Origin of the sequence: Alicyclobacillus fodiniaquatilis (assembly GCF_042678105.1) — a bacterium.
Lineage (GTDB): Bacteria > Bacillota > Bacilli > Alicyclobacillales > Alicyclobacillaceae > Alicyclobacillus > Alicyclobacillus fodiniaquatilis.
In genome coordinates this window covers 159,053-216,402 of the sequence record NZ_JBHUCX010000024.1, presented here as the reverse complement: position 1 = coordinate 216,402, position 57,350 = coordinate 159,053, and the positions used below count along the sequence as shown (strand labels likewise).

Annotated in this window: 63 protein-coding genes and 2 pseudogenes (1 of these 65 cut by a window edge); 7 read left to right on the top strand and 58 right to left on the bottom strand. The window is 48.7% G+C overall.

The features are described 5' to 3' along the window. The 10 genes from ACFSB2_RS10440 to spoIIAA form a co-directional block, all read right to left on the bottom strand. Positions 1-335: the 5' end (the start) of a segregation and condensation protein A gene (locus ACFSB2_RS10440; RefSeq protein WP_377943008.1), read on the bottom strand. The gene continues 394 nt to the left of window position 1, outside the view; only the first 335 of its 729 coding nucleotides appear in the window; its start codon is at positions 333-335; its stop codon lies beyond the left edge, outside the window. 15 nt (positions 336-350) lie between these two features. After that, positions 351-956, bottom strand: a complete 606-nt coding sequence (locus tag ACFSB2_RS10435; protein ID WP_377942968.1) for a site-2 protease family protein — start codon at positions 954-956, stop codon at positions 351-353. Positions 957-1,005: 49 nt separating this feature from the next. Then, entirely contained in the window at positions 1,006-1,776 is a 771-nt protein-coding gene (locus ACFSB2_RS10430; protein ID WP_377942967.1) for a spermidine synthase, read from the bottom strand. Between the two features lie 197 nt (positions 1,777-1,973). After that, positions 1,974-2,624 carry a stage V sporulation protein AE gene (locus tag ACFSB2_RS10425; RefSeq protein WP_377942966.1) on the bottom strand — a complete coding sequence of 217 codons (651 nt, stop codon included), beginning with the start codon at positions 2,622-2,624 and terminating at the stop codon, positions 1,974-1,976. Between the two features lie 6 nt (positions 2,625-2,630). Further along, positions 2,631-2,993 carry a stage V sporulation protein AE gene (gene spoVAE / locus ACFSB2_RS10420; RefSeq protein ID WP_377942965.1) on the bottom strand — a complete coding sequence of 121 codons (363 nt, stop codon included), beginning with the start codon at positions 2,991-2,993 and terminating at the stop codon, positions 2,631-2,633. A 6-nt stretch (positions 2,994-2,999) separates the two neighbouring features. Beyond that, positions 3,000-4,016, bottom strand: a complete 1,017-nt coding sequence (spoVAD, locus tag ACFSB2_RS10415) for a stage V sporulation protein AD (RefSeq protein ID WP_377942964.1) — start codon at positions 4,014-4,016, stop codon at positions 3,000-3,002. 17 nt (positions 4,017-4,033) lie between these two features. Continuing rightward, positions 4,034-4,492, bottom strand: coding sequence for a stage V sporulation protein AC (gene spoVAC / locus ACFSB2_RS10410; protein WP_377942963.1), 459 nt, complete (start codon positions 4,490-4,492; stop codon positions 4,034-4,036). Positions 4,493-4,703: 211 nt separating this feature from the next. Further along, on the bottom strand, positions 4,704-5,468 hold the full coding sequence (gene sigF / locus ACFSB2_RS10405) for an RNA polymerase sporulation sigma factor SigF (protein WP_377942962.1): 765 nt from the start codon (positions 5,466-5,468) through the stop codon (positions 4,704-4,706). Between the two features lie 14 nt (positions 5,469-5,482). Further along, positions 5,483-5,950, bottom strand: a complete 468-nt coding sequence (gene spoIIAB / locus ACFSB2_RS10400; protein WP_377943007.1) for an anti-sigma F factor — start codon at positions 5,948-5,950, stop codon at positions 5,483-5,485. After that, a complete protein-coding gene (gene spoIIAA / locus ACFSB2_RS10395) occupies positions 5,950-6,294 on the bottom strand; it encodes an anti-sigma F factor antagonist (protein WP_377942961.1) in 345 nt (114 codons plus the stop codon). Before spoIIAA ends, spoIIAB begins: the two co-directional genes overlap by 1 nt. Positions 6,295-6,510: 216 nt before the next feature. On the opposite strand from spoIIAA, the gene ACFSB2_RS10390 reads away from it, so the two are divergent. Continuing rightward, positions 6,511-7,806 (top strand): tetratricopeptide repeat protein, encoded by a 1,296-nt coding sequence (locus ACFSB2_RS10390; RefSeq protein WP_377942960.1) that lies wholly within the window; start codon positions 6,511-6,513, stop codon positions 7,804-7,806. Between the two features lie 71 nt (positions 7,807-7,877). On the opposite strand, the gene ACFSB2_RS10385 is transcribed toward ACFSB2_RS10390, so the two are convergent. The 13 genes from ACFSB2_RS10385 to ACFSB2_RS10325 all read right to left on the bottom strand — a co-directional run bounded on the left by ACFSB2_RS10385 (position 7,878) and on the right by ACFSB2_RS10325 (position 20,321). Further along, the gene (locus ACFSB2_RS10385; protein ID WP_377942959.1) at positions 7,878-9,131 is read right to left on the bottom strand and encodes a D-alanyl-D-alanine carboxypeptidase family protein; all 1,254 of its coding nucleotides are present in this window, start codon (positions 9,129-9,131) and stop codon (positions 7,878-7,880) included. Between the two features lie 115 nt (positions 9,132-9,246). Then, on the bottom strand, positions 9,247-10,443 hold the full coding sequence (locus ACFSB2_RS10380) for a phosphopentomutase (protein ID WP_377942958.1): 1,197 nt from the start codon (positions 10,441-10,443) through the stop codon (positions 9,247-9,249). Between the two features lie 15 nt (positions 10,444-10,458). After that, entirely contained in the window at positions 10,459-11,358 is a 900-nt protein-coding gene (gene xerD / locus ACFSB2_RS10375; RefSeq protein ID WP_377942957.1) for a site-specific tyrosine recombinase XerD, read from the bottom strand. Between the two features lie 138 nt (positions 11,359-11,496). Continuing rightward, positions 11,497-11,715 (bottom strand): hypothetical protein, encoded by a 219-nt coding sequence (locus ACFSB2_RS10370; protein WP_377942956.1) that lies wholly within the window; start codon positions 11,713-11,715, stop codon positions 11,497-11,499. Positions 11,716-11,732: 17 nt separating this feature from the next. Further along, positions 11,733-12,059 (bottom strand): RNHCP domain-containing protein, encoded by a 327-nt coding sequence (locus tag ACFSB2_RS10365; RefSeq protein WP_377942955.1) that lies wholly within the window; start codon positions 12,057-12,059, stop codon positions 11,733-11,735. Positions 12,060-12,133: 74 nt separating this feature from the next. After that, positions 12,134-12,817 (bottom strand): stage II sporulation protein M, encoded by a 684-nt coding sequence (gene spoIIM / locus ACFSB2_RS10360; RefSeq protein ID WP_377942954.1) that lies wholly within the window; start codon positions 12,815-12,817, stop codon positions 12,134-12,136. A 68-nt stretch (positions 12,818-12,885) separates the two neighbouring features. Beyond that, positions 12,886-14,049, bottom strand: a complete 1,164-nt coding sequence (locus tag ACFSB2_RS10355; RefSeq protein WP_377942953.1) for an endonuclease Q family protein — start codon at positions 14,047-14,049, stop codon at positions 12,886-12,888. After that, positions 14,046-14,579, bottom strand: a complete 534-nt coding sequence (locus ACFSB2_RS10350) for an NUDIX domain-containing protein (protein WP_377942952.1) — start codon at positions 14,577-14,579, stop codon at positions 14,046-14,048. Before ACFSB2_RS10350 ends, ACFSB2_RS10355 begins: the two co-directional genes overlap by 4 nt. 5 nt (positions 14,580-14,584) lie before the next feature. Continuing rightward, positions 14,585-16,021, bottom strand: a complete 1,437-nt coding sequence (locus ACFSB2_RS10345) for an amino acid permease (protein ID WP_377942951.1) — start codon at positions 16,019-16,021, stop codon at positions 14,585-14,587. Positions 16,022-16,104: 83 nt separating this feature from the next. Next, positions 16,105-17,229: a M20/M25/M40 family metallo-hydrolase gene (locus tag ACFSB2_RS10340; protein ID WP_377942950.1), complete on the bottom strand. Its 1,125-nt coding sequence runs from the start codon at positions 17,227-17,229 to the stop codon at positions 16,105-16,107. Beyond that, the gene (gene lipB / locus ACFSB2_RS10335) at positions 17,213-17,905 is read right to left on the bottom strand and encodes a lipoyl(octanoyl) transferase LipB (protein WP_377942949.1); all 693 of its coding nucleotides are present in this window, start codon (positions 17,903-17,905) and stop codon (positions 17,213-17,215) included. Before lipB ends, ACFSB2_RS10340 begins: the two co-directional genes overlap by 17 nt. A 14-nt stretch (positions 17,906-17,919) precedes the next feature. After that, entirely contained in the window at positions 17,920-18,918 is a 999-nt protein-coding gene (lipA, locus tag ACFSB2_RS10330) for a lipoyl synthase (protein ID WP_377942948.1), read from the bottom strand. Positions 18,919-19,232: 314 nt separating this feature from the next. Beyond that, positions 19,233-20,321, bottom strand: coding sequence for a Glu/Leu/Phe/Val family dehydrogenase (locus tag ACFSB2_RS10325; RefSeq protein WP_377942947.1), 1,089 nt, complete (start codon positions 20,319-20,321; stop codon positions 19,233-19,235). A 454-nt stretch (positions 20,322-20,775) separates the two neighbouring features. Between ACFSB2_RS10325 and ACFSB2_RS10320 the strand changes: the two genes are divergently transcribed. Continuing rightward, positions 20,776-22,110 (top strand): glycosyl hydrolase family 18 protein, encoded by a 1,335-nt coding sequence (locus ACFSB2_RS10320; protein ID WP_377942946.1) that lies wholly within the window; start codon positions 20,776-20,778, stop codon positions 22,108-22,110. Positions 22,111-22,192: 82 nt separating this feature from the next. Here the strand turns inward: ACFSB2_RS10320 and ACFSB2_RS10315 are convergent, their stop codons facing one another. Next, the gene (locus ACFSB2_RS10315) at positions 22,193-22,705 is read right to left on the bottom strand and encodes a hypothetical protein (protein ID WP_377942945.1); all 513 of its coding nucleotides are present in this window, start codon (positions 22,703-22,705) and stop codon (positions 22,193-22,195) included. Positions 22,706-22,839: 134 nt separating this feature from the next. On the opposite strand from ACFSB2_RS10315, the gene ACFSB2_RS10310 reads away from it, so the two are divergent. Beyond that, positions 22,840-23,622 (top strand): M48 family metallopeptidase, encoded by a 783-nt coding sequence (locus tag ACFSB2_RS10310; protein ID WP_377942944.1) that lies wholly within the window; start codon positions 22,840-22,842, stop codon positions 23,620-23,622. Between the two features lie 270 nt (positions 23,623-23,892). Here ACFSB2_RS10310 and ACFSB2_RS10305 read toward each other — a convergent pair whose 3' ends face one another. The 6 genes from ACFSB2_RS10305 to ACFSB2_RS10280 form a co-directional block, all read right to left on the bottom strand. Then, complete coding sequence (locus ACFSB2_RS10305; RefSeq protein WP_377942943.1) at positions 23,893-24,918, bottom strand: C40 family peptidase; 1,026 nt, start codon at positions 24,916-24,918, stop codon at positions 23,893-23,895. A gap of 318 nt (positions 24,919-25,236) precedes the next feature. Beyond that, positions 25,237-26,007, bottom strand: a complete 771-nt coding sequence (locus ACFSB2_RS10300; protein ID WP_377943006.1) for a LysM peptidoglycan-binding domain-containing protein — start codon at positions 26,005-26,007, stop codon at positions 25,237-25,239. Between the two features lie 217 nt (positions 26,008-26,224). Further along, positions 26,225-27,406 carry an amidohydrolase gene (locus ACFSB2_RS10295; protein WP_377942942.1) on the bottom strand — a complete coding sequence of 394 codons (1,182 nt, stop codon included), beginning with the start codon at positions 27,404-27,406 and terminating at the stop codon, positions 26,225-26,227. Positions 27,407-27,443: 37 nt separating this feature from the next. After that, positions 27,444-28,187: a hydrogen peroxide-dependent heme synthase gene (gene hemQ, locus ACFSB2_RS10290; RefSeq protein WP_377942941.1), complete on the bottom strand. Its 744-nt coding sequence runs from the start codon at positions 28,185-28,187 to the stop codon at positions 27,444-27,446. A gap of 245 nt (positions 28,188-28,432) precedes the next feature. Beyond that, positions 28,433-29,278, bottom strand: a complete 846-nt coding sequence (locus ACFSB2_RS10285) for a DUF3307 domain-containing protein (RefSeq protein ID WP_377943005.1) — start codon at positions 29,276-29,278, stop codon at positions 28,433-28,435. A 58-nt stretch (positions 29,279-29,336) separates the two neighbouring features. After that, positions 29,337-30,122 carry a hypothetical protein gene (locus tag ACFSB2_RS10280; RefSeq protein WP_377942940.1) on the bottom strand — a complete coding sequence of 262 codons (786 nt, stop codon included), beginning with the start codon at positions 30,120-30,122 and terminating at the stop codon, positions 29,337-29,339. Between the two features lie 308 nt (positions 30,123-30,430). Between ACFSB2_RS10280 and ACFSB2_RS10275 the strand changes: the two genes are divergently transcribed. Next, complete coding sequence (locus ACFSB2_RS10275; RefSeq protein ID WP_377942939.1) at positions 30,431-30,787, top strand: hypothetical protein; 357 nt, start codon at positions 30,431-30,433, stop codon at positions 30,785-30,787. A gap of 17 nt (positions 30,788-30,804) precedes the next feature. Here ACFSB2_RS10275 and ACFSB2_RS10270 read toward each other — a convergent pair whose 3' ends face one another. Then, a complete protein-coding gene (locus ACFSB2_RS10270; RefSeq protein WP_377942938.1) occupies positions 30,805-31,923 on the bottom strand; it encodes a G1 family glutamic endopeptidase in 1,119 nt (372 codons plus the stop codon). Positions 31,924-32,177: 254 nt separating this feature from the next. Here ACFSB2_RS10270 and ACFSB2_RS10265 point away from each other — a divergent pair, with 254 nt between their 5' ends. Further along, complete coding sequence (locus ACFSB2_RS10265; RefSeq protein ID WP_377942937.1) at positions 32,178-32,849, top strand: carboxylesterase family protein; 672 nt, start codon at positions 32,178-32,180, stop codon at positions 32,847-32,849. Between the two features lie 443 nt (positions 32,850-33,292). On the opposite strand, the gene ACFSB2_RS10260 is transcribed toward ACFSB2_RS10265, so the two are convergent. Then, complete coding sequence (locus ACFSB2_RS10260) at positions 33,293-33,538, bottom strand: hypothetical protein (RefSeq protein WP_377942936.1); 246 nt, start codon at positions 33,536-33,538, stop codon at positions 33,293-33,295. A gap of 128 nt (positions 33,539-33,666) precedes the next feature. Beyond that, entirely contained in the window at positions 33,667-33,753 is an 87-nt protein-coding gene (locus ACFSB2_RS10255; RefSeq protein WP_377943004.1) for a TetR family transcriptional regulator, read from the bottom strand. Positions 33,754-34,088: 335 nt separating this feature from the next. Between ACFSB2_RS10255 and ACFSB2_RS10250 the strand changes: the two genes are divergently transcribed. After that, positions 34,089-34,499 carry a hypothetical protein gene (locus ACFSB2_RS10250; protein ID WP_377942935.1) on the top strand — a complete coding sequence of 137 codons (411 nt, stop codon included), beginning with the start codon at positions 34,089-34,091 and terminating at the stop codon, positions 34,497-34,499. A 99-nt stretch (positions 34,500-34,598) separates the two neighbouring features. On the opposite strand, the gene ACFSB2_RS10245 is transcribed toward ACFSB2_RS10250, so the two are convergent. From ACFSB2_RS10245 to ACFSB2_RS10165, 17 genes and pseudogenes are all read right to left on the bottom strand, one after another. Beyond that, a complete protein-coding gene (locus ACFSB2_RS10245; protein ID WP_377942934.1) occupies positions 34,599-35,762 on the bottom strand; it encodes a TPM domain-containing protein in 1,164 nt (387 codons plus the stop codon). After that, a complete protein-coding gene (locus ACFSB2_RS10240) occupies positions 35,759-36,433 on the bottom strand; it encodes a PspA/IM30 family protein (RefSeq protein ID WP_377942933.1) in 675 nt (224 codons plus the stop codon). Before ACFSB2_RS10240 ends, ACFSB2_RS10245 begins: the two co-directional genes overlap by 4 nt. Positions 36,434-36,568: 135 nt before the next feature. Then, positions 36,569-37,348: a class I SAM-dependent methyltransferase gene (locus tag ACFSB2_RS10235; RefSeq protein WP_377942932.1), complete on the bottom strand. Its 780-nt coding sequence runs from the start codon at positions 37,346-37,348 to the stop codon at positions 36,569-36,571. Between the two features lie 6 nt (positions 37,349-37,354). Next, complete coding sequence (locus tag ACFSB2_RS10230; RefSeq protein WP_377942931.1) at positions 37,355-37,723, bottom strand: VOC family protein; 369 nt, start codon at positions 37,721-37,723, stop codon at positions 37,355-37,357. A 164-nt stretch (positions 37,724-37,887) separates the two neighbouring features. Beyond that, complete coding sequence (abc-f, locus tag ACFSB2_RS10225; protein ID WP_377942930.1) at positions 37,888-39,576, bottom strand: ribosomal protection-like ABC-F family protein; 1,689 nt, start codon at positions 39,574-39,576, stop codon at positions 37,888-37,890. Positions 39,577-40,002: 426 nt separating this feature from the next. Further along, positions 40,003-41,277, bottom strand: coding sequence for an MFS transporter (locus tag ACFSB2_RS10220; RefSeq protein ID WP_377942929.1), 1,275 nt, complete (start codon positions 41,275-41,277; stop codon positions 40,003-40,005). 143 nt (positions 41,278-41,420) lie between these two features. Further along, complete coding sequence (locus ACFSB2_RS10215; RefSeq protein WP_377942928.1) at positions 41,421-41,972, bottom strand: GNAT family N-acetyltransferase; 552 nt, start codon at positions 41,970-41,972, stop codon at positions 41,421-41,423. A 62-nt stretch (positions 41,973-42,034) separates the two neighbouring features. Next, positions 42,035-42,475, bottom strand: coding sequence for a VOC family protein (locus ACFSB2_RS10210; protein WP_377943003.1), 441 nt, complete (start codon positions 42,473-42,475; stop codon positions 42,035-42,037). 15 nt (positions 42,476-42,490) lie between these two features. After that, positions 42,491-42,949: pseudogene (locus ACFSB2_RS10205) on the bottom strand (GNAT family N-acetyltransferase); the annotation flags it as partial. Positions 42,950-42,994: 45 nt separating this feature from the next. After that, the gene (locus tag ACFSB2_RS10200) at positions 42,995-43,366 is read right to left on the bottom strand and encodes a VOC family protein (RefSeq protein WP_377943002.1); all 372 of its coding nucleotides are present in this window, start codon (positions 43,364-43,366) and stop codon (positions 42,995-42,997) included. A gap of 21 nt (positions 43,367-43,387) precedes the next feature. Next, positions 43,388-44,263, bottom strand: a pseudogene (locus ACFSB2_RS10195) (SDR family oxidoreductase); the annotation flags it as partial. A 57-nt stretch (positions 44,264-44,320) separates the two neighbouring features. Next, entirely contained in the window at positions 44,321-44,863 is a 543-nt protein-coding gene (locus ACFSB2_RS10190) for an HD domain-containing protein (protein ID WP_377942927.1), read from the bottom strand. Then, on the bottom strand, positions 44,860-45,420 hold the full coding sequence (locus tag ACFSB2_RS10185) for a GNAT family N-acetyltransferase (RefSeq protein WP_377942926.1): 561 nt from the start codon (positions 45,418-45,420) through the stop codon (positions 44,860-44,862). Before ACFSB2_RS10185 ends, ACFSB2_RS10190 begins: the two co-directional genes overlap by 4 nt. A 32-nt stretch (positions 45,421-45,452) precedes the next feature. After that, the gene (locus tag ACFSB2_RS10180; protein WP_377942925.1) at positions 45,453-45,965 is read right to left on the bottom strand and encodes a 2'-5' RNA ligase family protein; all 513 of its coding nucleotides are present in this window, start codon (positions 45,963-45,965) and stop codon (positions 45,453-45,455) included. A 55-nt stretch (positions 45,966-46,020) separates the two neighbouring features. Further along, positions 46,021-47,343 (bottom strand): GrpB family protein, encoded by a 1,323-nt coding sequence (locus ACFSB2_RS10175; protein ID WP_377942924.1) that lies wholly within the window; start codon positions 47,341-47,343, stop codon positions 46,021-46,023. Between the two features lie 86 nt (positions 47,344-47,429). Next, positions 47,430-47,918: a DinB family protein gene (locus ACFSB2_RS10170; protein WP_377942923.1), complete on the bottom strand. Its 489-nt coding sequence runs from the start codon at positions 47,916-47,918 to the stop codon at positions 47,430-47,432. A 79-nt stretch (positions 47,919-47,997) separates the two neighbouring features. Further along, positions 47,998-48,810: an HAD family hydrolase gene (locus ACFSB2_RS10165; RefSeq protein WP_377942922.1), complete on the bottom strand. Its 813-nt coding sequence runs from the start codon at positions 48,808-48,810 to the stop codon at positions 47,998-48,000. A 246-nt stretch (positions 48,811-49,056) separates the two neighbouring features. Between ACFSB2_RS10165 and ACFSB2_RS10160 the strand changes: the two genes are divergently transcribed. Next, a complete protein-coding gene (locus ACFSB2_RS10160; protein ID WP_377942921.1) occupies positions 49,057-49,302 on the top strand; it encodes a hypothetical protein in 246 nt (81 codons plus the stop codon). Between the two features lie 13 nt (positions 49,303-49,315). Here ACFSB2_RS10160 and pyrE read toward each other — a convergent pair whose 3' ends face one another. The 8 genes from pyrE to spo0A form a co-directional block, all read right to left on the bottom strand. Next, on the bottom strand, positions 49,316-49,870 hold the full coding sequence (pyrE, locus tag ACFSB2_RS10155) for an orotate phosphoribosyltransferase (RefSeq protein WP_377943001.1): 555 nt from the start codon (positions 49,868-49,870) through the stop codon (positions 49,316-49,318). Positions 49,871-50,029: 159 nt separating this feature from the next. Then, a complete protein-coding gene (locus ACFSB2_RS10150) occupies positions 50,030-50,965 on the bottom strand; it encodes a serine hydrolase domain-containing protein (protein WP_377942920.1) in 936 nt (311 codons plus the stop codon). After that, the gene (locus ACFSB2_RS10145; RefSeq protein ID WP_377942919.1) at positions 50,952-53,360 is read right to left on the bottom strand and encodes an excinuclease ABC subunit UvrA; all 2,409 of its coding nucleotides are present in this window, start codon (positions 53,358-53,360) and stop codon (positions 50,952-50,954) included. Before ACFSB2_RS10145 ends, ACFSB2_RS10150 begins: the two co-directional genes overlap by 14 nt. A gap of 48 nt (positions 53,361-53,408) precedes the next feature. Continuing rightward, positions 53,409-54,044 (bottom strand): histidine phosphatase family protein, encoded by a 636-nt coding sequence (locus ACFSB2_RS10140; RefSeq protein ID WP_377942918.1) that lies wholly within the window; start codon positions 54,042-54,044, stop codon positions 53,409-53,411. A gap of 75 nt (positions 54,045-54,119) precedes the next feature. After that, a complete protein-coding gene (locus ACFSB2_RS10135) occupies positions 54,120-54,614 on the bottom strand; it encodes an NUDIX hydrolase (protein ID WP_377942917.1) in 495 nt (164 codons plus the stop codon). A 36-nt stretch (positions 54,615-54,650) separates the two neighbouring features. Beyond that, positions 54,651-55,157: a GNAT family N-acetyltransferase gene (locus ACFSB2_RS10130; RefSeq protein ID WP_377942916.1), complete on the bottom strand. Its 507-nt coding sequence runs from the start codon at positions 55,155-55,157 to the stop codon at positions 54,651-54,653. A gap of 35 nt (positions 55,158-55,192) precedes the next feature. Next, positions 55,193-55,705, bottom strand: a complete 513-nt coding sequence (locus ACFSB2_RS10125; protein WP_377942915.1) for an HIT family protein — start codon at positions 55,703-55,705, stop codon at positions 55,193-55,195. Positions 55,706-56,529: 824 nt separating this feature from the next. Next, the gene (gene spo0A, locus ACFSB2_RS10120; RefSeq protein WP_377943000.1) at positions 56,530-57,327 is read right to left on the bottom strand and encodes a sporulation transcription factor Spo0A; all 798 of its coding nucleotides are present in this window, start codon (positions 57,325-57,327) and stop codon (positions 56,530-56,532) included. Between the last annotated feature and the right edge of the window lie 23 nt (positions 57,328-57,350).

Genomic DNA, 57,350 nt, shown 5'->3' with positions numbered 1-57,350 from the left:
ATATCTGACAATTGCATCGCGGCCCACTTACAGCGCTCATATTCAATCAACTGTTCCACAAGCGGCGCGCGCGGATCCTCTTCCTCGTCGACACTTGTCTTTTGCCGTGGCAGCAACATACGTGATTTAATGGCGAGCAAAGTGGCTGCCATCACGACAAACTCACTGGCAATATCCAAAGACCATTCTTCCATTGCCCGCAGGTACTCCAGATATTGATCCGTTATCTCGGCAATCGGAATGTCGTGGATGTCCACTTCATTTTTGCGTATCAAATGCAAAAGGAGATCCAGCGGTCCTTCGAATTGAGCCAATTTTATCTCATAGCGTTGCATGCCGCTCACACGCCCTTATCCAAACCATGACCAAATCCATGAACTCAATGCTTGTGCCACATCACCGAAAATGAGATTGCGAAACTGCGGCACAATAAATAAGAGAAGCAAAATAAACGGTCCGTATGTATCCAATTTACTATAGGCCAAGGCCTGGCGATACGGCAATAAATGACGTAAAATTTGCGATCCGTCAAGAGGCGGCAAAGGAATGATATTGAGTAGAAAAAGGGACACATTCACGCCGCCGATGATGGACAACAAATTCAACATTGGGCTGCTATAGGAGACAAAAGACAATGCAAAGTAACTTAAAACCGCCAAAATGAAATTTGAAGCAGGTCCAGCAGCTACTGAAATGATGAAAGATAGACGTGGACGACGAAAATTATTCATATTGATGGGAACGGGCTGCGCCCACCCAATCCCGACGAGCAAAATCATGATGATGCCCAAAAAATCCAAATGGGCAAGCGGATTGACGGTAAGCCGACCATTTAGACGCGCCGTCTTATCGCCTTGCAAATCGGCTGCCAGCGCATGTGCGTACTCGTGAACCACGAGACTAAATAGCACCACAAAAATGGTCAATATATAACTTGGCGTCAAAAAACCGAGCAATGTGCAACCTCCCGAAAAATTGTGTAGGCCTCATTATAGCACAGCATCATTACAAGCGCCGCAGGCGAACAGGCCACCAGATGCGCTCCAACGGACTCATCACGCTCACTTCCGCTATGCGTTTGCGTGCTCGTTTTATAAATACATCGTCATTGGTCAAAATGACAAGCCGATTTTGATCACTAAACGGCAGCCCCACGGGCAATTCCATAACGTGAGCAAAGTTCTGTTTTGCCGCTTCTGTAAAGGACCCTAGAGCGGAACGCCTCATACTGAACCCAATCACGTTATACACCACCACACCGTGTTCTGTGATGACGTTTGGCAACGCCTTGATGACCTCTGGGCTCAATGCAGGTTGATATATGTCATTGCGCATGAATGCGTCAATAAAAACCATATCGTAGCGCATCGGTAAATCAGCGCGCAAAAAGGCGATTCCGTCACCGACCCAATAGTCAGCACGCCGGTGACTCGGCGCATCAAAGTAGTGAATCGCCACATCTAGCACCGTTTGGTCAATCTCGACCCCTTGCAAAACCGCATCTGGATACTCGGCCAAAAGCGAATGAAGTGCTGTGCCGGTGCCGACACCAACAGACAAAAATGTCTTCACTTCATCCATAGTATGTACAAGCGCACGAAAAGCGCGTTGGTAAGGGAAAACCGGCCGGTCAGGCCGGGACATGTCGCGCGCCCCTTGCCAACCACCTCGCTTACCAAAGCGCATCATCCGCAATTGATTTCGCTCTACCACTTCGATTTGGCGGTGTATTGTGCCCTGTTCTGAGTAAATGATAGAAATGGTATTCAGTCCCATTCTGTGGAGTTTGTTTTCCTCATCAGTATACAACACGGGATAGGGACTATGGAGTCATGCATGCGCCGGTGTCGTACGTTGCCAAAAACGGGACAAGAATGGCCACATTGGGCGCACTACGCCTATAAACGACTGGAACATGCCAAAGTAGCGGAACATTCGCGGCAAGAACATCAACAGACCCATCATATTTGTCGTCACCTCCGCGCATTTCTGTGTTCAGCGTATGCGGAAGCTGTAAGTTTGCTGTGGGCGCCATCTCGAAATCGCTTGGCGTCAAGCGAGAGTATCCATTCAAGTGCGGCGGTTGTGACAGGCGATCCTCGTTCTGGCGCATCGTGGCCATTCATTTTGCCCACATCCCCGATGCCAATCACCAAAGGGGCGTCAAACCGCCGCAAGATGTCCACCGTGTCCCCATGAATCACGTAAGAAGAAAGCGCCTGCCCGTTTTTATCGACGGCAGTCTCCACCTTATTTCCTTGCCAATCGATGCTGAAGTCCACAGCAGCGCCATCCACTTGATTTGTATTGGAAGCGACGGCCAACGTTGCAATGACTTCCACATCCGGATGATTGAGCAGTACGCTAAGGGCCTGTTCACCGCCAGACTCGTTGCCATCTCCATTGTCATCCAACATGACAATCACCGGATCGTATGGCGTCTGTCGGATATAGGTCACCATTTGAACGCCTGACAAAGGCGTGGGATTGCCAGCGCTTTGCGCAATGACTCGACATCTCGTGCGCTTCGCTGCTATTTTCAAAGCGCGCAGCGCCATATGGTCTCCGTCTGTCACCACAATGACCCGTTTTTTGTTCGATGGATTGTCATTTTGCTTGAACATGGCGAATCATCCTTTCGGTTTCGCCAACGACGCAGCCAAAAAGGCGAACACAATGGCTGCTGAAATCCCTGCGCTTGTCACTTCAAAGATACCCGTTATGATCCCAATCAACCCGTGTAGATGCGCTTCGTACATCGCCCCGTGCACCAAGGAGTTGCCGAAACTCGTGATGGGGATGGTCGCACCTGCACCTGCGAAGCGAATCAATGGTTCGTACAGTCCAAAACCATCCAAAATTGCGCCAGCAACCACAAACATCACCATGATATGCGCGGGGGTGAGTTTAGAAAAATCCATAATCACTTGTCCCAGCGCACAAATCCCACCGCCAATGACAAATGCCCAAATAAATACGGACCAACTTGGCATTACGATTCATCCTTCCTTTCGCTCAAACACGACAGCATGCGAAATACTCGGAATTGCATCATGCTGTTGCGCGCTGACCGTGGATAAAAGCGCACCTGTCGCGCTGACCAATATCCGTTTCCACTGCCCATCCAAGAGTTTTCCAAGTAAATGGCCAAATGTGACGATGGTGCAGCAAGCGCCACCACTGCCACCAGAAAATACCTCGCGTTGTGTTTTGTCATAGACGAGCATGCCACAATCCGTGAGCTGGTTTAACTCGCTGATCCCCTTTTCCTTGAGCAATTCTTTAAGCAATGTATGTCCGATGTCCCCTAAGTCCCCTGTTGCGATGCAGTCGTAATCGGCAAATGTGCGATTGGTGTCGCGCATGTGACAAAGCAGCGTATCCGCTGCAGCAGGCGCCATGGCTGCGCCCATTTCCCATGGACTTGTGACCCCATAGTTCACAACACGGCCAACAGTTGCATGAGTCACCTCAATTTGTTTTCGCGTGTTCGTCAAAAGCGCCATGCCCGCACCAGTGACTGTCCGCTGCGCCGTCGGCGGTTTTTGTGCGCCATATTCGGTCGGATACCGAAACTGCCGTTCTGCGGTGCTGGTATGACTGGATGTTCCAACCAACGCGTTTTCCGCATAGCCAGTGCTCACCAACACACTGCCAATGGTCAAAGCTTCACAGATTGACGCGCAAGCGCTGTATACGCCCAAAGACGGTGCAGGAAAAGGGCGCAAACCAAAATAAAAACCAGTCAGTTGCGCGTTTAAATCACCGCCGATAAGCACATCAATTTGCTCAGAAGTCAAGTTTGCCTTTTGCATGGCGATTTGCGCCGCCTGACCGAACATGCGCTGCTCTGAATGCTCCCATGTGTCTCCGTCGATCCGATCATTGGCGTGACGCACGTCAAAACATTGCCCTAATGGACCGTCACTTTCAACTTGCCCTGCCACCGTGCCTGTTCCGGCGACATAAACCGGATTCTGTGTAAAATCGTAAGTTTGCCGACCTAACTTGCTCATGCAACAACCTCCATGTATCACAGATGCATGACAATGTAACGAATCAAGGACACAAAAAACGCGCTGACAACCCCAAAGACAATCACTGGCCCCGCGAGTTTGAACATGTTTCCGCCAACGCCAGAAACCCAGCCTTCACTGCGATGCTCCATCGCCGCTGAAGTCATTGTGTTGGCAAATCCTGTGACAGGCACTGCCGACCCTGCTCCCGCCCATTGGGCAAATCGATCGTAAACGCCGAGGGCAGTAAACACCGCGGACAAGAAAATCATCACTGCGGCGGTCGGATTGCCGGCAGTAGTCACTTTAAAATGGCCATAGCGAATAAACAGACTTTGAATGACCTGACCAAGTTCACAAATCAGTCCACCAATGACAAATGCGCGAACCGTATTCAAGAAAATTGGACGTGCCGGACGGTGTTTTTTGACCAATTGTTGATATTTTTCGCGGTCCGCATTGGTTATGCTCGACATCTGCTCATTCCTCCAACGACGTGCTCTCTTTATGTATTGTGCCCAAGGCGGAAGAACATACTCTGCGCCAACTCCACATGAAAAAGCTGCCTCCAAAGTGTTTTACACCTTGAAGACAGCGCCCAAAATGATGGATGCCAACGCATCACCATCATTCTTTGATTGAATTTTATTTGTACGCACATGGCAACCCTTTATGCAGAAGATGCAATTATTCGAGTTGCTCTTTGATTTGTTGCAGAATGCGTTTCTCCAAACGCGACACCTGCACTTGCGATATGCCCAGTACACGCGCGACATCACTCTGCGTCTTATCCTTGAAGAAACGCATATAGACAATATAGCGTTCGCGTTCCGGCAGACGGCCGATAATTTCGTGCAAGGCAATCTTGTCAAACCAGCCCTGCGCCTCTTCATCAGCAATTTGATCCATCAAGTAAATCGGGTCTCCGTCATTTTCGTACACCGTCTCATGAATGGAGGCCGGTGCACGCAGCGCTTCTTGGGCGAACACAATTTCTGAAGGTTCCATGTCCATCGCTTCCGCCAGCTCAGTAATATGCGGTTGACGCCCCAATTTTTTCGCTAAATCATCGCGAACATGCCGGATCTGTTTCGCCGTCTCCTTGAGGCTGCGGCTGACTTTCACCGTGCTGTCGTCGCGCAAAAATCTCTGTATTTCGCCAATGATCATCGGCACAGCATAAGTTGAAAACTTGACATCGTACGACAGATCGAACTTGTCCACAGCTTTCATCAGGCCAATACAACCGATTTGAAACAAGTCGTCTGCATCATAACCACGCCCCAAGAACCGCTGTACCACGGCCCAAACAAGGCGCTGGTTATGTATCACGAGCGTATCTCTCGCTTCTTGATTGCCGCTTTGACTGGCCGTGATAAGCGATTTGACTTCGTCGTCGGACAGCTTTTTGTTCTTCGCGTTCTTTACGGAAGTCTCTTTTGCATAGTCCATGTCAGAGACCCCCATTACTTGCGATTTGGATCTGCACCAAAGGATTTGATCATGGTCACACGGGTTCCTTCACCAACAGTGGACTCCACTTCCAATTCATCTACGAAACTCTCCATGATGGTCAGCCCCATGCCCGATCTTTCTAATTCCGGCCGAGAAGTGTACAGCGGTTGACGTGCCTCCTCAATGTCTGAAATGCCAATTCCCCTATCGGTGATCACAATTCTGACCGTCCGATCATAAATTGCGCATTCAATCTGCACATCGCCTTCTCTTTCTTCGTACCCATGAATGATTGCGTTTGTGACCGCCTCGGAAACGGCGGTCTTCAGTTCCGTCAATTCTTCCATGGTTGGGTCCAATTGCGCTACAAAAGCCGCAACTGCCACGCGTGCAAGTGACTCATTTTCGGAACAGCTCGGAAATTGGAGTCGCACGTAGTTGTCTACCTTTGGTTGGCTTGCCACGTATTCCACCTTCATCACGCTCCTTTGACCGCTTGCACCGCAACATCTTCGACCTCATATACGGGGAGCACTTTTAACAAACCCGACATTTCAAACAGCTTCTGCAGTGGTGGACTTACCTCGCACAGGGCCATCTGGCCGCCATGCTGGGAGACCGTCCGCAACCGACCGAGAATCAAGCCAAGACCTGAACTATCCATAAAGTCGATGTTGCGGAATGACATCACCAGTCCCTGATAATGAGATTTTTCCAATTGCGCTTCAATTTTATCGCGAATTTGCTCAACGGCATGGTGATCCAGATCTCCATGAAGGCTGACGACGAGCACCCCGTTTTCGAATCTTGAATTGACTGACACCGTTGTATTCTCCTTTCATAAACGGCTCTTTCAGCATTCAAATTGGATGGAGTGTCCGCTAAATCCTGCCCATTGACAAAACTAGAAGCATTTCTACGAAATTCGACAAGGACTCAAATGGCTTATCCAAGATACAAACGATTTTCAATAGAGAAATGTGCAAATCAACCGCAAGCCATAGTACAATAAAAGTAAAATCTGTTGGAGGCTCTCCCTATGGATACACTCGGCAAAAAAATTCGTACTCTTCGAAGAAAACAGAAGTTGACACAACAAACTTTGGCCGAGGGGCTCGTGACCGCTAGCATGATTAGCCAGATCGAGGCGGATCGAGCGACCCCGTCCGAAAGCCTTTTGCAACAAATTGCCAAACGACTCGGTGTCGAAGTCAGTTACTTCGCCTCTGATTTATTAGATAAGTCTGACGAGATGCAAACTTACCGCCAAGCGCGACATCTCATGGGTGAACATCGCTACAAAGAGGCGATCGATCTACTCAACACCTTATCGTGGCCGCTATCTCCACAATTCAAAGCAGAGGTCGTCTTTAACGAGATGGCAAACTGCTATCTCCAAATGGGGCAATTACATGACGCAGCGCGGATGTATGAATGCGTCATTCAGGCAGGCTATGAAAAAAACGATGTGGCCACCGCGATTCACGGTTACTACAATGTAGGCAATACCAAAAGACGGCTTGGTGAAGAGCGAGTGGCATGTATGTATTGGCAACGGGCAGGGGATCTATTGCGTCAATACGACAACATGTATATGCCCATTGGGCTTAAAATACAAGCAAACCTTGGCCGCCTGTATCTTCAAGAGGGAAACTGGGTGCAAGCGCGCCGCGCGTACGAAGAGGCGCTTCGCTTAACCAATAAATATGGGGGTAATTTGGATCTGGCAAAGATATACCAAGGGCTTGCCTATGCGTGCATGAAAATCGGAGAATTTGATGTTGCACTGGAATATAACATGCTCGCCATTGACGCGCACACGGACGCAAAGAATGTCAAGGATGTGCTGAAATGCCAAGTAAATCATGGCATGATATTGCGCACTGCAGGTCGCTACGCTGAAGCGCAACAGCACTTGCTTGCACTGCGGCAGCATCTGTCCAATGACGAGGATATTGTAGCTTTGGCCATTGCCCACGAGTTGGCGCTGGTGGCATCGGCGCTTCAGGATTTTGATGGAACGCTTGCTGAAACGGAAACGGCGCTTACACACGCGCTTCTCAATGAACAGATTGAAGGGGAAATTCGCCTGTTGCGAGCCAAGACATATGTGGAACTCGGCGCATTGGAAACCGCTTTACGCGAAGTTGAGCAAGGGCGCGCCTGTTTGACAGACAACCATTCGACAGCTTTAACCATTGCATTTCGCGATGTCGAGCGGCAATGCTGGATGCAATCCGGACGTGAATCAGATATTATCGCAACCTGTGTAGCAGAAGCTCAACGCATCCTGGGCGCTCAGCCCAACCAGTGTGATCAAAACATTTCCGCGTAAATAAGAATTATCAGCAAATTTTTCTGCCGCTCGACAAACATGTCGACTGGAGTCGAGCGGCACTCCGTTTGTCAATCCGCTGTTCCAAAAGTGATGATCTTCTTCACTGTCTTGCCAAAACCTTGAATAAAATTGGCTTTCTGAACGCTCGTTTTTGCAATGAGCGGCACTTTGGCAACCATGTGGTGATTGACCATCACTTTCAGTTCACCCACTTTGTCACCTTGCCGCACTGGCGCTTTCATTTTCATCAATTCAATTTGCGTCTCGTAGCTGACTTTCGCAGCGCGCTGTGTGACAAAACCAACAGGCGCAGCTGTAACCGCCTCGACTTTATCCACTCGCCCTTTGGAAACCTTCGCCTTGGCGACGACATGCCCTTGTGGATAAATCAGTTTTGATGTGTAGTTGCTAAAGGCCCAGTTTAACATGCCGCTTACTTCTGCGTTCCGCACTGGTGGTTTCGGTTCACCCATCACCACAGCAATGACTCGAAATCCTTGTTTTTTCGCGGTGGCTGACAGACAATACCTCGCTTCTTGCGTGTACCCTGTTTTCAGCCCATCTACTCCGTCGTAAAAACGGACAAGCTTATTTGAATTCACGAGCCACAATGGGTGTGCTGAACCTTTGCGAAGATAGTCGCTGTAAACAGATGTGAATTTTGTTATCTCTGGATATTGAAGCAGCGCCTGGGACATCACCGCAATATCATGAGCAGAAGCATAGTGATTTTTTGCGGGCAGACCATTGCAGTTTACAAAATGGGTATCATTCATACCAAGCTGTTTAGCCTTTTGGTTCATTTGGGCGACAAATGCCTCTTCACTGCCGCTCAAATGTTCAGCCATCGCCACACATGCGTCATTCCCAGAAGCAATGGCGATACCTTTTACCATATCGCGCACACTCATGGATTCGTTCGGTTCGAGGAAAATTTGCGATCCGCCCATACTTGCGGCATATTCACTGGTTTTTACCTGATCTGTCCATTGCACACGACCAGCGTGAATGGCATCCATAATCAACAACATCGTCATGATTTTGGTAATACTAGCCATCGGAAGTTCTTTGTGAGCATTTTTTTGATATAAAATCTTTCCAGTTGTTGCATCCATGATGACAGCCGATTTTGCCTCTTTTGCCAGAGAGACGTTCACTTCAGGCTGTGCAGTCTTTGTACTTGACACCAATGCTGAATCATCGACATAAGGCACAACGGAAGTCGCTGCAAATGATGACGTTAAAAAACTGGCATTTGTTGTACCCAATACACACGAACATGCAATGGCCGTTGTGGCAACACTGCGCTTCCAATTGGGCATGATGATACCCTCCTTCGTTTACCGTGATGGCTAGGAATTCAGGGTTATTGTGTACATCGAAGCCCAAAAATATAAAAAAGAAGAGGCGCCTTGCGGCACCCCTCTGCTATATTCATCATGATTGATGTGAAAAACCAGATGAAAGCGTATGCCAAAAACTAGAACCTGCCTGCGGGTTTTTGACTGAAAAAAAATCTGCCAGTGTGGCGCCAATATCTGCAAATGTCGTGCGTATGCCCAAATCAATCGCCTGACGAATGCCGTGATGATAGACCAACAATGGCACAAATTCGCGCGTGTGATCAGTGCCAGGGGTCGTGGGATCACAACCGTGATCAGCAGTGATACACAGCACGTCTGTATCCCTTAGTTTGGTGATGACATCTGCAAGCTGCACATCAAATGCTTCAATGGCGCGAGCGAACCCAATGGGGTCATTGCGGTGTCCATATTTGGAGTCAAAATCAACGAGATTTACATATAAAACACCCTGGCTCCAATTGTCCATCTGTTTTAACAACACGTTCATGCCGTCCGCATTGTCATGTGTATGAATGGCTTCTTGAATGCCTGACCCGCCGTAAATGTCCCCGATTTTCCCGATTCCAATCACCGGAATCCCAGCATCGTCAAGCGCGTTTAACACGGTGTTGCCAAACGTCAGTGAATAATCACGCCGATTGTCTGTTCGCTCAAAGTGCCCCAGTGTACCTTTAAACGGTCGCGCAATCACACGCCCAACTGCATGGTCACCGACCAGAATTGATCTTGCATATGTACACCAGTCATAAAGGGTTGCGACTGGAACAATCTCTTCATGTGCGGCAATTTGAAAGACGCTGTCCGCAGATGTGTAGACGATTGGTCGCCCAGTCTCCATGTGGATTTTGCCGTATTCCTCAATGACGACCGTACCAGACGCAGGTTTGTTCGCAAGTACCGGCTTGCCGACATATTGTTCAAACGGTGACAAAATTTCTCGCGGAAACCCCTGTGGATACGTCGGCAGCAGTTTATCCAAAATGACACCGACAAACTCCCAATGCCCGTTTGTTGTGTCCTTGCCGCTCGACTGTTCTTGCATCTTGCCGTAAGCGCCGCAAACAGTTGTCGACTCCACACCCGCCACATCAGCGATCCGCCCAAGGCCGAGCTTGGCGAGATTGGGTGTTTTCAAACCAGCAACTGCCGATGCGACGTGCCCAATTGTATTGCTTTGCGCATCAGCAACCCCATAACTTTGGGCATCTGGTGCCGCACCGATGCCACAGCTGTCCAATACAATCCAAATCCACCGACGGTTCGAAGTCACAGGGTATCTCTCCTCTCAAGATGGCCATTCTGCCCGAGGATGCGCAGCAACGTAGATTTCTCTCAATCTTCCTTTCGTCACATGCGTATAGATTTGGGTCGTCGAGATGTCGGCATGTCCCAGCATTTCCTGCACCGCGCGCAGGTCAGCGCCGCGTTCCAACAAATGTGTGGCAAATGAATGACGCAGCGTGTGCGGTGTGATCTCTTTGAAAATACGCGCTTCATTGGCGTACTTCTTCAATATTTTCCAAAACCCTTGCCGCGACATCTGAGTGCCATGATGGTTGAGGAACAGCGCTTGTTCCGAAACATGGCGCATAAACGACGGTCTGCCCACTTCCATATAGGTGTGCAACGCCTGCAAGGCAAATTCGCCAATGGGAATAATTCTTTCCTTACCGCCCTTTCCCATACATCGCAGAAACCCACTCGACAGATGTACATCGCCGCATTGTAATGAAACCAACTCACTTACCCGAATCCCCGTGGCGTACAACAATTCGAGCATGGCATAATCGCGTAATCCAGCTATAGAAGACTTGTCCGGCGCTTGCAACAGACGTTCCACTTCTTCCGGCGTCAGCACGCGAGGCAGTCGTTTTTCAATCTTCGGTGTTTCCACATGAATGGAAGGATCTTGGACAATGAGTTCTTCGCGAACAAGAAAGTGAAAGAAAGAGCGAATACTTGCCAAATTGCGTGACATCGTTGAGTTCGCGCGTCCAGCATCTTGTAAATGGCGCAAGTAAAGAGAGATGTGGTGCTGCTCGATTTCTTGAAAAGCCGTATGGCCGCGTTTGACAAGATACGTGTGAAACGTGTGCAAATCGCGCTCGTATGACTCCAAAGTGTTTGCCGACAAACCGCGTTCGACCGTCAGATAATCGACAAAGCGGCGAATCCACTCGTCCATTGGTGTTGCTCCTTTGACCACGACGTTGAACCCAATTTGCTCCAACCGTCTCCAAAATTATCTTGTACGTTAATTCAACGTCAGTGGTAAAACTCCTTCTCCATTCGACATAAAATGACACGCGATGAAAAGGCGCTGTCAGTTCCCTAGCCTGATGTCATTCAAAAGTGTGCGCCACCAGGAGAAACTTTGCCCACCGTGATTTGATGCGAGCACAGAGACATATGGCGGTGTGGGTGGAGAAAATTTGTCCGGTGAAGTGCGAAAATACACCTCTAGTTGGAAAAGGAAAAAAACCAGGGAAGCGACTGTCACCGCAATGATGAACGTCTTAAGAAAATCAAAAATATGGCTCACACATATCACGCTCCGTTTTAACACTCCGGATGACTCATCAACCGCAAAATGACCGCTTGGTTGTCAGGTTGAACACGAACATCCTGTTGTAAAACATTACGCGCAATGTGGCCGCATCTTTCACATCGGTGCACAATTTGGTATCCCTTTTTTGAATTGTAATCCACGCGCACTGGTCGCATCAGACCGCCACAATCAGCCGCCCTGTCGCCAGGGCGAACATCCAAGTGCACCGAATAAAGACAGTTGGGACAATGATTGCGGCAACTGTGTTCACTCGGCAATACATCATGTCCACAGTTTGCGCAGACAAAAGATTCGTTGCGATGTGTAAACTGGCGCATAGTACTTCCCCCTTTGTTCACGCTGACCAACATCGCGATGTAAAGCATCTATGAGACGCACAAACTGCAATCGCTTATATCAAAAGACTTGCCAATAAATGCGGCACTAAAAACGCTTGAATAAACGCCCCAAGCATCAATCCGCCGCCACATAGCACAAATGTGCCAGTATATTGTAAAAACCGCAGAGTTAAACGGGTGATGGGCAGCCGTTGCTGCAGAATCTGCTGTGAAAAACGAATGGCCGTCACTGCGGCGATAAACAGCGTTAGAAAAGTAATTAATTGGTGCAAAAAGATGCCAAGTCCGGCCAGCAAGAATCCCTTCCAGCCAAATTGCAGCGTTGTATAGCCAACTGCAAAGCCGACCGTAAACGCCCGCAGAAAAATGGTGGCGATGACAAACGGGATCCCGATGACAGAAACGCCAAACAACCACAGCAAAGCGAGTATCTGCGCATCTCCCATCAATCTCTGCCACCAGAGATCACTGCCTGTGGCCAACTGATTTTGCTTGATGGCGGCGAATAAATGTTGCAAGGCATTGCCAAGCACCATGGTGTCGGTCTGCCCCAATTGTGCAGACACAATTGCGCCAAATATCAGCCCACATAAGGTCACACCCATTAAAAATGACCAAAGGTGAAGATGGCGACTTGCTTTTGCTTGGACAAACATTTTCAATTGCGACCACGTTTTAGACCATGACAAATTCTGCAACGACGGGTTAGTGTACACTGCTGCAATGCGTGGCTTCAAGTTATGTCCCCTCCTAAAACACTAGTGGTTTCACAACTTAAGCCTATGAGCCAACTTCTGCAGATAGACTAGATTACGAGTTTTCCGTAGCGTCCAGCACCGCCAACCTGCCACTGTACATCACCGCACTTGGCTTGATAGATGGTCTGCGCCAATTTTGCACCAACCACATCTGTCAAATCACCCTCTGTCGCATTCGTCAACACAGCCAGTTCGTCGCCATAAGCCGCAATGAGACGTTTGTACACGGCAGGCCCCACCCCCGGTATCGCCGCGAGGGGAACTTGGTGATGATATGGCGGACGATGCGCCGGATGAACAGGCTCCGGACAATCAGCCAGTTGCTGCAGGCGATCCCAGACCCCAGTCACTTGATGGCGACTTGTCGGACAAGCGCATCCAGTTCCATCAGAAGTGATGATTTGATCACACTTGCGACAGCGGGATCGATAATATTTGCCATGCTCCGGATGTAATCCATGATTTGCCTGCACACGCCTTCCTTCAATGCGGTGCAGGGCACGTGCCACTTCGGCAAAAGACAAGTTTTCCAACTCTATCTCATTATATTCGCGGGCGATATTTGCCAGGCCATGCGCATCTGAATTGGACAAGTATGTGATGTCCTGCAACTCGCTGATGCGATCAGCCATATTGGTGTCAGAAGACAATCCGAGTTCCAGTGCATCGATGTCGGCAAGCGGCAACAGCTCAATGAGTTGATCCACACAACTGCCCAGCGCGCCCTTGAAAGGTGTAAACGCATGGTGCACGATAAGCAACCCTTGCCGCTCGTGTGTTTGGCGTGCGAGTGTGGTGGCGTCCGTCCTGGCCAGTTGTGAAGACAACTGTGTGTTTTTTTGAACAGTGCGCAGCCATCGGTTAAAATCGGTCGCCGCGCACAGCGTGGGCAACCAACAGCCAAAATGGGCAGCGCCGCCATGTGGACCGCGTATTTCCACCTCTGCGCCGAGCAAGACAAGTAATCTGTCGCAATAGATCAGTCCGCCGTCCACATGCGGTACAAGCGTCCCAGCTGCCATTTGCGCCGCAATCTCCTCTAATACGTGATCACACGCTGCGTCAATAACCGTGACAACTTGCAATCCTTTTACAAACGCCGCATGAAATAATAGACTCTCCAAGGTGAGCGAAGCGCCCGCCGCAATTTTCACTGGTCGCCCCATCGCGCGTCCGATATGAATGTGGAAATCTGCAAAGTACGTGTTCATGATTTGGTACCCAGCCACCACAACAGCGCAACCAATGTTTTGGCATCCGCGATCTCGCCAGAAGTCAACATGGATTCCACTTGTTCGCGACTGACCAAGGTCGTTTCGACAAACTCGTCCTCATCAAGGTTGAGTTCCCCTTGCTCTAAATCTGCAGCGTAGTAAACGTGTAAAACCTCATTTGCGAAGCCAGGACTGGTGAAAAAGGTGTGTATTTTTTGCAGCCGCGCAGCCGCATACCCTGTCTCTTCCGCCAGTTCCCGTTTTGCCGCATCATCTGGCGCTTCGTTTGCTTCCAGTTTCCCCGCAGGGATTTCCCAAAGTACCCGTTCACACGCCTTGCGGTACTGTTGCACCAGCAATACATGGTTCTCCTCCGGCTCAGCGAGTACGGCCACAGCGCCAGGATGGATGATGACTTCGCGTGTGCTGGTCTTGCCGTTAGGCAAGCCAACCGTCAGTTTTTTCAACTGTACCACGCGTCCTGTAAAAATCGTCTCTTCTGCGATTGTGGGTTCCTCAAAAGACAAGTAGGTCACTCCATTCTTTTGTATCCGTCTGTCACCCTTGCCGACTTGTATTTATGCGTAAAGAAATAACCGATGCTCAAGATGGCCGAGATGGCCAAACACGCGTAAAAACCGAGGCGTTGATCACGCTCTGTCAAGGCATACCCCGCTAAAAAGACGATGGCGGCCATCGTGATGAATGTAGATATGGGTTGTCCAAAGGTCAAGCGAGATATATGTTTATGCGCGTTCTTCCCAGGACTCTCATTCCGGTGACGCCAGGAAACGAACGTCATCAATATGATGAACCAGTTGAAAAATGTGAAAAAGCTCGAAGCGCTGATAAGAAAATTATACACGCTTGACGGGAGCAAATACGACAAACCAATAAAGATGGCTAAACCAATTGCTGTAAAAATTAATGCGCCATACTGAACCTGTCGTTTTCCAAGCGTGCGGGTTGTAAAAGACGGCGCTTCTCCGCTGTGACTGAGACTGCTCAAAATCTGATTCGCGGAGAATACCGCGCCAGCCATGACGCTAAATGAGGCGATCAAGATGACCGCATTGAACACATCCGCCAGTATGGTCAAATGGAGATGTTGGAGCGCCTGAACAAATGGGCTGACATTGGTACTGACCGACCGCCAAGGTTGCACCAAGAGTATACCGCCGATGGAGAGGATATACATTAACCCCAGAATGGTCACTGTCCAGATTCCGCCGACATCAAGCTGCTTCGGATGTCTCAATTCGACTGCGGCGGTGCCAAACACGCCGATGCCAGCATAGGCAAAGATGACAATCAGCATGGAACGAAACACGCCACCCGCACCGTGTGGAAAAAAGCCGCTGCCAGATGTTGCAGCATGTGTCCCCGTGACGGCCGTTTGCGCATGCCAGCCAAACAGAATGATGGCCACAAATACAATGAACCCGACAAGCGCCGCAATTTTCACCACGCTCATGAATGATTCGATAAGGCCAAAATTCCGTACGCCAAATGCGTTGATGAGCAAAATCAGCGCGGCGAAACTGGAGGAGAGCAGCCACAATGGCCATGACGGCAACCATACCCGCACAAAGATGGCCGAAGCCACCGCTTCACTGGAAATGGTCAGGATACTCGTCAAATAATACAACCAACCCTGCATATACCCGACATAACGCCCCAGATACATGTCCGCGTACACTTTGAACGCCCCCTCCACAGGGTGATCCAACGCGACCGTGTTCAACGCGCCGATGACTTGCGCTGTGATCAAAGCGCCGATCACAAAAGAGATCAGCACACTGGGTCCAGCGCTTTGTATTGGGGCACCGCAACCGAGAAAGAACCCTGCGCCGACGATGCCGCCAACGCCCACCAAAATCAGTTCAGTCAAGGACATGCTGGCTTTCGCTTGCACAGGAGTTCCCATCGTTTTTTGACGTGGTGTCGTTCGCATACGCGTCTTATTCAAAAGTAAATACCTCCTGATATGAGATCAGAAGGTATTATTCGGAAAAATGAAGTAAACTATACTGACGGATCAAGACGAACAGCTCAAGCGACGTCCCAAGGTAATGTACAAAAACGCACCGCAACTTGCGCAGCATGTTCGATGTTTGCCAATGCAATATGTTCATTCGTGGAATGAATGTCTTCATAGCCCAACCCAATGTTTAAAATGGGTACGCCTAGCGTTTGAATCACGTTGGCGTCGCTGCCACCGCCGACTTTCTGTGGATTTGGCGTAAATCCACTGTCGTGAAGCGCTTTTTCAATTCGTTTGCGCAGTGGCGCATCAGCAGGGAAATCAAATCCTTCATACATCAGTGTCTGCGTAAAATCTGCTTTTGCTCCAGCAGCCTGCGCCGCCTGTGCGAATGCCTGCTCAATTTTCTCCAATATGCGTTCACGTTTTTCAGGGTTACGGCTTCTCGCCTCACCGATGATGGTCACCTTGTCTGCGACGACATTGGTTGGCGCCTCGCCGACAAAACTGCCAATGTTGGCCGTCGTCTCTTCGTCGATCCGCCCGTGTGGCATGGACGCCACCGCCTGCGCCGCCACTTTAATGGCACTCACCCCGCGCTCTGGCGCTACACCTGCATGCGCGCGCACACCTGTGACCGTGACCTCAAACTTCGCTTGCCCAGGGCCTGCAACGGCAATCGTGCCGAGTGCGCCGCCAGAATCTAAAGATAGGCCGAAATGGGCATCCAACTGCGCCTCACGCAACTGCTTAGCGCCTTGCAACCCAATCTCTTCTGCGATGGTAAACACGACCTGAATGTCGCCATGTGGCAACTGTTGCTGTTGGATTTCCTGTAACGCCAGCAAAATGGCGGTAATGCCCGCTTTGTCGTCTGCGCCAAGCACCGTTTTCCCATCGCTCCACACCACGCCATTTTCATCCACGCGCGGGTTCACGCTTTCTCCGGGTCGAACCGTATCCATATGCGCCGCCAGAAGCACTTTAGGCATATTCGGCTCCCCTGGCAATTTGGCAATCAAATTGCCGGTTTGTCCATTCAACGCTTCGCCCGCTTTGTCAACGGTGACTTGCAGGCCAAGGGATTCGAGCTCCGCTTTGCAACGTGCCGCCATCTCCCCCTCTTGCAGCGAATGGCTATCGATTTGGACCAGGGAGAGAAAGAGATCTCTCACGTTATACTTTTCGTTCATTTTGATACAACCCCTGTTCGTTGAACACTTCTATAAAGGCAGCTTTGACACGCGTTTGCCAATCCGAAAAATCCACTGCTTCCCCGAGTTCCTTTGCGACTGAAGTCACCTCTTTGTCGCGAATGCCGCAGGGGACAATGGTGGAAAAGTGATCTAAATTCGTGTTCAAATTCAAAGCGATGCCGTGATACGTGACAAATTCTCCAGAAGGCCGCTTTTGCACCCGCGCACCCACCGCGCAAATTTTTGCATCCCCGACCCAAACACCAGGGTAATCTGCGTGCCTCGTTGCGTGTATATTCACTGTGGCCAGAGATCTGATCACACTTTCTTCCAAGTTGCGAACATACGCTTTGACATCGTTGTTCCAAGGCGCCAAATGCAACACTGGGTACACGACCAATTGCCCTGGACCGTGATATGTCACATCGCCGCCTCTATCTACATGGCGCACCGTAAAGCCGTTTTCCTCAAGAAATGCCTCACTCGCCACGATATTATCCGTCGTTCCATTGCGCCCAATCGTAATCGTTGGCGGATGCTCGACCATGTAGATGGTCTGCTGGTTGTCTTGTTCGGCCAGCAACGCTCGGGATCGCGCCAATTGACGTTCCAGCGCTTCATCATAGTGCATGTGACCAAGGTCTATCCACTCAATTGCTCTCTCCGCAGTCATGTCGGTTTCCCTCATCAAGCCTGTTCCGCCGAGGCAAGCGTTGTCGCTTCGCGCAGATGATTTTGACGCGCTTCATCTGTCAATGACTGAAGCGGTTTGCCATCTGCGCGCAATACCTGCTCGTGTGCGTGATATGAACTGCGCACCATCGGACCCGATTCAACGTGGGCAAATCCCCGCTTCAAGCCTTCCCCACGCAGTTTGAGAAACTCGGTCGGCGTGTAGAACTTTTCAACCAGCAAATGCTTTTCCGTCGGCTGCAAATATTGACCAATGGTGACGATGTCCACCATGGCTTCGCGCAAATCGTCCATTGTCGCGCATACTTCTTCTATGGATTCACCCAAGCCAATCATAATACTGGACTTTGTCCGAATGTCTGGGCGCATCTCCTTAGCGCGGCGCAGAAGTTCCAATGTCCGATCATATTTTGCCAAAGACCGAACTCTATCTGACAGCCGACGGACCGTTTCCACATTGTGATTCAAAATATCTGGAGAAGCGTCCATCACCACTTTTAACGCGTCCCAATTTCCAGCAAAATCGGGAATCAGCACTTCTACACCGCAATTGGGAACGCGATTGCGAATGGCGCGAATGGTAGCTGCAAAGACGGACGCGCCGCCATCCGCCAAATCATCGCGGGCGACACTGGTCACGACGACATGCTGTAAATCCATCGCTACAACCGCGTCAGCTACGCGCTTGGGCTCACGTAAGTCCAATTCAGTTGGACGCCCAGTGTTCACTGCGCAAAAACGGCAAGCACGCGTACAGATATCCCCCAAAATCATAAAGGTGGCGGTCCGCTGCTCCCAGCATTCAAAAATGTTGGGACACTGCGCTTCCTCACACACCGTGTGCAGGGATTGAGTGCGCATAATATCTTTGAGCGCTTTATAATTGTCCCCAGTCTTCGCTTTGATTTTCAGCCAAGCCGGACGCGTCATCTTCTGTTCTTCCATAATCCGAACTTTTTCCGCCTGCTTTTCTTGCAACTTGGATTGTGTCATGCACACATCATCCCATCTTGTAAATTAAGTGTTGTCTCTTGGCGATGTCACCATTGCCGCCATCGTAGCGCCATCGTAGAACGTAGGCTGGCGCTGCCAGTATGTGAGTACACCACGCATCGTCGTCAATTCGGGAAAATTCAAGTATGGCCACAGGTATCAATGACCCTTGCTGTATTGTACAAGAATGAACGCATAAGGACAAAACAAGTGACCCGAATTTTTTTGAACTCCGGGTCACTGAGCTTGTATTGTAGATCAAATGACAATGCTGAACTTCATTCGTTCTTGTGCAGTGCTTCACACAACGCACATCAACGATGCAACGACTTCTCATGGAACAAGTAGTTGCTGCGCACGCGCCGCATCTGATCAATCCGTTGCTCCGCCAGTCGATCCGCCGCGCGGTAGCTCGGTATGTTCTCCTTGCGAGACATCTCAAACACATTCTCAATGATCTGGTAGATGCCATCCACTTTATTGTGCGCTCTTTCCGCATTATACCCTTCGAGTTCATCCGCCACATTCATGAGGCCGCCGGCGTTAATGACATAATCAGGTGCATACGCCACCCCTCTTTGGTGCAGCAAGTCACCATGCTTGTCTTCTGCCAATTGATTGTTTGCCGAACCAGCGATGACTTGACAGCGCAACCTGTCAATTGTGCTGTCGTTGATGACAGCCCCAAGCGCGCAGGGGGCGAAAATATCACAATCAACTTCAAAAATATCCTTTACATCAACCGCCTTGGCATTCAGTTCGTTCACCGCGGAGCGAACAGAATCATCATTAATATCAGCGACGATCAGTTCACCGCCAGCTTCCTTGACGAGTCTCGCCACATGCATGCCGACATTTCCGAGCCCTTGGATGGCGACGCGCTTTCCGGCGAGATCATCTGTGCCAAAAGCCGCTTTTACTGTCGCCTGCATGCCGCGGAAAACGCCGAACGCAGTGACAGGAGATGGGTTCCCACTCGAGCCGTAAGCCTGTGAAATACCGGTCACATAATCGGTCTCCATGTGAATGAGGTCCATGTCATGCACATCCGTGCCGACATCCTCTGCAGTGATATAACGGCCGCCAAGACTCTGGATATAACGGCCGAGCGAGCGGAACAGCGCTTCATTTTTGTCTGTCTTCGCGTTCCCCATCACGACGGTCTTGCCGCCGCCCAGGTTCAATCCGGCAACGGCCGCTTTGTACGTCATTCCGCGCGCGAGACGAAGCGCATCCAGAATTGCGTCATCCTCGCGAGCATATGTCCACATCCGGCATCCACCCAGCGCAGGCCCGAGCGTTGTATCGTGAATCGCAATAATGGCTTTCAAGCCAGACGCTTTGTCCTGACAAAACACCAACTGCTCATAGTCGTACTGCTCAAGATACGCGAAGATGTTCATCCGAATTTCCTCCTTGTAATACGCACTATTCAACCAAACGTTTGTAAAATGCTTTGACGGCGTCTTTGATTGAGTATTCGACGTTTGCGGCCAAACCACTCAAGTTGCACATCACTTCGAAATGAAAATACAACCCTTACTTTAAGTGGAAAAATAAAAAAAGGAAGTCAACAATCGCAAATATGTTACAAAATCAAACGAAAGCAACAGACAGCTATAGATATAAAACGCTTACAAACATCGCTGCAATACGTTTTACATATATCTTCCTCGACCATCATACGCGCTTTACACAGCCATGCCAAGCTGCTGAAATAAAGTCGTAATTACCTGAAATACGGCATTTTTCAACCTATGAACAGCCAGTTGTAATCTAGCGCGCACGGATGGGTTCTACCACAAGTCGAGATTTCATAGACTAGCAACAAGACTTGAAAAAGGAGCGCATGTCGGCATGGACCCAGTTAAATTTCGCCACTCTATCTCGCAATTCATCGCAGCAACCGTCGCGCTCATGATGCTCGCTATCAGTTGTTTTGCAGCTGTTATCTTGATCTTTGGCCATGCTAGAGTGCCACGCCTGGCAAATTTGGAAGCATCCCGTCTGGCCAACGTAGAACTGAGTGAACTGGTCGGCACACCCAACTATACAAAAAACACAGCGTCGGCTTCGCCTTCGCTCATCAGCGCCATCAGTTCAACACTGCATCTGCCGTTTTCTGATCCCTTGTCGATGCTCACCAACCAGTTGCCGGAAACCACGACACAAATTGCTGAAAATAATCAAACAGAATCATCCCTTTTCCATTCCATTTCCACATGGGCAACAAACTCCGACAAGATCGATATGGGATGGCTGCAACCAGCTTCAGCTTCGGCATCTGAACAGATGTTGGCAGACAATCCGGGGATAAACGTCGCCAGTCCTCAGTGGATGCACTTAAGCGACGCCTCTGGCAACATCACAGACAGCGTTTTGCCGGATGTCGTCCAATACGCACATCAGCATCACATCAAGGTTTGGGCGCTCGTGGATAATAATTTTGACGCGAAATTGACGCACGAAGTGCTACAAAACCCGAAGGCCCGTGCGAATTTGATTGACGAACTGGCCTATGCGGCCAAAACGAATGATTACGATGGCATCAATGTCGACTTTGAAAGCATGTACAACTCAGACAGAGACGCGTATACCGCGTTCATCAAGTCACTGCATCAAAAACTTGCTTCGATGCATGTGACGTTGTCCGTCGACATTTCTCCGGACATTGTTCCACTCAGCGACAACGCGACATTCTTCCATGCTGGGCTTGCAGATGATGCAGACTATGTATGTTTGATGGCATACGACGAGCATTGGGGCGGCGACCAAGATCCAGGTCCGGTGGCTGATTTGCCGTGGGTGTCGCAATCTGTTTATGATTTGTTGAATACGGGCGTGCCAACAGACAAACTGATCCTGGGTATGCCGTTCTACACAGAGTTGTGGCATGTACACAAAAATGGCAACGTAACGACCACAGCCACCGCTGACGGAGACATCAATGGCATCCTGCAATCACATCACACGAGTGGCACATGGAAGTCCGATCTCGATCTCATGTACGCCCGTTACCCAGAGACGGACGGATATACAGAAATATGGTATCCGACTGCGCAGACGTTTAACGATGAACTGTCACTGGTCAACGAAAACGGCTTGGCTGGCATCTCGATATGGTCACTATATTGGTCGAATCAAAAGACCTGGTCATCGGTTTTAGACGCGCTTCGCAACAGCGTCTCCTAAAACCAAATAAATGCGCATGTTTATACAATCGCCCCTGATTGTATAAACATGCGGACCGAGGTGACCAGTTGATCTCATCATGCTATGCCACTGGATTTCCCGCGCCTGTGACCGTGACTTTTTGTCCGTCTGCTTTCATTTTTTCCACTGTGACTTGGCCGACATCGGTTCGGACCAACAGATAGAAAATATCGGGCAACTCATGTCCCTTCAAATTCCAAGTGGCAAGCCACGAACCGTTCTTCCTGAGATGCGCTGTGGCGACGCGTTGTAGGGCATAAGTAGAATGAACTGCGTAGTCGCCATTGTAATACTCCACATTGGCAGCAGGCACGTAGTATACATTGATGGTATGTCCACTCCATCCAGTGTCGTCGGAATAAATCTCCACTTTTCCGTCCTTTGAACGGACGTGGACATGTGGATTCCGCACGCCCCACTTTGGCAAATTCACTTTCGCCGGCGCATCGGCCAGTCCAGGCGGCAACATCTGTTCCATGATGGCAGCTTGCCGTTTCGAATCGTAATCTGCCTGACCGCAGCCCACCAATGCAAGACTCGTCAGCATAACGACTCCTAACCGCCACATTTTCATGCAACATCATCTCCGTCTCATCAGCTTTGTCATCACATAGTGTGCGTTAACAAGACAGGGTTATGCCTATTTCGGTACAATGGTCTGGTGAAACGGGACAACAGCGTCGCGCGGAGAAGAGGTTCATTTGAAACATGGAAAAGCAACTGCAAATCGGCAGCGAAAAGATCACATACCGACGCGTTCCGGCAAAAGCCAGACAAGTCCGTGTAATCCTTCGCGTTGAACAGAACATGGTAATCGTCAGCGCACCGTTGCAAGTGACAGAAAAAACGATTGAGTCCGTTCTCGTGAAACATGTCGATTGGATTGTAGAACAACTAAAGAAAACAGAACTTATCACAAAGAGAATGCTTCAATTGGGAGATTCCATCACCATAAACGACATGTCCTATACGCTTGTAAGCCTATGTCAACCATCGGGATCGAAAGATGCATCTGTTCAATTGGACGAGATTTCACAGCGGCTTTGGGTCAATCAACTGGTTCCCGCCGCCGACGTGCATCGGGTGGTTTACACTTGGCTTAGAGCAGAGGCAAATCGATCTCTATTGCAATTCGCCCACCAGTTGGCCATTCAGTATGGCTTTACACCTGCGCGAATCACCGTCAAGGAGCAGGCGCGTCGTTGGGGAAGTTGTTCGAGCAAGGGGAATATCCACTTAAATTGGCGGTTGATTCAGGCGCCGTTATATGTGCAAAGATATGTCATCATTCATGAGTTGGCGCATTTGCGCGAGATGAATCACAGTGCTCAATTTTGGCGGATTGTAGAAGACATGATGCCTGACTACGAACAAGCAAAGAGTTGGTTGCGTGTACGAGGAAATGTGTTGTACCGCTTACAACCAGAAGAAATGACTTTCACCAAGCCCACTGATCAAACAGAGGAGAACGGGAAGGTCAACCGCAGCTGACCTTGGTCCCGAATTCCTGTGTGTAAGTCGCTTTACACAATAGGTGTTGTTGTGCAGGTGGTTGTGCTTACAGGTCCGTAAGGAACCAGCAGAATGAAGAGCACGAAGATAATCAAGAACACAACCGCCCAGCGAGTGTACCCACCGAATGCTCCGTACATCTCTACACCCCCCTCGTCTAATCTGGTGTAGGGTATGTGCTCAAAAAAGCATTCGATAGAGGCACCCGCCCGTAGCCATTTTGTTTCCGTATCGTATAGGGCAAATCCCTTATTGAATGATCCGGCGCGCGAACACAAGATTTTTGCCAAACCAGGTCGTCGCCAAGGTTTCGATGGTCACCTTGCCTTCACCGCCGCCTTCTTGAATGACTTGCCCGTTGCCCAAGTAAATGCCGACGTGCCCGCCACCTGTGGCATTGGTCGATGTCTTAAAGAAAAGAAGGTCTCCTTCGCGGATATCCGACAACGCGACCGGAGTGCCCACATTGTCTCGTTGATATTCCGATGAGGTGGAGAATGTTACACCAATCCCCGTGTGGTAAGACCATTCGACGAAATTGCTGCAATCAAAACCGACGCCCGGGATCTGGTTGCCCCACAAATATGGAACGCCCAGCTGCGATTTGGCTGCCGCAATGACCGCGTCCGCCTCTGTTTTCCAGTCGCTTGGCGTGCTGCTGGTTCCTGCCGGGAAATTGACCCCTTCGTCACCATTGCTCTGGTTTGTCACCGTCACGTATTTACTGTTAGTGGTGATATATCCGACTTGGCCGTTAAAGGAAATCTCATACCATGCAGAGTTCGCCTGCTTGACGAGCACTGCTTGTTGACCAAGTTGCAGTTTGCCAATCACTGGGCTACTGAGTGCCGCTTTGCTATGATATGAAACCCATCCCTGTTTCGTCTGGACGTATGTAACATCAGTGCTGGTCGATCCCGATGAAGTTGTAGTGGAAGCCCCGGTTGTACCTGTAGACTGTGAAGTGCCGCCACTCGATGAAGTCGTCGCGTCTACGACTTTTGTGTACTTTGTGTTGGTTGTAATGTACGCATCTGTACCGTTGATACTGATTTCGTACCAGTAGCTGTTTGCCTTGCCCACAAGCACTGCTTTGTCTCCCAAGTTCAATCGTCCCGTAATTGGACTGTTGATGCTTGCGCTTTGATGGTAATCTACCCACCCATGTTGCGTCTCCACATAAGATTGTGTATCAGCATATGCCGTTTGAGCAATTCCAACAAACGGAGCCGCAGACAATAGAAGACTCCCGACAGTTAACACAAATTTCTTCATTTTAGAACCACGCGCCTCTCCTTGTTTTGGTAAGTACATCCACCAATTCCATTTATAAATCTAAATTGGAATTTAGATGGTTGTATAGGGAGGATTCTATCTATATTGGCTAAATCCTGTTAGTAAAACTTAGCATGGATGGAATTCCTCTTATACACCTTTTCATCCGTTATCAACCATTTAAATTACATGATTTCCAATTCAAAATGCCTTTGTACCAACCTTTTCACAACATTGAATAGAAAAAAAGAAGGCTCTGATAACACAGAACCTTCCTGAAAACGTTTCGATTTAACTGGAAACCACTTTCCAGATGTATTATTTTGCAAATATAAAATCGTCAATTTGAGCAGTCCGCGGTTGATTCCAAACCCAGCTCGAGCTAGGGGTTTTGGATGGTGTAAAAAAGACATACGCGCCAGGCACGTAATCCACGCCCTGATCTAAGACCTCTTCTGCTGCGGTGATTGAATCCGCACTTGGCGTGTTGTAGATCTCCTGATTTTCCACGGGTGTAAACTGATAACAGCCGTCAACCACTTGAAAAATCACACCTTTTACTGTATCTGGATAATCTGAACTTTGCACGCGATGCAAAACGACATCCCCCACAGCCACTTTGGCTTCCATGTTCTCTCCGCTTGCCTCCGCTTGAATCAAGCGAGACATCCAGTACAGGCTTGTATCTGATACGGCGGTGTTTGCAGAGGAAGACGTTGCAGCAGCTGAGTTTGTACCATTTGGCACATTGATCAGTTGACCAGGTAAAATCATCAACGGATCGATGCCAGGATTGTCATTTTGTATCGCTTGCCAAGTGACACCGTGCGCGTTGGCGATGGTGAAAAACGTATCTCCAGGCTGCACTGTATAATTTCCACTCGGTATCTTTACCTGTGAGCCAATCTGCAGGTTACCAGGATTAACAACTTGTGGATTAGCAGCTTCCATCGCTGGCAAACTGACGTCATTGGCGCGCGAGATGGTCCACAGGGATTCACCGGATTGCACGGTATGCGTTGTTGCCGCCATCACGGATACCGTTGACATCGCAAGTACGCCAACCGTTGTCAAAGCAGAACACATCACTTTCTTCAAATGTTCATCTATCCTTTCTAAAATAAACTGCTGCTGCTCAAATAGACTAACATGCACACAAGATGTTGTAAGACCTTAAATCTTGCCATGGCACAGCACGCATAATTTGGTAAGACATAAAAAGACCCAGCCGACGAGTTTCACTGTCAGCTGGGTCCTTTTTTGGTCATCTATACCCACTTTGATACGAAGATACATTGTTGCCAGATTACGCAGAGAAATGATAAGCAACTGCCAATAACGCTTTTACGCCATATTGCAATGCGTCCTCGTCAATATTGAAACGCGGATGGTGATGTGGATAGATCACATCCTTTTCCTCGTTGTAGATGCCAGTAAAGAAAAATGTCCCAGGTACAGCCGTTTGATATGCAGAGAAGTCTTCGCCACCCATGGTCGGCGCAGCCGTTTGCACGACATCCGCCGGAAACACGTTCTCCAAAGCGGCTTTCACCCGATTTGTCACTTCTTCGTCATTGATGACAGGGCGATACCCTTTTTCATAGTGAAATTCATAATGCGCCCCATGCGCCTCCGTAAGCCCGCGAATCACTCGTTCCATCCATTCTGCGGCTTGGTCCCGCAGATCATCCCGAAAGGCGCGCACGGTTCCACACAACTCTACTGAATTCGGAATGACGTTGTCCGCTGTCCCGCCAATAAATTTGGTCACGCTGACCACCAACGGTTCGAATGGATCCACATAGCGTGAGACAAGATGCTGTAGATTGGTGACAATTTGCGCGCCAATCGCGATGGGGTCCACATTCAGATGCGGCTGGGCTGCATGCCCACCCCGTCCCGTGATGATGAGATGGAATGTATCTGGAGAGGCCATCAAAGGTCCTGCGGAAACACCGATGGTCTTGGTCGCCATAGGCGCCCATAGATGCTGCCCGACCACTGCGTCCACACCGTCCAGCACACCTTTTTTCACAAGTTCTTGAGCGCCGCCCGGAATCACTTCTTCGGCATGTTGAAAAATAAAGCGGATTTCACCTTTTATTTCGTCCCGATGTGCGGACAACAACTTTGCTGCAGCAAGCAGCATGGCCGTATGTCCATCATGGCCACACGCGTGCATGACGCCAGGTGTGCGCGATTTATAGGATACGTCATTTTCCTCATGAATCGGCAGTGCATCCATATCCGCGCGCAGCGCAAGCACCATGCCAGGATGCGCCCCAACCAGACGCGCAACCACACTCGTCTTCGTCGGGCGAGTCAGTTCCAAATGTCCAAATTCCGACAGTGTATCATAAATGTATTGTGCGGTTTGTTCCTCGTGAAAAGATACCTCCGGATGTTCGTGCAAATGGCGGCGCCACGCTATCATTTCAGACTGAATCGAGGCAACCTGCGCATCAATCGTCTCCACCGTCACTGCCATAATCTCAGCCTCCTTTTACAGTCTTGCAACGTCTAAGTCAAATACGCAACCATTGCGCCAACGATTCATTGCTCGCGCGATGACCCACATAAAATGGGCCAAATTCTGCAAAACGCGCGCTTGACGCGTCAAACCGCATCTCATATACCAGTTTTTTGAACTGCAATGGATCATCGGCAAATAAAGTGACGCCCCACTCCCAGTCGTCAAGCCCGACGGATCCACTGATGATTTGTTTGACAATACCAGCATACTGCCGCCCAATCATTCCGTGCGCCTTCATAAATTCACGACGTTCTTGTTCACTGAGCATAAACCAGTTATCTTCGCCCTGACGGCGTTTGTTCATGGGATAGAAGCAGACATGCTGATGTGGCGGCATTTCTGGTTTTAGCCGTGCCTGCAACGCCTCATCCAATGCGGGATCTACCCCAGGCTTCGCCATGTAACCGCCAAGTTCAACAATGGAAATGTATGAATAAACCGACTGACTCATATCGGCCAAGGACGTTTTCGCTAAATCCGCTTTGAGCTGATTCAATTCCGCCAGACTCGGACGCATGAATATGAATAAGACATCCGCCTTATGTCCCGCCATGATGTACTGCCCATAACTTCCTTTTCGATCCCGCTCTATATTTGCCTGCGCATTGGCAAATGCAGACCATTCCTGCATGATGCGCACTCGTTCCGTCTCTGCAATAGATTTCCACTGTTCCCAATTGATTGTGCGAAACTCGTGGTAAACGTACCATCCTTCAAGTGTTGCTGGTGCCCCCATCAGTTGACACTCCTTTAACCATATTGTTCCACTCTACGAAAATAAAGCGGGCTCCCTGCTGTCGCGCCATCCGCCTTCATTGACTCGCGTTTTCATGGTTCTGCTCGTATCGCGCATGGCGTTCCCATCCATTATACCAAGATGCGAAGGACCTGAATAAGAAGTCAACCCTTTTTCATCTATAAATGTCGCCCCCGCCTTGTGCCTAAGCAGGCATAAGTCCTGCAAGGCACAAGGCAATCTATTCACATTAAAGCGCGCAATATATGGCCCGCTAAAAGCCCCAACAACATCGACGAGAGCGTTCCTACTAAAAAATATTCCGCCCATTCACGGTGCTCCATTTGCTTGAAACGGACCAAAGACTTTGCCGTAGCGATGAATGCAATGGCAGCATAAGCTTGTCCACACACCAAGAACATGACGATAAGCCGCTCAAGATACCCAATTAAGGCCCCCCGTCCCGGGTCTGGTTCTGCCATGTGCATGTAAGTCACTTCAGATTTCGCGGTATCGGCGGCTTCTTTGGACGGGAACACCGTCGTGAGAACCAGTTTCTTCTCGGTTTCCACCAACCCCTGTCTAGGCTGTGGACCAACCAACTTACCGACTAAGAACCCACTAAAGCGCGTGGCCAATAACATCATTATGCCAACCGCAAGCATGTGCCCTAGCGGAGTCAAAGCAATCGGATGGGCTTTTATCAACGCGTAGGCAGTTTTTACAAATGTACTTGGCGTAATCATTTTAAGGAAAAAGAGCGCTATTAAGATGGCGAAAACATGTAGCGCTTGATCGATGACAAACGAAAACAAGGAAAAGTAATGAAATCGTTTCTGAAACAGTGCATCCAGTTCAACTTTGACCATATCGACGATCCAGTGAAATAGGACAAGTGCAATGCCCATTGCCAGTGCTTTTCCCCCTGCGACGGGAGAGGAGGAGACAATGACGACCATTGCGCAGGAAGTCATGAATAGCTGAATGAGCATGTGCGCTATCATTTGTCTGTTCATTCTCGACTTCTTCATAGCAACTTTTGCAGATTGAAACACAAAATCTCCCAGCAGGTGAGCTGCAAATAGGGTCATAAATGGCACAGTCAGTGTCTCCGATCATTTGATGTAGATGCTGGCGGATCGAAAGGTGTCACGCATGGCGGTCTACCCCGTTCAATTCAAATATGGAGTCCAAGTGTGTTCTCAAATGACTTTTTATGGCGTGCAAAAGTGAATGAACCGTGGGCAGGCACACATTTAGATCACTTTGATTTGCGTGACATTCCAGCCGCAAATAAATATCTCGCACGATTTCAAACGTCCGATTCAATGCGTCCGAATCCGCTTTGCTTAGCAATTTGGAAATATTCGCGGGTGTCCTATGCAAAATCGTCGCTACCTCTTGTTGCGTATCACATACAGTATAAAGCGCGCTCGCTATTCTTTGTTGAGGACTGTGATTTTTGAAGATTCTATCTTGATAATACAAGATTGTATCATGCATCCTCGCAAACAGTGAATCTTCCAAGTAATCCTCAGCTTCCGTCATGAACCACGGTCGCTCACGCTTATCCTTCTTCAATTTATCCATCGCATTGCGCGCATTCTTAAACAGTGGATGATTCCACGTATCAATGTCCTCAATCGTATGCAGCGATTCTTCGATCATCCCGTAAGTATTGGCAAAAATGGGCGGATGGTTGTCATATCTCCATATTTGTTTTATGAAGTACGCAACCACGTAACTTGTAAAGAAATGCTCCGAAACAAAGAGAATTTCGTCGCCATAACGATTTTTGACACGGGCTTGTATTTCACCTTCCGTCCACCGGGATATCCAACTCACGATTTGCTTCAAGTAACGGTCCAATTCTCTAGGCGATTCGAAATGTGTGGAGTCGGTCACGTCCATCATAAAGATGGAAACTGGTTGCACTCATCAGCCCCCCTTTGATTTGGATTTTCTGATCACGTACATTGGTTAACCCATTTCGACTTAACCGATCAAGGTTAATTATACACGAATTAACCAAAAACGGTTAATCACATGTTGATTAACTCAAAACGGTTACATTGTTTCATATCAGAAGAGGGCATAAAAAACTAGACGCTTCATAGAGTAGATCCTAAAAGAAACGTCTTTTGCGTGAAACGATATTCAATTTATCTTTCTACTTCCACAACATCACTGAATTACACATTTGTTCAATCACTAATTGAAAATCACAAACTGGAGGATGCCTGATGAGAATCATATCTTGTATTGTCGCTGTTTTGTTTAGTCTCTATGCCGTGGTCAACGCCATGCTCATTGCGCATGCGGGCGCTATGAACCAAATTGTTCAACTTGAAGCCGCAGGCGCAGCAGAGTTGATGTTCGCGGGTGTATGCTTTCTCGGCGCCGTCGCCATACTTTGGCGTTGGTGGTTATCGCTGGTTTTCTTTGTGCTGGCGACGCTTTGGTCAGCTTGTGTCGCCATCATCTATTTCGATAACACAATATGGTTTTGGTGCGCAGCGACTGCCATTTTAGCCGCAGCTTGCGCATACTTCAGCACGCACAATCAAATTCGCCGCCGCAAACAGCGCATGGCCATATAAAACAGTGGCGATGTCTGTCATCGCCACCCATAGCCATATCCACTGTTTGCATACCCGGAACCATAACTATACCCTTGTGTATAACCATATCCTGCTCCATAGCTGTCACTTTGCGTATAGCTGTATCCGTAACCGGCGCCATAGCCTTGGTTATATCCATTGCCCTGATGGCCGAAACGACCGTGCTGCGACCAGCCACTTCTTCTGCCGTGCCCCCTGGGCATATATGTACCTTGCGGCACGCCGCCTTGACCATCTGTTGCACCAGAGTCTGTGTCTGTACTTTCCACAGTGGTCGTGAAAGAATTTCCATCTGCATTCAAAGCGGAAGGCGCAATCAAAACATCCCCACCGTCAGATACGAGCGCCACAGGCTGCACTTGATTCCCTGTCGCATTGATGGGACTGCCATCAACCAGCGCAGACTGATAAGTCACTGTCCCCATATTTGCCAATGGATACAATTGATTGTTTTCATCGGACGGATCCTCACTGATCCACTCTGCAGAGGTACCGACACCTTCTGCATAAGCACTGTTCAACTGTACAGCAATCGTCTTGGACTCCGTCTTTCCATCAGGAGTATGCGCAGTAAACGACACATCCCACGTGGTACCTGACGACGTTTTTGCGATAGAGGCATCTATGGTTGAACCAATAGGCACCGTCATGACATTCTTAGCGTTAGCAGGTAGCTTCTCCCAAAAGATATCCGCCACAGCTTGCCCGTTTTCAAACTGTTCAATGGTGCCCATTTGCAAAAGATCGTCCGATGAAACGCCACCCAGTCCGATCCACTGCGCTGCGACACTATCTTCACTTCCTGTAATATTGGGCACGGTCCATTGCCCTGAAACGCTTGTGTAACCATTCGCACCTTGGGCAGGCGACGCCACATAACCAGCCCAATTGCCAGATCCCTGCGTATTTTGCGGCATGCTGGTGCTTGATGTGCTCGTGTCACTCGCGAACATAGATGAAGTACTTGCATGTCTAGTAGGAATCTGAATAGATAACCGATGTTGCAAAGACGTTTGCCCTGCATGAACGAACGGCACACCGTGAGAATCAAAGAACGTACCAACCGCTGCTGCACATAACACAAGCGACGCCACTGAAATGTTGCGCTTTTTCATCACTTTACTCCCCACTTCATCTCAAATTTCCTTCAAGCCGAAATTTTAGGCACGCGACGCTTGATTCAAGTATATATCGCCTCACTTGAACATTCATTGAAATTTTGCTGGTCTGGCAAATGATTTAAGATATACAATAGTCTCTATAGCAGAATGTTCACGCTTACAAGTTCACGTTTTGCAATTGCTCAACACAATGGTTTTCCTGACGATGATCGATGGAACATGATGCAAGACAGTGAGGAGGATTTGTCATGGCACAACAAGCAGATAGGCTAGAAAAAACCATCACCAAAACAGTGACGGCAGATTACCTGGTCTATGTACCAGAACATTATGCACAAAGCGATGAAAACTTCCCCCTTATCCTGTTTTTACACGGCGCGGGCGAACGCGGCCACGATTTGGAACTTGTCAAGGTACACGGCATTCCCAAGATTGTATCCGAGCGGACGGATTTTCCGTTTATTACGGTCTCTCCTCAATGTCCCAGCGGTTCTTCATGGCTGATCGAAAAGGATGCTGTCATTGCTTTATTGGATGAAATCATCGCGAAATACCGGGTGGATACCAACCGCGTGTATCTGACAGGATTGAGTATGGGCGGGTTTGGGACGTGGCACATCGCCGCTGAATATCCAGAGCGCTTTGCCGCGATTGCCCCCATTTGTGGCGGTGGTCAACCGCTGACTGCACAATATTTGAAGGACATGCCTGTTTGGGCTTTCCACGGCGCAAAGGACGATATCGTCCCGTTAAAAGCGACAGAGGACATGGTCAACGCGCTGCGGAATATCGGAAACAATGTCAAGTTTACAGTCTATCCAGAGGCAAAACATGATTCCTGGACTGAAACTTATAACAACAAAGCGCTGTACGAATGGTTTTTGCAACATCAAAAAAGCGAGTTGCTCACCTCACAGTGATCATAGACGCATACATGTTTTCAACACATCGGCGTGGCAAAAGCCACGCCGTCTTTGTCCGTCCGCATATGAAACCCGAGTAGGGTCCCCATCTAATCACCCAATTCGTTATTTGACGAGATGTTTAGTGTACTGTCCGTGACACAGCCTAAGCTTCGCACATATCATGTGCCATTGAACGTTTGTGGACACGCTCAATTCATTCACGGCGACCAAAATTTCGAATTATCGGGCTACGTTCACGATTTATTTACACAAAAGGCACGCTTTATCTACATGAATCTTTACAGGTCAGATTTATAGTAGAGATGCAAGCAGAAACAACAACATCGACAAATGAGGTGGTTTATCATGCTGATGTTTAAATTCGCGACAAAAATGCAGCAATTACAGCGACAAGGGCTAAGTCAGAAAGAGGCTGCCGCCAAGTTAGGTGTCACCATTCAGCCCAGCCAGTTGGGACGTATCCCCCAAAGGCGCCTGCCTTCCCGCTGACGGAAATGGAGGGACAAAGTGCTTGGTTTCTCCATTTCCTCAATGTGAATTGGCGCTATATTTCGCACGATAGACATCCAGTTGATCTGTCGGCTCAAACACAGTGACACCATGACACCATCTAAACGCTTCGGCTGTATCACAGAAATGAGTTGACTGCTTCGTATCGCTTCATCCATATCCGCAGTAAACATCGGCCTCGGCCTCTTCAATTTTCCCTTTTATTAACTGTAAACAATTCGCCTGCAAGTAACACATCATCATCATCGCTGTCCTAAGGCTCCAAATATGTTGAGAAATAGGCTGTATTTTCATGGTTCGTTCATCCTCTCTTCGCAGTTGCTCTAAAGCCAGCTTGTTTGGCGATTTCACGCATGGTCACGACATCAAATCCCCGCTCTGCAAACAACTGTCCGGCAGCGGTCAAAATCGCATTTTTGGTTCTTCAGAACGCATCTCTTGCCTGCTTGGCATAAAACCACTCCATCACGCTTGATCCATTGTATATAACCAACCGTTGATAACCGATGGTTATAGGCGTGTCAAGAGATAAAGTCAAATCGAGGAAAATAGGCGAATTTGGCTAAACGTTTGACGGGATACAAATGGAGTATGGCCACATAGACTTTGGTAATTGGGTGATCTGACTGCGTGCGTGATGATTCCCGTACCCGTTAAACCTGAATCAAGGGGATGGCATGCGATGAAGCCGTCGGACACAATTCAAGCTGAGGGGGAGCGGAAATGGCCCGCTTTGAAAGACTGCGCTGGGTTCCCATGCTCATACGGGCGTACTATGATGCTCAACTGCGCCGGGAGGGGCCTGAAACAATCAGCGCTCAAAAACCAGAAGTACTTACCGTGAAAACAATACAGCAAAAATCTACTCCCATCGCTACGAAGAGAACACATAAAACGCAGAACAGCCAGAAAAGAAAAAATGCAAAGAAACAAAACAGCAGGAAAAAAACGCAGCGGATCTCGCATGATCCGACCGTACAATTGCTCCGTGAATTGCGCGCCGCCAATCATAAGTTAAAAGAAATTGACGCCATCCGTGAACAACTGAACGATCTTGGTTCATCACTTCATCATTTCCAACGCCGTGTAGAAAAATTAGACTCAACCGAACAACCAACACAGGACGCCCCTTAATTCAAGAAACAAACATATGGGCGCCCTTTCAAACTCCCCTTCCGCATTGCGGCAAAAGCCATGCGGTCATTCACTGACAAGGAAACGGAGCTACCGGCATCACCAGTCCGATCCGCCACCGCTGTTGTCATCGTTTCCGTCCCAATCCGAGCCGCCACTGTCGACGTCTCCGCCCCAATCTGAGCCGCCGTCATCGAAATCCGAGCCATCAGATGACATAGGGCTGTTCCATCCCATACGGCGGTCCTCGTCGTCTTGCCTATCAAACATCGAGTCCAAAACGTCAGCAACCAGCATCCCCTCGAAGAACGATGATCCCCCGTTTTCCACAATCACCGTTTGGTTTGGCTGTGCATTCGACGGATTGTCCGAATGTGGTGGCTGAGACGCCTTCGTATCCACTTTGGTCTGTCCAGAACGAATGTATTGGCTGATCTCAAAAATCTCATCCTCTAATCGATAGACGTGATAAAGGCTGATTTTACTTGCCTTCAGTTCACTTCCGATTTCATTGAGTCGCGGCAACTTCTCGCCAATACGGTCCAATTGGGTTTGCAGCAACGTTTTTTCATCACCCCGGACAAAGATTAGCTTTTCCCTCAACTGAGATTCAGTATCGATACAGTAAGTCAATATTTCAGTCAGACTGTCTTTGGTGCGCTCCAATTGTTCAGCCAAGCGAGCTCGGTTGCGCCTTTTCACGTAAAATGCAATGAGCCAGACGACAAGCACTAACAGAATCAAGAGGACGAGAATATAGGGTAAAACGACGCGCGACATCGGTTGCAGGCGGTTGAGCGCATTGGTGGTCTGAATGACCGCGCTCGTAAAGTCCCCTTGTCTGGCGTCTGGAACAAAGTATGCATCGGTAACGGCCCGATACTTATCCGCCACAGTCGAGCCATGTTCACGCTCGCGGATGATGTTATCCAACTGTGTTCCTTTTTCCGCCACCAGTTGAACCTGTCTATCTCCGACATCAATCACAAGCAAAACGTCATTTCCGCCCATGCCCCAAGCATTAAACACCTGATTGCAATACTGGGAGAAATTTTGTTGTTTGACGACCGTCAACACATAGAAATGATAGTGATCTTGCGCGAGCGCGTGTTCAATCTTCTGCGTTTGTTGGGCGGAAAAAAGATGGGCCTGATCGGTGATAACACCTTGTTTTTGCGGCAGCGTATCAGCGGCAAAAGTTGAGTTCGCCCATAAAAACACAGCCACAAACGCTGTGAAGAGGCCAGTCAGCCAACGCTTCATTCTGCTTTCCCCAATTTCTTTTTCAGGGCCTCCAGTTCACTGTCCACAACCATGTCGCGCTTTTGCTCCATCAATGCTTTGAACGGATCTTCTTCCTGCTCGGCGAGCGAACGATGCGCTTCAGCCTCCGCCTCCAAACGGTTGACGGCCGTTTCCATCCTGTCAAATCCCTTTGCCGCCACTCCACCGCCAATGCCATTCATGGTCATATTGATATGTTTCTGCGCTTTGGCAGCCTCTGCGCGGGCAACCAGCAGGTTGCGTTTGGACTTCATCTCATCGAAATTCTCACGCATTTCATGCAAACGCGCATTTAAGTTCGCCGTCGCCGCCACAACACTGTCTACCTGCGGTTTTAACTCATCTGCCTGTTGTTGATACTTGTTCTTGCTGAGCAGCGCCTTTTTGGCCAGCTCGTCGTTTTCTTGTTCAACAGCCTGCTCGGCATAAGTCTGAAATTTCTGCACTTGCGCCAGCAATGCTTGATATTTTTTCTCCAGTGTCAGTTTCGACGCCGTCTGCAAAGAAACGGCCTCCACCGCCTTTTCGATTTCATCTTCCATCTCTCGCAGGTATTGGTCGCACATTTTCACAGGATCTTCGGCTTTATCCAGCGCTGAATGAATGTTGGCAAGCCCAATTTCTTTGATCCGCTGAAAAACACTCAACATAAAAAACCTCCTCGCACAAACTGATCTGGGTTGAATTATACCCTATTTTCATTTACGCGTTGCGACGCTGCTCTGCCTTAGGTTCCGTAAGCGATGTCTCCCCTTTGGCTAAACAGCCAACGCAGCACGCCCATCTCATGCGCCCTTTTGCCCAGACCAAATGGTCCATCGATCCCGCTCCTCAATCGGCCCATGCTTTGGCAAGCGCTGCTCAAGATACAGAATCAATTGCTCGATCTCGTCATCGGTTAGTTCATGCAGAATAGACCGGCCAGTGCGTCCGCGCAAATCATTGGCCAATTCGGCGAACGACGCATAGGTTTGTCGCGTCTCCCACACTGTGATTTGCTGCACATGGCGAAATCCAGCTTCAGACATGCGCTCTGCGACGGTTTCGCTCGACCAGCGCCTCGATTGTTCAAACGGCAGCAATCGGGGGTAACATTCAAAGAGATACCCGCGCAGATGATCCTCTGATCCCGGAAGCGCCACGTCCATCGGTGTCCTGTCCTGAATGAGCAGATGGCCATTCGGCGCTAGAATGCGGTACGCTTCTTGCAAATAGGGTTCCAATTCCTTGAGGTGATGAATCAAGGCACGTTCAAAAACAATCTCCATCTTGCCGTCCGCTATTCCCGTCGCTGATGCCTCTCCAACCTGAAACGTGTATGAGGTATCACCCACAAACCGTTTTTTAACTGTCTCCACCATCGCATCCGAAAAGTCGACGCCGACAATGCTTGATGCACCGATCTTGTGCCACGCCTGCGCGTATATACCACCGCCACAGCCGATATCGGCCACCGCCCGACCTACGGGATCGACCAAAGATTTGATGGCCTGGGCCCAGCTGACATCTGCATCCCTGGACGCATAACTTCGGCTGTTTTTTTCATCGTGAAAGTTGATGGGCATTGTGATTTATTCCTCCAGTTCAACAAATTCCAAACGGTTGCCAAACGGATCGAACACAAAGCAGCGACGAATACCCGGCAGTGGATCTTCTACAGCCAGATAACCAGCGCGCGCCAATGTCTCACACAGACGAGTAAGATCACGCACAAGAAAAGCTGGGTGCGCTTTCTTCGCCGGGACAAAATCTTGCTCCACACCGATGTGCAATTGCTGTGCGCCACACTGAAACCAAACGCCACCGCGAGCTTGCAATTTCTCCGGCTTCGTCAGTTCTACCATGCCAAGCATGTCGCCAAAGAACGCGCGCACCACGGCTTCACAGTTGGGTGGTGCCGCCAATTGCACATGATCAATTCCTGCGATATGTGTTGTCATGTGGAATTCCCCTTTCGCTTATCGTTTGCTGTATTTCAGCATAGCTCAGGTGAGGAAGATACTGTCATCGCAAATCGCGAAACCTGTATTGGATTTTGTAAAAGGGAGCGCTGGAACTCTCCCATTGATTTGACTGCACCGCGATGGACTTTTTATCGGGAAAATCACTGCGCTTTATCGTCGCCCATCAGGGACTCTGAAGATGATGATATCCGATTTAGTTGTCCATCCTTCAGACGCCATTTATCACCTCTGAAATTTTGGATGAACCATCTATCATGAGAAACTGCGATAATGGGGCCACTAAAATCGTCTAACGCACGTTCGAATTCCTCCAAAACATCAAAACTTACATGATTAGTGGGTTCATCAAGCAATAATAATGTAGGTTGCGAAGCCATTAATTTGGCAAGCGCCAGTTTGCGGTATTGTCCGGGACTCAAACTGTTGACTGGTGCGTTAAAGCGCTCAAAACGAAACAATTGATAGGAAAGCAACTGCGACACATGTGCCTTTCGTTCCCCCAACAGGTCCTGTCGGAAATAATCCAAGACAGACAAATTGATGTGTTCGTACGACACTTCCTGCGGCAAATAACCAATCTTTATATGTGATGGTACGAAAACCTCTCCTTCATCCGGTCGCCTACAACCTGCGATCACGTTGAGTAAGGTTGTTTTTCCTGTTCCGTTTGCGCCTATCATCAAGATGCGCTCGCGTCGTCCCAGTGTAAAATGGACACCATCGAGGATTTTCGATCCGCTGTCCCCACAAACAGACAAATTTGAAATCGATACGGCTACAGGATGATGAACTTGCCCCGATTCCAAATTGCCTTGAAATCTCATCGGTTCAGGTGGTCTCTCAACTGGATCAGACATGATTCGTTCCAATCGGATCTGCGCAGCTCTGATATTCCGTGATACTGTGTTCTGCACATTGTGCCCACGTGCATTGTAATGCACTTTGTCGTTGTCTCTTGGTGGACGATGATGTCCTACTTGGCGAGCTTTGTCATACAGACGCTTTTTCAGTTCGCGAATTTCCTCCTGTTGTTGGAGATAGCGTTCCGCCCACTGCCTGCGTTCCAACTGCTTATGTGCTCTATAGGAATCGTAATTTCCAACATACGTTCGAATTTGGTGATCATATTCATCTACTTCAAATATTTTTGTGACGAACCGATTCAAAAAGCGCCGATCATGAGAGACGATGAGGAGTGTTCCATTGTAACCAGTGAGATATTCTTCTAACCAATCCAACATGTCGAAATCAAGGTGATTGGTCGGTTCATCAAGTAACAAGACGTCAGGTGCACGAATGAGCAACGTGGCGAGTCCAAGTCTTGTTTTTTCGCCACCAGATAGCGTCGAAATCCTCCGCGAGTCGTCTAGATGATCCAGTGACAAAGCTTGTAGCACAGTTGCTATACGATAATCCAACTCATATCCACCACGTTGCTCGAAGCTTGTGCTTAATTGCCCGTATTCGTTCATGAGCTGTTCCAATTCACCAGAATCATCTGTAATCATACGCTCGGTTAACTCATGCATCCTTCGTTCTATCGTGCGCAACTCAACTTGTGCATCAAATATTTTCTGACCAATCGTTTCATCTTTAGCAAAGGGCAAAGTTTGGGGAAGATATCCGATCTCCGCATCTCGAGAAATGCTCACAACGCCCCCATCTTTATCTATCGATTTCGTCAGCAGCTTCAACACAGTGGATTTTCCTGCCCCGTTTGCGCCGACAAGTCCACCTCGTTCTCCGCTGCTCAACTGGAAAGACACACAATCTAAAACGATTTTGTCCCCATATGCTTTGGATACTTGACTCACTGAAATATCAGGCATGCATTCATTCCTCCCATTGTGATGTCAGAAACTTTACCGACCCACAACAAAAAGCCGTGTGCACAGATACCCACGGCGGGTGAAACGCAACGGATGAATCTTTTGGCACGTTAACCGCCAAAAGCCCAATTGTGTTTTGCTTTGCCATGGATTCCTTCGCGTGTTGACGGACGTGATCCACCAACCCCGTGCATTTAACGGGCCCTTTGAAGTAGGCTGTTAGAATACAATCGAAGTATCCATGTTAAAAACGAAATACCACCTTTCCACATATACTGCTCTATTTCATTGTATGTCATCGTCTGTTCGCAGACAATCCAAATATCTGTACATTCAGTGATTTGGCAGCCAATCCCGCACATAAGTGTACCAACCTTACTTCAAGATAGGCTTGGCCCTATGCGAAAGTGGCTGGATCACGTCATTTTATGCGGAAGTTGACGAATCGAATCCACGATTTAATTCATCATCGTCGCGAAACGTTCGAAAGAACAGACTGATGATGCCAGATATGCCCCCCAACACCCCTACGATGGAAAACAAGAACCTCGCGCCAAGTACGTTTATCAACCAACCGCCTGCTATCAGTCCGACGGGGTTGGCACTACTGAAGAACAACCCGAAGCTGCTCATGACACGTCCCCTCATATCTTCAGGCGCAAGTAATTGCAAGGATGTCGCTAATGGGATGTTCAACAACGAACTCCCTGCTGTGGCAATGCCAAACAAAGCGATGGCCAGCCAAAGCGAAGGGAACAGCGCCATGAAAAACAGCGATAACCCGCCGGTGAGAAAGGATACAGTCATCCACTGCCACAACCGCAGTCGGTGGGCTAACTTACCAGAGAGCAGAGATGCTACAAGTCCTCCGGCAGCCGCAGCCGCTTCCAGATAACCATAACCAGCGACACCTGCATGGAGTACCTCTTTCGAAAACACCGAAGTGAAAATTTGAATGGGCGCACCTGTCATATTGACGATGGCGCCAAAACAGACCAAGACACGCAAAGTGCGTTTTCTCCATATGAAGCGAATCCCCTCAGAACTGTCGCGCAAAAAGCCGAGCACACCTTGACTTGCCTTGGCGCGCAAGGCTGGAATGGACAACAGCACGAAGCTAATGGCGCTTAGGAAAAAAGAGATACCATCCAAAAGCACTGCATTTCCTGGATGCAGCCAAGCGACGATAAGTCCCCCCACACCATAGCCGAGCAACGTGATCGCCTGGCTTGTCGCACTCAACAAGCCATTGGCTGGCGCCAATTGGCGTTCACGGTCGGGCAGTATGTTGGGCAAAGCAGCTTGTTCTGCCGGGCTAAACAACATGCCTGCAACAGAGAGCAGGAGATTGGCTGTGTATATCTCAACCGCGCTGGCGTGATGCCAAATCATCAGCAGGTAGACACATCCAACAATGACACCGCTGATGACATCGCTTCCCACAAGAATGACTTTCTTCGGTAGGCGATCCGCAACTGTCCCTAATGGTACGGCCAGGATGATGAATGACAACATCGGCACCAGTGGAACAAGCGCCGTTTTCAGAGCAGAATTGGTCGTCGATAGGACATACCACATGGTCGCCATCGTAAATAAAATATCGCCAAGCCCTGACACGATGCGTCCTGCCCAGAAGATTGAGAATGCTGGGATCTGAATCAACTCACTATAGCCAGGCGTCTTCTCTAATACGGTAGACAAGGTCATGACTTCCTTTCGTCACACTGTGTTTCACAGCTCGTCATGTGTCCTCTGGATCGCGATTCCTATCTTCCGCTTGAAATTCTTCAAGCATGGCCGCCTTGAGCATCGTACGACTAGATATGCTGCATCAAAGCAACCTCTCACCCAAACTGAAGGGCAATCTCTCTCCCCAGTGCCTTTGCCAACAAAGCCCAAGCTTCTTTGTCATCCGCCCCGTAAGGAAAAGGTTGAAAGCCGTAGTGCAGATAGATGCCGACAGCTCTATCACTGGTGGTCTGAGTGGTCAGATACATTTCCTCATATGATTTTGCAATCCGTTGCATCGCCAAAGAGACAACCCACTTGCCAAGTCCGTAGCCTTGGTAGGCTGGTGTCACGGCGACCCAGCCCAAGCGTCCCATATGCCGTCCATCCAAGGTGCCAGACATCGCCGTCGCTGTCCCCACCGCTTCGCCCCTTGCGTTCTCAACAAACAGGCAACGATCCGCCAGGACACCGACGTCGGGAAAATCGCGTGAAAAACGCTCCATAGCAGCGGTCTCCGTTGCAAACTCCCCCGCCTGCTGTTCAATCCTCGCCCAAGTGGCTTCATCTCCTGCTTGAAACCACCGCACATGAAATCCATTTGGCGGTTCAACAACAGGGATATGCTGGCTGTTGGGCCGATACATGTTGACCATCAGTCGTTTCAACGCATTCATCTCCTCAATCTGTCCACGAAACTACTGGATTAGCGGCAAATATAAATACCGAATTACACCCAGGTCTCCATCCGTTCGGCCAACGTCGCCGTGTAGCACTCCAGTTGCACACCATCGGGATCTAAGAAATTGATCGACCAACCGCCGCCGCGCTGTAGAGGGCCGCGTACAATCGGGACGTTTGCCTGGCGCAGCACATCGACCAGCAAATCAAATTTGGCGGGAGCGATATAAAACGCCACGTGATTAACCCCCAACTGTTGCGTCAAAGGGGACAATTCAGGACGCTCCTGCAGGCATACCCATGCCGTGCCCCATGTCAGATAAACGTCTCGCCGTCCGCGATGCACGACTTCCATGCCAAGTGTACGGACGTAAAAGTCCAGCGATTGCGCCAGATGGGCCACATCGATGGTCACGTGACTGAACCCCTGCACTCCGTGAGATATCACTTTACTATGCAGCGTCTCTTCCTCGGCAAGATATAAGACCATCTCCAACTCGTCCCAATAACGTCCAGACACCTGCATCGCCTGACGCATTGTCCCGTACACTGTAAATCCCACCGACTCGTACAACCGCTTGGCGGCGGTATTATCGCTGACCACAGTGAGCTGGATTTGCTCCAATCCCGCAAACTGTCGCGCTTTTTCAATAAGCGTCGTGAGCAGCATGCGACCAACGCCACGCTGGCGGAAATCCGGCGCCACAAACATCGCGTAAAGATGGGCAATATGCGCCACTTTCGTCTGCTTTTCCCGCACGAGCGCCACCATACCGACAAGCTGTCCATCCTCTGTAAAAGCCCCAAGCGTAAAGCTGTGATCCGTCGGCGCAAGCTGCCCCGCAGTTTGCGCCAGCGGCCTTGTCAGATATTCGTCATACGTCGTGAGAAATGATTCCGGATTTTTCGCAAGCGCCTCCAGGCGCAGCGCCCGGTAGATGGACGCATCATCTGCGGTGATCACACGTGTGTACAAAAAAATGCCTCCTCCTTGGTACCCCTTCAGGTCTTAGGGCGCGACGACCTCCACCTTGATCCTGTCGGGATCTTCGAAAAATACTGCATAATGCTGCGATCCGCCTGCAAACGGATGGCGATCTTCATACAGAATCGGTATGTTCCTCTCCCGAAGCAAGTTCGTCAACTCGTCCACTTGCTTGCGGGAACCTGCGTGAAACGCAACGTGATTCAAGCCAGTATGTCGTCTGTGATAGGGGGTTGCCAAATATTCTGGCATCGTTTGCACCAAGACAATGTAGGCGTCATTCTTACGCCAACTGCGTCCTTCGGGCCAATCTTGATAGGTTTCATAGCCCAGGTATTCAAGCAACCAGCCCCAGAATTTCACTGATCGCGACAACGCTGAGACATTGAGCTCCACATGGTGAACATGCCCGGTATTCCGTTGCGGCTGAATCTCCTCGCGGAAGTAAGCGCCCCAATCAGGTTGCGCGCCATCCACATCGCGAAAACCATACATTTTGGCCAACGCCCACGTGGACAGTGTCTTCCCAGCCATTCGCGCAACATTGTCGTCTGTCGCCAAAGCGACCACTGCGCGTCCAATGAAGTAAGGTGTCTCCGAAGCTGCGAAATCCGGTCGATTGGCGATGGCATCCCGCCAGTTTGCTTCCGTCACACCAAGTGTATCCAGCACAGCCTCAGAGCGCAGAAAACCTGGCGTCAGCGCCACGGCCGTGATATTCGGCGCGTATTGGCGAAAGTCTTGGGCCATGGCCTCCGCCAGATGAATCGTGGACACTTTCGCGAGACTGTAGTACAAGCTCCCCTGGTAGTCGTAGTCGACGCCATCGGTGATTTCAATCACGAGACCGCCAGACTGCTGCATCAGCGGCACGGCGTAATGCGTCGTGATGAGATGCGTGTGGACGGCGCGCGTCTGCATATGTAGGCCATTTGCCAACGAATGTGACCAGAACGGGATATGCCACTCCGCCAGTTCATCCCCGCCCCAGATGTCGTTGATCAAAAAATCCACCCGCCCCTGCTCATTGGCGATTCGCTCGAACAGCGCCTCGACTTCAGATTGCACCGTGTGGTCCACCTGCACGGGAATGCCGATCCCGCCGCGTGCAGTCACCATTTCAGCCGTCTCATCTATCGTCTCGGGCCGCCCTGTTGTGTGCCCCCGCACACTCCGCCCCGTGACATACACCGTTGCCCCCGCTTCGCCCAACGAGACGGCGATGGCACGTCCACACCCACGCGTCCCACCCGCGACGACTGCGATTTTCCCTTTCAAAGGTCGATTTAGCAAATTCACACCTCCGTTGCTATTGTCAATTTTTCCATTCGCAACATGATTGTGAAGAAGTCACACCGGTTTTAACCCTTCCCTTAAATCGCGAATGAAGTCCGAAGCAAATTGTTGCATTTCCGCATAGACAGCTTGGGCTTCCGGAAGATAACATACGCCCGCGCCAAGTACGTACTTCTCAAAATATTGCAACGTTTGCTCCAGCGTTTGGCCTCTCGCCGTCCCCGTACATAGTGATTTTACGATTAGATAAGTTTTTCCTCCTTCGATCATGTGCGCATCATGCAGTAGCCTTCCTTCTAGTGATTCTGCCAGCTCATCTTTTTGCGATTCCCAAGCGATTGTTACGATGCGCTCTACGCTGCCCGTATCTAGCCCTTCACGATCCAAAAACGCTCTGATGGCTTCCTCATGAAAATAGATAAAACCGTGAAAGTAAGCCGCGTATACGATGCTATCCCAATGATGTATCTCCGGATGGTATTTCAATAACTGCTTGGCGGCGTTGATGACCCTGTCAATGTGGCTTAAATCGTGCATGACATCTTTGTCCGCGTAAAATGGACGCGCAAAAGCAATCAAGCGATTGAGATCCATCACGGCATTTCGCCCCCTTCTTCCAGCGGATACGACATGAGCCAGCAATCACGCCATTCCCCTTCATGCCACTCATGCCTCGGAAGTTGCTTGATTTTGTGAAACCCGGCCTTCTCATAACATCGGATGGCTCGCGTGTTCCATGTCTGTGGATCCATCACCACTTGGTTGGCATGAAGCTGCTGACATAGATATTGCGCCATCGCTGTGACCAATTGCGTGCCAAGCCCCCGATTCCAAAATGACGGATCGCCAATGAATTGGTCCATGCCATATATGGTCTTTGACATCGTCAAACCGAGCTTCTCCTTCTCGTCTGCTGCAACAGGATAGAACTGAATGTATCCGATATCCGTTCCGTCGTAGTTGACAATGCAGCTAGTCACATGACGATCCGCTTTACTGCCGAACACCTGCTCCACCTGCGCCAAGTTGTATGGATTGTCTCGCCCCTCATAAAACGCCAACACGCTTGCATCGCTGAGCCACTTCGCCAACAACGGATAATCCACTGCACTCAATTGGCGAACTGCCAGTCCACCTGTTTGAAATACACGCATTCGCTCACCTCGTCTGCGCCCTGCATAGGCGTTCAGTCCAAACGGATAACTGCCTCCATGGTCGAGGCGCCATTGTCTGCAATCGATTCAATCGCGATTTCGTCCACCGTTGTCGCAAATGGAGTGACAAAACTTTCCGTCTCGCTAAGTGCAAGTTGAAAGACAGACGCGTCCTCTATACGTCCAACCGTCAAATGTGGCATATATGTCAGATTGCGATTTAAAAAGTTTCGCAGCAACCCTGTATATAGTTGATCGTGGAGCTTGATGATCTCGTCATTTCCTCGCTTGACGTTCAGAAAAAGGTACCCACCTTCTGCACCAGTGACACTCTGCAAAACCAACGCAAATGGTGATATCGCTCGAACTGCGTTTTGCACGTGCTGTTCAAGTGCAGCGGATGTGATATCGCTCACGAACGGAAAAACCAATGTCACATGTGGGGCAATGAATGAATGCAAACCATCGTATTTTGCTCTTATCTCGTGAATGGGCCTCGCGTCAATGAACTTCGGGAAAATATGGATTGCGCGAAGCCTGTTCATGCGCTTCTGCTCCAAGAGGTGGGGGCAATCCATTTGTTCCAACTTTCCCGTTTTTTCATACTTTCTCACCAGCAGATAAAGCAATACAGGACGCCACAGCCAACCAAAATAGCCGTTCTCGCACATGCCACTGCTTGTTCCAGTCCCGCGCATCCCATACTTCGGAATCCAAATCATCACCACCGTACAGCAGTTGGGCAAAGGCCACGTTTCTAAACTTGGCTACGGCAAAAAACGCCGCACATTCCATCTCGACCGTCAAACATCCCTCTGACTTGCGCAATTCTACTTTTTTGGGTGTCGAGCGATAAAAGGCATCCGTTGTCCACGTCTTCGAAACGATATATGGAACACCGTGTGCGCTGAGCACCTCTTCAATGGCGCGCACTCCGTTCGCATCCGCTTCCACCTCACGCCCCGGCTCCAGATAATGATACGACGTCCCCTCATCCCGGACGGCCGAATTCGGAATCACAATATGTCCAACCTGAATATGCTTGTCCAACACACCGGCTCCACCACAGGCAATAAATTTCTTGCAGCCCAAAGCAATGACCTCTTCTAAGAATGCAGCTGCGCTTGGCGCACCTACCCCGGGATGAAACAAAGCGACCCGCTGCCCGTTGTAATTCACTTCATATACCAGATTTTTCCCAGATTCAGACCCCAGTTCTGTCAAAACGCGAGCATGGCCGTCTCTGACGAGTTTGTCGATCACGTCCTTAAAAAAGCAAACTACACAGCTTTCCGGAATGTCGATGGGACGAATGTGTTCAGCCGCATTGATCATCGCGTGTGTCGCCGGATCGAACTCTAAAATGGGGTACACTTTTTTCTGCATAGACTCATCACTCTCACTACGTTCTTTTTGCGCCTGCGCCAAGATGGCATCAACAAATGCTTTCTTACTATCCGTGTAGCTTTTTACATCGTCACTAAATTGAACTGCCAATTCACGTTTCAACTGCAAATAGGATTCTACGACTTCAGGGTGAGCACGAAGATAATCCCGAAACAATAGATGCGCATTCCAATGAACGCCATTGTAAATCTCTAAATGCAAATAGTGGGTTCTTCCCATGTCCGTGTCTTTGGCAAAGACCACTTTGCCGTCAAGTTTCACACGCAATCGAAGATAACCTAACGTTTTGAGCTCAGAAGCGATTTCATCTACGTGATCGAAAGTGGCCACACCAATGGCGATATCAATCATCGGCTTCGCATCTAGCCCTACAATAGATGTACTGCCTACATGTTGGATATCAACCACGTACGCGCCAATCACATTTTGCAATTGCGCTTCATCCCGTTCAAACATGCTTTTCCAAGCTGGATGATACGGTTGCAAATGAACTGTATTCCGCGGAGCACCAAGCACTTAGCCCACCTCCGTATAGTTAGCATGGCAAAGACAATCATCACTGGACGTTCTCGCTGGTTGAGCACTCGCTATTACAAAAGCAGTTATCCATTCCAAACGCCTTGAAGTCGCCTGAGCAGAACAATTTGTCCGATGTGATAAGCATCATGTAACAGACAACCATTCATCATTGTCAAAGCTGACGCACCAGCACTATTGACCACCCTGTGCAGGTCTTCGGCGGTCGCCTTTTCTAAATGATTGTGAAAGTCGCGATACGACGAATAAAGTGTGAATAACGAATATCCCCACCCCTTCTCGTCTGTTGGATCACCTGGTTCACCAAACGTCATTTGATTGTCTATACGCTCCCCGGTTGGCGCCGCGCCAAGGAGGCGTCCCGAAACAAACGCTGTCCAAAACGTCAGATGGTTTACAATCTGCCAAATGCTATTGAAATCATCCTTAGGACGCCACGATGCAATCGGAGCCGTAACTCCATCCAGCGCTTTTTCTAAGGGAACAAACCAGGATGAATCTTTATCCAGGCGAAAACGCATTTGCTCTAACAGCGAATCCGTTACAGAGTCCATCGGGGCTCCCTCCAAAATTGATTTTGAAGAATAGCGTATCAGGGTTATAAGATTAGATTGGATTTTAGGTATGTTGTCGTCATATGCCCTTTGGAATCGACAAAACCAGTTTCTGTAAAGCAACGGCTACGCCATCGACATTGTTGGACTCCGTTACGTACTTGGTAAGTGTTTTTAATTCGTTTATGGCGTTGCCCATCGCCACAGGAAAACCACATAGCTCAAATAGTCCAATGTCATTGAAGTCATCGCCGAACGCCATGGTTTCCTCTGGCGGAATGTCCATCTGCTCTAGCACCTTACGCACGGCGTGTTCTTTTGACACAGACTTGTCCATGATCTGTACCAATATTCCACCATCTGTGCATATCACATTGACATCCTCAACGAAGTGGTCACGGATTGCTTCCCAATGCTGTAGGCCAAGAATGAGAATTTTGGTAGGCGATAAAGAATCAAAAAACGACTTGTCAACCACAGTTGGCTTTGGATCTTTGGGACGCAATCCGAATTCGGCACATCGGTTTTCAGGAACTGGATCTATACAATACCATGCGTCGTCTACCTCGTAGGAAATGATGGCCTGCGGTTCATGTTCGGACAAAAACTTAGCAATCATGACAGCCGTTTCAGTGCGAATACAGACGTGATGGCGAATTCCCTGGGACTCGTTCGTGATCAAAGCTCCATTATAATAGATCACATATCCATCGAACGGTTCATCCTGTAAAAGATGTCGAACAGATCTGGGTGGACGGGCAGTTGCGATCACGATTTGAATTCCTTTTTGTTTACATGCCGCTATGGCAAGGCGATTTAGAGGAGATATGGCCTTTTCATCGTTCAATAACGTCCCGTCCAAATCCAATACGATGCATTTCGTCTGAAACATTTTGGAATCACCCGCCACTCGCATTGCAAGAATGAGTTTTTCATTGATGATGCGCTTTAAGACACCAGAAGCAGCAGACTAAATATTGAGAATGTTAACAAAAACGCAACCCATATACAATAAAAAGCTTCTTAGCAGGACGTACCCCTGTCTTCGAAAAATTTTTCTGTAAAATTATCAGCAGTCGTCACCATAACGTTGCGGCGTGTTACACTGTATCTAGATATCTTGAAGGGGCGAAACAATGTGAGTGAAGACGTTGTCCAACAGTTGTTCAAGATGGTCGCTAGGAACAACGAACTTACCCAACAGGCGTTGAAGGAAGTTGCTGAAATGCGGCAGGAAATGAACCATGGCTTCCAGCAAGTCAATAGTCGTCTTGAACGTGTTGAAGAACGGATGGACGGATTAAGCACAAGGGTACGGCTGGTGAACCGATACGCCAGCGACTTGCGATTAGATGTTGACGAACTGAAAGGCGAACGGGCGTAATTGCCCGTTCTTTTTACATATTACCCCCTTGGGTGTAGTGATCTGACCGACTTTGCAGTAAGTCATTCATTGTGAATAAAGGATGGATCGACAGATCACCAGCAAGCAACGTATCAGTAGCAGATTCTTCTCGTTGAATCGCACAGATCACATCTTTCACCAGTGCGCCTACTTCGCGTAAATCTTTGGCGCTTAAAAGAATTTGTCCTCCTGTTGTGACAACATCTTCTACGATGCAAACAGATTTACCCGCTACGGATATGCCTTCAGCCAATTTACATGTTCCATATGCCTTCGCCTTTTTTCTGACAAAAACCACTGGAATCCCTGTCTCTATCGATATCGCCGTTGCTAGAGGGATTCCACCCATTTCAAGTCCCGCAAGGATCTCTGTTCCCTCTGGAATGAGCGAAGCCATGTGCTTTGCTACCGATGATAAGAGCGTTGGATTGGACTCGAACAAGTATTTATCAAAGTACTCATTCGCTTCTTTTCCTGATCTCAATGTAAATATCCCCGTTAAATGACACGTTTCATAAACTGCTTGCGCTAAATCTTGACGAATCACTGTACCACCTACCTTGTTTGGAGTTGAAACATGGTGTAGCCATTTTTCACCTATTGTCGTTGTAAACACATTACCATAGACACCATTGCAATAAAGCGTTCATTTGCTTTGCTCACGCGCCTGTTGGAGTGAAAAAGATGAACAGTTTGTCATGAGTTCTCAAATTACATAATGACGTACAAGATCACGAGGATCTTTGAACCGCCGTAGATGTTTGCTTTGAAATACGACCACCGTTTGTTGTTTGGGAATCACTTGTATCAAGGCTCCTCCTGCTCCAGACGCAGAGTAACCATCGGGATCAACCCACCAAAAATATCCGTAGTTTTTTACATGGCTGGTTGTGGATTCTTTTACCCATTCTGCAGGGATAATTTGATTCCCCCCTAAGGAACCTTGTTGTAAATAGAGATGTCCGAATTTGGCCATGTCTCGTGCAGGCAGATAGACAGGACCAATTCCTAGTCTCTGCGGGTCTTCTGATTCAGAGCGAGGAACCTCTATTCCGAGCGGTTGGAATAACCACGCTTCCAATAATTCTCCTATCGGCTTGTCGGTTGCGCGGGACAGACATGCGGCGGCTAGCAAGGCATCTGTATTTTTATAGTTAAAGTGCTGCCCCATCGCGTCACGTACCGGCAACTTTAAACTAAATTCGACCCAATTTCGGCTATTCGTGGTTCTGTGCCAGATGGGCTGGGCATCACCCGCCAATCGCGTGTAATAAAAGCCAGAAGTCATCGTCAAGAGATGGCGCAATGTCAAGCGGTGAACATGTGGATCAATGCCACTCAAATCCATGTCACGAAAAAAATCCAAGACGAGCTGATCTAGACTGTGGAAAACGCCTTTCTTTATGGCCATACCAATTAATGCCGACAAAATGCTTTTGTTGATTGACATCACCGGCAATGCATCATTTGATCCGTTGTTGTGATAGTAACGTTCATGCACAATCACACCGTCTCTCAAGATCAGCGCACTTAGGATGTTGGGATATTTGGCGGCAATTTCGCGATCCATCTGGTTAAGCCTAACCTCATCCAACCCTTTTTCCTCTGGAGATAAAGTCGTCCAGTTCTCAAAGCGTGGCATTCTCAACGACGTCCTCTCGCCAATAGGATCCAACCATAGAAGTCGGTACTGAAATGAGCTCTTCCGGCGTGCCGGCAGCGATGATCTCGCCGCCTTCGTCCCCGCCGCCAGGTCCCATCTCGATGATCCAATCACTCGACTTCAAGACAGATAAATCGTGCTCAATGATCAACACGGTATTTCCTCGTTCAACAAGACTGCGAAGAACGGACATGAGACGGATGACATCTGCACTGCTCAGTCCTGATGTCGGTTCGTCCAAAATATACAACATACCTTTGCTACGAGTCCGTCCGAATGCCTTGGCCAGTTTGATCCGCTGAGCTTCCCCGCCGCTTATGGTGGTGGATGACTGGCCTAATCTCAAATAGCCCATGCCGACCCGTTCCAATATGGCAAGCGGCCCGACGATAGCAGGCTCATGTTGAAAAAATTTGGCTGCTTCGGATACGGACATCGCCAAAATATCGGCGATGTTCTTACCAGATATAGAAATCTCAAGTACTTCCTTGCGATAACGGGTTCCACCGCAAACGTGACATGGCCATGTGAAGACAAACCCACGCGTTTCTTTCCGAATGACCCCTTCACCCTTACATTCCGCACAAGCGCCTGTAGAATTAAAAGAAAAATCCCCAAGCGTTAAGCCTGAATCCCTGGCATGTTCTTGCTGTGCAAAAAGAGAGCGAATTCGGTCCCATATGCCGATATAACTTGCAGGTGTAGATGTTTTTGCCCGCCCAATCGACAATTGTGTGATCACTGAAACGCCCGTCAATTGTTCGGCGCCAACCAGTTCGGCATCCACGGAATCATCTATGGACACATCCTCGTCAACCTGTTCATCGATTGAGTCATTATAGAATCTTTCTAAAAGAGGGACTAAAGTGGACGCGATCAGAGAACTTTTTCCGCTACCTGATATTCCAGACACACCGACCATCACGCCGAGCGGGATGGACACAGATACATCCTTCAGATTGTGAGTGGTCGCATGACGAAGCGTCAGCTTAGGCGTTACATCTGTCACCTTTTGTTTTTGGGATTTATCCATTGAACTGTAGCGTTTAGTATTCGCATATTCACGGATAAATGGCGCAAGGCGAGATCCCCTACATGTTAAATACCCTTTCACGTCACCTTCGTAGACAATTCGCCCGCCTTCTTCACCAGCGCCAGGTCCGATCTCGATGATCCAATCAGCGCCAAGTATGATACCGGGATCATGTTCAACCACAATCACGCTGTTGCCAAGCCGCAGTAGATCTTTTAAACGTTTGGTCAACAGCATTTTTTCGCTTTCATGCAACCCGACTGTGGGCTCATCAAAGACATAAAGGAGACCTTCTAATTCTGAATCCAGATATGAAGCAAGAAATAAGCGCTGTAATTCGCCGCCACTCAATGTGGGTGTTTTTCGATATAAAGATAGATGAGATAATCCGACATCGTGCAAATTGTTTATTTTTTCGCGAATCTTTTTCAAGACAATGCTGATATTTGGGTCAGCTTCAATCAGCTGTCCAGATACTTGATTCCAATACAGCGCCTGTTCGCGGAGGGTTTTGCCAGCCAATGCGCTGATGTGCAATCCACCAATGGTGACCGCTCTTGCTTCGTCACCGATTCTCGCGCCTTGGCAAGCAAGGCAAACAGTTGTTTCGGAACCTTCACCACCAGCAGTGATGCGATGTAAAAACGGAATCAGCCCTTCGTATCCTACCGTCAAGTCTCCGTGCATATACGCTTGTTGCACTTCAGAAGGCAAATCAAAATAAGAAACAGCGGGATCGAACCCATAGGCTTTTCCTAATCGCTTCAATCCCTCTCGCAGCTTAGCAGGTGATACGCGCCAAACTGACTCCTGTTGAAAACGAGATCCTTGCGAGAGTCTATCCACAGTTATGATCGATACGTGACCTGTACCAAAGCAGTTCAAACACATCCCCAGTGGAGAATTGAAGTTGAAATAGGCGTTCGGCAACGGCTCAACCTGCTGACCGCATGCTTTACATATCCTCCGTGAATCTGTCATGCCACCACACGCGCACGGATACTGCCCCACAAGGGAAAATACGATCTGCATCAGTTCCAATATCCCTGTTCTGGTACCGACCAAACTTCGCGGATTGGATTGACGAATGATCCGCTGTTCGACCGCGACGGTTGGCACCAAACCGGTCACGCTCTCGAATCCTTCCTTTTCCTCAACACTGTTTGCACCGACAGCCTGTTCGTACCTGCGTCTTCCCTCTCGATACAGTAGATCAAAGGCGAGTGTAGATTTCCCTGATCCACTAACCCCTGTAATCACGACGAATTTCCCCTTGGGGATATCCAAGTTGATATGCTTCAAATTATGTAGAACAGCACCTTGAATTCGTACGAAGTCCACGCTCATTCCCCTCTATATCATCATTCAATTCATTATTTTCGCTAATGCTCACATCAACGCCATCAGATGCGATGTATCATTGAATACAGCCAAAACATTTTGTCGGAAATCATTCTGAGTCAAAACAGATATACTGCCTACTGAAGCCGAGAAATATGATGTCGCCAACATCTGCGGGTCAAAGTTCATCCACCAGGCAACGATATAACTCAAAGTTCCACCATGCGTTACAATGATGAGATTTTTCTCCGTTTCCCAATTGCATATCCTATCCATGCAGTTACATACTCGATGATAGAATTGCCGCCATGTCTCACCGTCTTGGAATTCTTGGTAATCTATATCAAACACATTTCCTGTCCGAAGATTTCTGTTTTCTCTAGCCCAATCTTTAGTTTTGCCTGCCGCAACGCCATTGTTTATTTCTCTGAGATCCTGCTCTACCGTAACTACTAATCCCAGCTGTTTCCCAATGATTTCTGCTGTTTGCTTTGCCCTCAACAAGTCAGAGGCGTACAAAACATACTCGTGACCGTCGCCATTTATCAGTTTTTTTAATTTCCCTGCAACCAGTTCAGCCTGTTTTCGTCCTAAACCCGTAAGTGGCGTATTTGTCCAACCGCCCGACAATTGATTGATGTGGTGCTCTGATTGACAATGTTGAATTACAATTACGCTACTCATTTCAATGTCCCTTTCGCATACAGAAACGGATGTTTTACAGACTCTGATGCCAATCGCTCAATATCCACAACACGATTACGTGGAATAATCAAAAGGCTTGCAGGTAATTGGCAACGTGCTAGAATTAATCCACTCTACTGCTTGTAAGACCAACGGTGATGAATTCTTTATTGTGACATCTCTCAATGAAAGCCAAATTGCCCTTCCCGAATCCTGACCCTCGAATCTATGTATGACGCCTGGTGGCTGTTCAATATTCAACTCCACTTCGTACATCATCGCGATGTGATGAAGGCGCTCCATTGTGTTGTCCTTTCTTGTCCACAACACACTAAAGTCACACGTACCAATGCTACTCAGCTTAACAGTGGTAACCCCTGTCTCTTCCGCAATTTCACGTGTAATTGCCTGCTCTAGAGATTCGTTGCCCTCCAGCCTGCCGCCTGGCAAATCATATTGTCCTGTATATGGCCCTAAAAGTTTCTCAATGACCAATAATCGATTTCCATTAACGCAAATTCCATATACGCCTATGTGGCGATAAAAATCGTTTTTGTTGATATCATTCACTTAGGCAACCATCCTCTTTTTAAAAACATCCCCACGCTATGACTTCGTTAGATACAGAGCCAAATCGTGATCGACCTGCACCATACTGCCTTGTACGACTGGTTGCCCATGGTATGTAAGGCCTCTTCCGTCTGGTACATACCCTCTTTTCGCATACAAACGCTGTGCATCTCCATAACTGGCAAATAGGCCAACGCCTACACCGACAACACCATATTTACGAATCGCGATATGCTCGACAGCCGCCATGAGCGCATGCCCGATGCCATGTCTTCTTAAAGGTGGAATGACATTAAAATCATTGATTTCTGGTATGCCATTTTCAACAAAATACGAGTAATGTGACTTTGCAAGCAGATGTAAGCTTCCAGCAAACTGCCGTTCATAAAATGCTAACAACGTAATGCGTTCGCCTGTTTTATTTTCTTCCCAACATTTTAAAATGTAGTCCAATGGCTTCCCGATATCATGTTCATCAAAAATACAAAATACATGGTCGATGTCGTCGGCAGTCATCTGCCGAATCTGAATCGCTTTGTTCATCTTCATCCCTTTCTTCGTGAACAAATCAGTGCAGATTACTCGGATAACGCCTTCGTCACTGCCTTGTTCAAATTCGAAAGCAATGTATCATCTCGAACCAACACACCACGTCTTTTCAAGAAAACGTCAAATCCGCGTAGAGATTCAGTGTTCACTCGCGGAAGCAGTTGGAAATGCAAATGATTCCTCTTTCCGTCACACATCGTGATGAAATAGACCTTTTCCGCATCAGCAACTTCTTTGAGCGCTTGAATAGCCGCCTGTGTTACCTTCAAAATATGCGTGCCTAATTCTAGCGGCATTTCCGACAGGTCCTCGTAATGGTGCTTGGTCAATAAAATAGAATGACCTGGATTTCTTGGATAATCATCTAAAAACAGAAGCACATACTTATCTTCGTAGTACAGACGCCCTGTAAAGGGACCATAAACACTGTCGAGATTCTGACATGTAGGGCATATCCCCATTTCTTGAAGCGCTTTCACACGCTGCTCCACCAACTCCCTCTGCTTCAATTCTTCGTCGGTAGACGGTTTCACAACACTCATGTCATCAACTCCAATTCAGCATGAATAAAAACCGTAAAATATGAATTCAACGCTGGATTACAAATCCCTTCCAGTTACCTTCTCCGTCAACTATATTGTCTGCGTAAATAAAAACAGACGACTTTCGTCGCCTGTCAGTGGATGATATAAGGCAGGGCCACTCCCATTGCACCACCAAATTCAAGATTCAGCCGTCGGCCCTCACCCTTTGGGAGAAATACTGTGTTCGATCCTGCGTTTAATTGTTTACCACGCAAATTACGGCTTGCTTCACATGTCTGAATCTTACAAAAAAATCATCATGACTCGTGCCGTAAACCATGAAACATGCAGCACCTAAACAATTCAGCGTTTGAATTTTTTTACCGAGACCAGATTTTCTCGCCAAATATCATCTCTTCCACTGCGGTTAAGCCCAATTCCTTTGTTGCTTCTGTTTGCTTGAACCCTCTTATTTGAATCTGCTCGCGCTGCTGCAACATTGACCATTACAGCGTTTAACGGTTTACGTGATGTGCTTGCCTCTTCGTTGTAAAAACATACTGTCGTCTGGCCGTTGAAGTGCGAACAGCCCTAATTTCGTTCTTCTCATGTGCGCATATTTGTTTAATTGGCTGTTCACGCCGTCAAGCATTTTGACCAATTGTTGTGATAATGCAATAAAAATTTGGAGCGTTCATGTCCATTTTCCCAACCCTGCAAAACGAACTCCGTAGTAAGAAATCAATTTATGGAGACAGGAGACTTGGATTGAGTCCAAAACAAAGGGAGAATTATCAACCTTTATCCACTTGCACAGATGTACCTTCCTAAACTGCTGCCCCTTAACTGACCCGATGCTCCATCCGTAGTTTGTCCGCAATCATTGCGATAAATTCCGAGTTGGTTGGTTTGGTCTTTGACGCGCTGACTGTATAACCAAACACTTTGCGAATGGCATCCATATTGCCACGTCCCCACGCCACTTCAATCGAATGGCGTATTGCGCGTTCCACACGAGATGGGGTTGTCTTGTAACGCTCAGCAATGCGCGGATACAGAATTTTTGTAATCGATCCCAATATCTCCACATCATCAAAGACGATACCGATGGCTTCCCGTAAATAATGGTATCCTTTGATATGCGCCGGCACGCCAATTTCATGAATAATTTGAGTAATTTGGGCATCCACCGATCTTTTCATCACCTGATTTGGTGTGGATGAAGTCGCTCCCTGATATGCGGCGTGCATTTGCGTCGCTGCCACTGGTGCTGTGTTGCCCTGGACCACTTGGCGAATTCTATCGGCCAACAAGGGCATATCAAACGGTTTGAGGATGAAATACGAAACCCCAAGCTCCACAGCCCTGCGCGTCACCGTCTCTTGTCCAAACGCGGTGAGCATAATGACTTTGGGCGGTCTTCTGGATACATCGTTCAGACGCTCCAATGCGCCTATACCGTCAAGCACTGGCATAATGATATCAAGCACCAGCACATCCGGTTCGGTGTCACGCACCAAATTTAGTACGTCATTTCCGTTGTATGCAACCCCACAAAGATTCATATCCGGCTGAGATGAAATGAATTCGCCAAGCAAATCAGCAAATTCATGATTGTCGTCCGCGATTAAAACATTCAAAAACGACACCGACAGACTCCCTC

What these genes read in the sequence shown, in the direction of transcription:
- ACFSB2_RS10430 (WP_377942967.1), bottom strand. Translation starts at nt 1,776, where the DNA reads ATGGGACTGAATACCATTTCTATCATTTACTCAGAACAGGGCACAATA.
- ACFSB2_RS10425 (WP_377942966.1), bottom strand. Translation starts at nt 2,624, where the DNA reads ATGTTCAAGCAAAATGACAATCCATCGAACAAAAAACGGGTCATTGTG.
- spoVAE (WP_377942965.1), bottom strand. Translation starts at nt 2,993, where the DNA reads ATGCCAAGTTGGTCCGTATTTATTTGGGCATTTGTCATTGGCGGTGGG.
- spoVAD (WP_377942964.1), bottom strand. Translation starts at nt 4,016, where the DNA reads ATGAGCAAGTTAGGTCGGCAAACTTACGATTTTACACAGAATCCGGTT.
- spoVAC (WP_377942963.1), bottom strand. Translation starts at nt 4,492, where the DNA reads ATGTCGAGCATAACCAATGCGGACCGCGAAAAATATCAACAATTGGTC.
- sigF (WP_377942962.1), bottom strand. Translation starts at nt 5,468, where the DNA reads ATGGACTATGCAAAAGAGACTTCCGTAAAGAACGCGAAGAACAAAAAG.
- spoIIAB (WP_377943007.1), bottom strand. Translation starts at nt 5,950, where the DNA reads ATGAAGGTGGAATACGTGGCAAGCCAACCAAAGGTAGACAACTACGTG.
- ACFSB2_RS10390 (WP_377942960.1), top strand. Translation starts at nt 6,511, where the DNA reads ATGGATACACTCGGCAAAAAAATTCGTACTCTTCGAAGAAAACAGAAG.
- ACFSB2_RS10385 (WP_377942959.1), bottom strand. Translation starts at nt 9,131, where the DNA reads ATGCCCAATTGGAAGCGCAGTGTTGCCACAACGGCCATTGCATGTTCG.
- xerD (WP_377942957.1), bottom strand. Translation starts at nt 11,358, where the DNA reads ATGGACGAGTGGATTCGCCGCTTTGTCGATTATCTGACGGTCGAACGC.
- ACFSB2_RS10365 (WP_377942955.1), bottom strand. Translation starts at nt 12,059, where the DNA reads ATGCGCCAGTTTACACATCGCAACGAATCTTTTGTCTGCGCAAACTGT.
- ACFSB2_RS10355 (WP_377942953.1), bottom strand. Translation starts at nt 14,049, where the DNA reads ATGAACACGTACTTTGCAGATTTCCACATTCATATCGGACGCGCGATG.
- ACFSB2_RS10340 (WP_377942950.1), bottom strand. Translation starts at nt 17,229, where the DNA reads ATGAACGAAAAGTATAACGTGAGAGATCTCTTTCTCTCCCTGGTCCAA.
- lipB (WP_377942949.1), bottom strand. Translation starts at nt 17,905, where the DNA reads ATGACTGCGGAGAGAGCAATTGAGTGGATAGACCTTGGTCACATGCAC.
- lipA (WP_377942948.1), bottom strand. Translation starts at nt 18,918, where the DNA reads ATGACACAATCCAAGTTGCAAGAAAAGCAGGCGGAAAAAGTTCGGATT.
- ACFSB2_RS10325 (WP_377942947.1), bottom strand. Translation starts at nt 20,321, where the DNA reads ATGAACATCTTCGCGTATCTTGAGCAGTACGACTATGAGCAGTTGGTG.
- ACFSB2_RS10320 (WP_377942946.1), top strand. Translation starts at nt 20,776, where the DNA reads ATGGACCCAGTTAAATTTCGCCACTCTATCTCGCAATTCATCGCAGCA.
- ACFSB2_RS10315 (WP_377942945.1), bottom strand. Translation starts at nt 22,705, where the DNA reads ATGAAAATGTGGCGGTTAGGAGTCGTTATGCTGACGAGTCTTGCATTG.
- ACFSB2_RS10310 (WP_377942944.1), top strand. Translation starts at nt 22,840, where the DNA reads ATGGAAAAGCAACTGCAAATCGGCAGCGAAAAGATCACATACCGACGC.
- ACFSB2_RS10305 (WP_377942943.1), bottom strand. Translation starts at nt 24,918, where the DNA reads ATGAAGAAATTTGTGTTAACTGTCGGGAGTCTTCTATTGTCTGCGGCT.
- ACFSB2_RS10295 (WP_377942942.1), bottom strand. Translation starts at nt 27,406, where the DNA reads ATGGCAGTGACGGTGGAGACGATTGATGCGCAGGTTGCCTCGATTCAG.
- hemQ (WP_377942941.1), bottom strand. Translation starts at nt 28,187, where the DNA reads ATGGGGGCACCAGCAACACTTGAAGGATGGTACGTTTACCACGAGTTT.
- ACFSB2_RS10285 (WP_377943005.1), bottom strand. Translation starts at nt 29,278, where the DNA reads ATGACCCTATTTGCAGCTCACCTGCTGGGAGATTTTGTGTTTCAATCT.
- ACFSB2_RS10275 (WP_377942939.1), top strand. Translation starts at nt 30,431, where the DNA reads ATGAGAATCATATCTTGTATTGTCGCTGTTTTGTTTAGTCTCTATGCC.
- ACFSB2_RS10270 (WP_377942938.1), bottom strand. Translation starts at nt 31,923, where the DNA reads ATGAAAAAGCGCAACATTTCAGTGGCGTCGCTTGTGTTATGTGCAGCA.
- ACFSB2_RS10265 (WP_377942937.1), top strand. Translation starts at nt 32,178, where the DNA reads ATGGCACAACAAGCAGATAGGCTAGAAAAAACCATCACCAAAACAGTG.
- ACFSB2_RS10260 (WP_377942936.1), bottom strand. Translation starts at nt 33,538, where the DNA reads ATGTTTACTGCGGATATGGATGAAGCGATACGAAGCAGTCAACTCATT.
- ACFSB2_RS10250 (WP_377942935.1), top strand. Translation starts at nt 34,089, where the DNA reads ATGGCCCGCTTTGAAAGACTGCGCTGGGTTCCCATGCTCATACGGGCG.
- ACFSB2_RS10245 (WP_377942934.1), bottom strand. Translation starts at nt 35,762, where the DNA reads ATGAAGCGTTGGCTGACTGGCCTCTTCACAGCGTTTGTGGCTGTGTTT.
- ACFSB2_RS10240 (WP_377942933.1), bottom strand. Translation starts at nt 36,433, where the DNA reads ATGTTGAGTGTTTTTCAGCGGATCAAAGAAATTGGGCTTGCCAACATT.
- ACFSB2_RS10235 (WP_377942932.1), bottom strand. Translation starts at nt 37,348, where the DNA reads ATGCCCATCAACTTTCACGATGAAAAAAACAGCCGAAGTTATGCGTCC.
- ACFSB2_RS10230 (WP_377942931.1), bottom strand. Translation starts at nt 37,723, where the DNA reads ATGACAACACATATCGCAGGAATTGATCATGTGCAATTGGCGGCACCA.
- abc-f (WP_377942930.1), bottom strand. Translation starts at nt 39,576, where the DNA reads ATGCCTGATATTTCAGTGAGTCAAGTATCCAAAGCATATGGGGACAAA.
- ACFSB2_RS10210 (WP_377943003.1), bottom strand. Translation starts at nt 42,475, where the DNA reads ATGGTCTTATATCTTGCCGAGGAAGAGACGCTGCATAGTAAAGTGATA.
- ACFSB2_RS10185 (WP_377942926.1), bottom strand. Translation starts at nt 45,420, where the DNA reads ATGCGTGTATTTCAAACAGGTGGACTGGCAGTTCGCCAATTGAGTGCA.
- ACFSB2_RS10180 (WP_377942925.1), bottom strand. Translation starts at nt 45,965, where the DNA reads ATGAACAGGCTTCGCGCAATCCATATTTTCCCGAAGTTCATTGACGCG.
- ACFSB2_RS10170 (WP_377942923.1), bottom strand. Translation starts at nt 47,918, where the DNA reads ATGGACTCTGTAACGGATTCGCTGTTAGAGCAAATGCGTTTTCGCCTG.
- ACFSB2_RS10165 (WP_377942922.1), bottom strand. Translation starts at nt 48,810, where the DNA reads ATGTTTCAGACGAAATGCATCGTATTGGATTTGGACGGGACGTTATTG.
- ACFSB2_RS10150 (WP_377942920.1), bottom strand. Translation starts at nt 50,965, where the DNA reads ATGCCACGCTTTGAGAACTGGACGACTTTATCTCCAGAGGAAAAAGGG.
- ACFSB2_RS10140 (WP_377942918.1), bottom strand. Translation starts at nt 54,044, where the DNA reads ATGAGTAGCGTAATTGTAATTCAACATTGTCAATCAGAGCACCACATC.
- ACFSB2_RS10130 (WP_377942916.1), bottom strand. Translation starts at nt 55,157, where the DNA reads ATGAACAAAGCGATTCAGATTCGGCAGATGACTGCCGACGACATCGAC.
- ACFSB2_RS10125 (WP_377942915.1), bottom strand. Translation starts at nt 55,705, where the DNA reads ATGAGTGTTGTGAAACCGTCTACCGACGAAGAATTGAAGCAGAGGGAG.